Consider the following 57,671-nt stretch of genomic DNA (forward strand, 5'->3'; position numbering starts at 1 on the left):
AATAAAAAAATGCGAACTATCAGGGTGTGTACGACTCCCGCGTGGAAGACTTTGACGACAATAATATTTATATCTCACAGCCCTCATCGGAAGGAGTACCCGTTCCGATGGTGCCGGGAACCATAGCCCACATTGAATTTGTAAACAACAAGGGACGTTTCCGGTTTGAGACAACAGTGACAGGAAGAACGTCACAGGGCAGGGTTACTCTGGTTGCGATCGAAAAACCCAAAACATTGGTAAGAAACCAGCTCCGCGAGTTTTACAGGGTTGAAACGCGCATCAAAGGAAAAGTGAAAATATTCTACTCCGCAGTTCCCGATAAGAACATGAAGATACCCCACAAAAGCATAGACTGTATGGTGATGGATGTTTCAGGCGGCGGAGGAAAGCTCATAACATCCTCGTGGATAGAGAACAAGCAGTCGTTTCTTCTGGACATGTCCGAAGCCATACCGGAACTGGACAACGCTCCATGCACGGCAATACGCGTTAAGAGGATTCAGGAGCGCACTGAGGTAAGCTTCCGTTTTGACTTCACGAAGGAATCCGACAGAAATCTTATCATAAAGTACGTTTTCAGAAGACAGATAGAACTGAAACAGACTTTAGGATAAGAGATTTATCCTTAATTAACAAAAACTTGCATTATTATTTAAATGTATTTCTTGCAAACATTACAAGAGCGCGGTATTTTATAGCAAAATTCTGAGGTGAAAAGGTTGATAGCTAAAGAGGGATTTCCTTTTGTTCTTGGCGCGCTTGCTGTTTTTCTTGTACTGGTGATATTTCCGGTCAAACTGATAATATTTATAGTGGGGCTTTTCTGTGCCTTCTGCATATGGTTCTTCCGCGATCCGGAGCGCAGCATACCGCCGTTTAAAGACGTTCTGGTTTCCCCTGCCGACGGCAAGGTCATCGAGGTGTTCCAGTCCGAACACAACGGACAAACCGTCACAAAAATAAGTATATTCATGAACGTGTTCAATGTGCACGTTAACCGTATGCCCATCACCGGAAAGATCCTTTCCGTTAAACATATCGATGGCAAGTTCCTCCCCGCGGACAGACCCGACGCATCATATGAAAACGAACAGAACGTAATCGAAATAGAGAGCGAATACGGTAATATTACCGTAAAGCAGATAGCAGGGCTCATCGCCCGCAGAACGGTCTGCTATGCCAAAGAGGGCGAAACACTGCCCATCGGCGACAGGCTCGGTATCATCAAATTCTCTTCACGCCTTGAAGTGTTCGTTCCGAAAGGATTTGACATTTCACTTAAAAACGGCGATATTGTCAAAGCAGGCGAGTCAGTTCTCGCCAAATATACAGGTGCATAATCAATGAACAGTGCTGTTCAGAACAAAAATTATGTTCTGCCGAACCTCGTGACCATCATGGGGCTTTTCTGTGGTTTTTACTCTATCATCGCTTCCCTGAAAGGACAGTATACCCTTGCGGCCAGTGCAACCCTTGTTGCATTCGTTTTTGACGGTATTGACGGAAAGATAGCGAGATTAATGAACGCCACAAGCGATTTCGGTATTCAGCTCGACTCACTGAGCGATCTTGTTTCGTTCGGCGTTGCGCCGGCAATCCTTGTCTATAAATGGGCGCTTGAACCCTACGGCAGACTTGGCTGGATGGCGGCGTTCCTTTTCATTGCCTGCGGGGCGCTGCGTCTTGCACGTTTCAACGTAATGACCAAAAAAATAGACCCCAGATACTTCATCGGACTGCCTATTCCTGCTGCTGCGGGTGTGGTTGCGTCCAGTGTCCTTTTCGTAAAAGAATATATCGGCAACCCCGAAGATATAACACTCCCCGTCTGGTTCACATTCACAATATACATCCTTGCTTTCCTGATGGTCAGCAACGTTAAATATTACAGCGGGAAGTCACTGTTTCAGCAGAAATCATACAATGTACTTGTTATGTTCGTTCTGGCTATCTTCGTTATCGGGCTTATCCCCGAGCTATCTCTATTCGTTCTATCTGTCGGCTATGCGTTCAGCGGACTGCTGCTATTCGCTTATAAACGGCTAAGACACCCTGCGGGGAACTCTGAGGAACCTTTCGGAACGGAAGTGTGATTTCACATCTATGTTAAACCGAAGCCTCAGCCCTAACGGGTTGGGGCTTTTTTTTTCGATTTTGTGAGGAAGGAGGAAACAGCGATGCTATCAGGACTAAAAAATAAATAGAAACCTAAAGAAATAAACACTAAAAATAAGGAGAAGGAACAATGTCAAAAAGAAAGATCATAGTATTCGACACAACACTGAGAGACGGAGAACAGGCACCCGGTTTCTCCATGAACACGGAAGAAAAGATTCAGATGGCAATTCAGCTTGAAAAAATGGGCGTGGATGTTATGGAAGCAGGCTTCCCCATCTCTTCACCCGGCGACTTTGAAGCTGTCAGCCGCGTTGCCGCCGTTATAAAGAACTGCGGTGTGGCTGGTCTCTGCCGCGCAAACAAAAAAGACATCGAAGTGGGCTGGGACGCTCTGAAAGGCGCTGTCCGCCCCCGCATCCATACATTCATAGCAACAAGCGACATCCACCTTCAGTACAAACTGAAAAAGAGCAGAGAAGAAGCTCTCCAGATAGCCGTGGACGCAGTTAAATTCGCCAGAAACCTTTGCGGAGACGTTGAATTCAGCGCAGAGGACGCAACAAGAAGCGATCTGGATTACCTGTGCCGCGTTGTTGAAGCTGTAATCGCGGCCGGCGCAAGCACTGTTAACATCCCCGACACTGTAGGGTATACTGTACCTATGGAGTTTGACAAAATAATCAGCACCATCATGAACAAGGTTCCCAACGTGGACAAGGCGCGCATAAGCGTACACTGCCACAACGACCTCGGTCTGGGCGCTGCAAACTCTCTGGCAGCCATAAAGGCGGGCGCAACACAGGTTGAATGTACCGTCAACGGTATCGGCGAGCGGGCAGGCAACACATCTCTGGAAGAAGTCGTCATGGCTATGACAGTCAGAAAGGACATCTTTGACGATGTTGAGTTCGGGCTGAACACAAAAGAGATTTACCGCTCAAGCAAAATGCTGACAGCCATCACAGGCGTACACGTTCAGCCCAACAAAGCCATCGTAGGCAAGAACGCGTTCGCACATGAAGCCGGAATCCATCAGGACGGCGTGCTGAAAAACAGAATAACTTACGAAATAATGACCCCCGAAAGTGTGGGATACCCCGAAAACAGCCTTGTTCTGGGTAAGCACTCCGGTCGTCACGCTTTCGTACAGAGACTGCAGGCTCTCGGTTTAGAAATAGCGGAAGAAGCTATGCAGACAGCATTTGACACTTTCAAGATTTTAGCCGATAAGAAGAAAGAGGTCTTTGATGAAGACATCGAGAACATAGTTCTCAACCAGTCTGCCCAGACAACTAAACACTTTGATCTGGACAGGGTGAACATGTTCAGCGGCAACACAGCGATCCCCACAGCAACCGTAAGACTTAAAACGGCAACAAACGAATTCATTACTGATGCATCAATCGGCGACGGTCCCGTTGACGCTGTTATGAAAGCCATTGAAAGGATCGCCGGTATCCCCGGCAGACTGAAAAGCTACAACATCAAAGCCCTTACCGAAGGAAAGGATGCTCAGGGTGAAGTTACCATAGCGGCTGAGTTTGAAAAATGCGGTTACTCCATCAAAGGACGGGGAACTGACACGGATGTAGTTGTTGCAAGTGCAAAAGCATATCTTGACGCACTTAACAAATACATAACCAGAAAAGAGTCAAAACTCGCCCCAAGGTTACCCGAAGGGATATAAAATGCTTGATAAATACAAATAAAAGCATATAATAATATCACCCAAGTAAAAAAGTTTCAATTTATGGTGAATTAATGAAACTAAAAGTCAAGATTCTATTATATGTTGCCATTACGGTTTTTGCCGGAATGACCGTGCTGTTTACGATTAACTTCTTCATGCTTAAAAGCAATATGTTCAAGGACGAGGTTGCAAAGGCAAGAAGTTTCGTACTGGCGGCGGAGGGTGTCAGAGAGTTCATGGGGCTTGCTTCGGCAGCCGACGTTTACAAAACCGATGAACTCAAAGACGATATCAACAGGCTTTTACTGACGGTTCCCATAGTTGGCTCCATGAAGGCTATGGAACTGAAATCGGAAGAAGCGGGGCTGAAATTTAAAGTCCCGAAAATCTCACCGAGAAATCCCGTCAACGAACCTGACGATATAGACCTTATCGCCCTTAAGGAACTTGACAAGATGGACAGCGGTTCAGGCGTAAGCCCTGAATATGTCTATCACGACAAAGAAAACCACCAGTTAAGATATTACAAGGCCATCAGGCTTACGGAAGTTTGTTTAAAATGCCACGGAGACCCTGCGACATCGCAGGCTCTCTGGGGCAATTCCAACGGTCTCGACCCCACCGGCGTTAAAATGGAAAACTGGAAAGCAGGAGAACTCCACGGAGCTTTCGAGGTTTATCTCCCCACAGAACCGGTTTATGCCGCAATATACAGAAACCTCACCGTATCGTTCCTTGTTTTTCTTCCGGTTACGATTGTAATTTTAATAATACTTTACCTCATCAACTCCAGATATATATTTAACAGATTACAGGAAGTGGGTTCTGCACTCACGAAGATAGCGGCAGGCGACTTCACCGTACGCATGAAGGTTTCAAACGATGACGAGGTCGGCGATCTTGAAAAAGCTACCAATAAAATGACTGCTGACGTTAACAACGCACTCATGGTGGTGACAGATTCAATAGCCTCCATAGCGTCAACATCAGCGGAACTCTCAAGCAACGCGGAAACCATAGCCAGAGGAGCAATCGAACAGTCCGAACAGGTTGCAGCCACAGCATCCGCCGTTGAAGAGGTAAGCTCGACCGTTGTCGAAGTTGCCCACAACGCGGCGAACGTTTCAAAAAGTGCCGAAGAGGCAAGTAATTCAGTTTCAAAAGGTCACTCGCTTGTGCAGGAGACCAGAAACATGATGGAACAGATAGCCCAGACAGTTTCTGAATCCGCTGTCACTGTGCGCAAACTCGGTGAAAACAGCGAACAGATCGGTCAGATAATTCAGGTTATCGACGACATCGCAGACCAGACAAACCTTCTGGCGCTCAACGCAGCCATTGAAGCGGCAAGAGCCGGAGAACACGGACGCGGTTTCGCAGTTGTTGCCGACGAAGTACGCAAACTTGCAGAAAAAACTGTGAAGGCTACTCAGGAAATAGCCGACATGATCCAAACCATTCAGGCGGATACGGGCGGCGCGGTTGCAGGAATGCACGAAGGCGTTCAGCAGGTGGAAAGCGGTACCAAAAAAGCGGAAGAAGCAAAAGAAGCTCTCGATGTCATTATGAAAAACGTGGACAACGTATCCAACGAGGTCACCATGATCGCCCGTGCAACGGACGAACAGGCTTCGGCGACGGAAATGATGGCACGAAGCATAGAGAATATCTCACACGTTACAGGTGAGAACTCCAACGCTTCACAGGAAACAGCAAGAGCCGTTGAACAGCTCAGCCAGTTGGCTTCGGAACTTCAGGGACTCATCCACAGGTTCAAAACAACGAAATAAATTCTTTGAGGCGGAAATCTTCGGGTTTCCGCCTTTTTCTTGCTTTCTATCTCATTTTCAAATATACTTATCCGCACTTTTTCGGTTATAGTTCTTTTTCCAATAATCAAATGAACAAAATTTAAATGATATATCGGAGGATTTTCAGATGTCAGGACATAGCAAGTGGGCAAACATAAAGCACCGCAAAGCGGCTCAGGATGCCAAGAAAGGTAAGGCTTTCACAAAAGTTGCAAAAGAGATAGTTGTTGCAGTTAAGGAGGGCGGTGCAGATCCGGATATGAACTCGCGTCTGCGTCTGGCGCTTGACAAAGCTAAAGAATGTAACCTCCCCAAAGACAACATTGACCGCGCCATAAAAAAAGGTTCCGGCGAAGGCAACGAAAACACGTTTGAAGAGATCACATACGAAGGCTACGGACCAGGCGGCGTCGCCATCCTTATCAAAGCGCTCACCGACAACAGAAACCGTACCGTTGCAGAAGTGCGCAGCACAATGAACAAAAAAGGCGGGAACATGGGCGAGGCAGGATGCGTCGCATGGATGTTCGAGTCTAAAGGCATAATAGAGATACCCAAGGATAAAGCGGACGAGGAGACACTCCTTGAGCTTGCTCTGGAACTTGGCGCAGAGGATGTTAAAGACGAAGGCGACGTTTTTCAGGTTGTTACAGAAGTCGGCACATACTTCTCCGTGAAAACCGCTCTCGAAGAACAAAAATATGAAATAAACTACTCCGAAGTCACTATGAAGCCGAAGAACACCATCACAATCGGCGAAGACGACCTCAGAAAACTTTTCAATATAACCGACGCACTGGAAGACCTTGACGACGTTCAGGAAGTATTCTCCAACTTCGACGCTGACGAGGCAACAATGGCGGCTATGGAAGAATAATGCCTGAAATAGTAATGGGGGTTGACCCGGGGCTTAACTGCACAGGCATCGGCATAGTTCAGGTCTGGCCCGGCAAGGTCGAATATGTTGCCCACAGAGTTGTCAGAACCGACGCAAAGGAGACACTGCCCCAAAGGCTGGCTGTCATATGCGCCGGAGTCCGCGACGCTGTGGACGAGTTCAAACCCTCATATTCTGCCGTTGAGGACGTGTTTTATTCAGTAAACGTTAAAAGCGCCATGCTTCTGGGACAGACGCGCGGCGCGATAATCGCCACCCTGCTTTCAAGCGGACTGGAAGTGCGCGAGTTTACCGCATTACAGATAAAAAAGGCGGTTGTCGGCTATGGAAAAGCTGATAAATCTCAGGTTAAACACATGGTCGAGATACTTTTGGGACGTAAGATAGGCAACGTGCCTATGGACGCAACGGACGCCCTCGCCTGCGGTATCTGTCTCGGTCTCAATCTTACGGGGAGGTTAGTATCATGATATACAGCGTGAAAGGCATACTTGTTGAAAAACTCCCTACTACTGCGGTTATAGACACGGGAACAGTGGCGTTTGAAATATCCATCTCCGCCGCAACCTACCGCACTCTGCCCCAGACAGGCGAGAAGGCGGGACTTTACACCCATTTCGTAATGCGCGAGGATGCGGTCGCCCTTTACGGGTTCGCCACCATCGAAGAGAAAAAACTCTTCCTCCTGCTGAACACTATTTCAAAGATAGGTCCGAAGATAGCTCTTGGCATACTGTCAGCCATGGAAGCCAAAAAATTCATGAATGCAGTGGTGCAGAACGATATAACACTCATTGCCACCATCCCAGGAATAGGCAGAAAATCAGCGGAAAGGATAATAGTTGAGCTTAAGGATAAGTTCGGTCAGCTTGCCATACAGCCGGAAGGCTCACAGGCGGCGGGCGGCACCGAAGATCTGGTCAGTGCGCTGACAAACCTCGGCTATTCGGTCAACGACTGCCGCAAGGCTGTTACGAAGGTGTATAAGACCGATGCGGCGTTCGACGAACTCTTCCGCCTCGCCCTGAAAGAGCTTTCACAGTAAAACACAGACTGCCGCGTCATTCCATTCCTCGCAGTGACATCTGTTCGTCTTCGCGAGGGCTTTATGCCCGAAGCTGCCTGAATCTCAATACAGCATCAAAAACTTGCTAAATGCACGTCTTTTGCAGTGTATTTCGGCACAAAATGATCCCCTTCGGCATCGCGATAGTAAGCAACGTCGCCCGTACAGTCCGTCAGCACAACGTTCTCGACGGGATACCCGAAAGCGACTATCCAGAGCAGATTATATCTTTCACCAACACCCAGAAGAGCGTTTATCTCTTTTTTCATACAGTTTCCTATCATACAGCTCCCAACACCTTTTGCCATGGCGTAAAGGCACATATTCTGCATAGCTATGCCCGAATCCACCTGCGGCATCGCCACTGAGGGCGCTTCGGTATCTGCATACACAGCAACGTATGCAACGGGACGTTCCGCCTCTACAGGTCCATCCCAGTCTTTAAGCCTGCCCGCCCAGCGAAGTTCAGGATAAATCTTTGAACACATCTCCTCGCTGCTGATGGTGACATATCTCAAAGGCTGTGCATTTGCTCCGCTCTGAGAAAGTCTCGCCGCGTCCACAAGCCCCGACATAAACTCTGCGTCGAGCTTGCGCGAATTATTAAAGCGCCTGTAAGACCTTGTCTTCTTTATTAAATCCAGCATTTCTGCCTCCTCTGAAATTGTTATAAAATATACTAATCTGCAAAACGGACAAAATAAATAGAAAATACCTGTTGACTTTTGCCTCTTATTGATATTAAGTATCAATATCATTAACTGCCAAACGAGGAGATATTTATGAAAGTCTGTATAATAGGTGGTCTGCAAAGAAGAGAGAATGAATATCTTACAGCATGTAAAGAGATAGGAGTAAAAGCGAAAGTGTTCAACGAAATGAGCAACTCTTTTGAGAACAGCATCAAATGCACAAACTGCGTGGTCTTTCTCACTACTCTTTCCAGTCACAACATGATAAATAAAGCGAAAAACATCTGCCGCAGACACGATATCCCGTTCATCTGCATAGACAGAACAAGCCCCGAATCCGTAAGCTGCGCCATAAAAGAAGCAATGGGATGCAAAGACAACTGTAAAGGATGCCTATTCCACGCCGAATCCAAGAGAGCAAACTGATGAGCAACGGGGAGAACAGGCTCTTTTCACACCTTCTTTATGAATACAAAAAGGGCATACGCCGCCTGGTGCTTTACACAGCGCGGATTGAAGAGGCGGACGTATGCCGTATTAAACTGAAAAAAAGCAATATAAGCTGGCACGAAACCCCCGCAAAAGAGGGACGTATAAACTTCTTTTTCGGCGACTGCCCGTGCATCAGCATAATAAAAAGCTTTGGCGATAAGCCGCTTAACGGATTCGACGAAAAAGAGGATTTCATATTGGGAGTTCTGCTCGGATACGACGTTACAAAACAGTGTGAGCGTTACCTCGGCAACGTAGAGAAGCAGTATTGCGCCGCCTGCTGCAGTTAACCGGAAACGTCGCCTATTATTATGGTTGCCGGGTGGTCATACTCGCCCGTTGCCAGCACTTCGCCAAGAGAGGCGAGTGTCGTTATGCACAATTTTTCATCGGCTGATTCCAGTCTGCTTCCGATAACTGTCTGAGTGTTGCCGCTCATTCCGTATTTCATGAGCTGTTCGGCTATATAGCCGCCGTTTTTCACACCCATATAAACAACAATGGTAAGCCCAAGCTCTGCGAGTGCCTTAAAGCTGTAAGGACAGTCACCGTTCTTCGAGTGACCTGTGATGAACACACAGCCGGATACTTTGCGCCTGTCGGTGAGTGCTTTTGATATCTTCGCCGCCAGAGTGGATGCTGATGTCACGCCTGGAATTATCCTCGCGGACGCTCCGCAGGATTCGGCTGTTTCAGTTTCCTCAAGCGAACGGGCAAATAGTGTGCTGTCTCCGCCTTTCAGCCTTACAACCCGTTTGTGCCGTTTCAGATGTTCGCAAATTGCGCCGTTTATGTCTTCCTGCCTGATGCAGTGCTTGTTATAAGGGTCTTTGCCGACGCTGACGCGCTCGGCAGTTTCAGGTATCATGTCCAGAACGGCAGGATGCAGAAGTCTGTCATAAAGAACGCTGTCTGCACTTTTAAGAGCCTCAACACCTTCCAGTGTGATGGATTTAGCTCCCAGCCCCGCTCCGATTATAATAAGTTCTCTTTTCATTTACGTCTCTTTTTTAAACGCCGGAGTGTGAGGGCACTCCGGCGCAATGTCTGCAAAACAGGCTGTTATTTCAGCTTTATATCTGCTTCAGCAGCAGCTTTCAGCATATTGTCCACAATTATCCTTCTGACTTCCGGGTTTTCCCCCAGACCTTCCAGAACAGGTGTGACTTTTATTCCCGCTTTAACAAAAACGGTTTTCCATGAATCCTCTTCATCTCCAGCCATATCGTTGTTGGCATGGTCGCCCGCAACGATCATAAGCGGTTTCAGGGTTATCTTTTTAACCTTGTCAGCTTTCAGTTTACCGACCACTTCATCCAGATCAGGATGCCCTTCTACAGTTCCCACATATATTTTAGTTTTGGGATACGTTTTGTTCAGAAGTTTTTCCAGTTCGTAATATATCCCTGTTGAAAGGTGTTCGTTGCCGTGTCCCATGTAAACCAGAGCAGATGAGGATGCCGCCGCAAGGTCAACGTCTTTTTCAAGGGCTTTTGCAAAGGTCTCAAGCTCTTCATGATAATCATAGTTTCCTGTAATAGGGTTGCCGGTCGCAAGTTTATTGAAGGGCTTCCATTTGTCTTTCAGCGTTTTTATGCTGTCCAGACCATCAACATAGGCTTTGAGGTCACTGAATTCCTCTCCTGATGTCAGATATGTCGGCTGAACCACTATATTGCGATATCCGGCGTTCTGAAGATCCGCCATTGTACCCAGAACGTTTTTGACTTCATAAAGATACGCAGGCACGTTCTTATGCTCCGCTTTGTAAGCGGCGTCATTTTGTCTTTCGTGCCAGACTTTTCTGATGATATTTGATGTGAACGCCATGCGGACGGGAACATCTTTTCCCACCGCGGCTCTGATATCCTGTTCAATTTTAAGAAGTGAATCCAGTGTGGATTCGTAAGTGGTTCCGAATGCGGCTATAACAACCGCGCTTTTCTCTTTTGCTTTCTCTTTTTCCATATTCATCTCCGCTGCAAAGGCACCCGAAACAGCCAGCAGGAGTACGACTACGGACGTGATAAATTTACGCATCAGCGCCTCCATGAAAAATATTAAACTGTACAGGGTGTTCTTGAACGTGGAACGGGGTTCCTCTATCCTCGTAAAGTTCATAGGCAAAGAAGGTGTTCTGGCTCACCGTCATTCTAATCCCCCTGCCTTCCCGCGCCAACCGGCGCAGTGACAATAAATCGGGGTTTCGTCAGGTTTACAGCTGCGGGACAGCACCGGATTTAAACCGGTTTCCCTTTTTCTGCCTGCACCCTTGTCAGACTGCAGAATGATTTTGAACGATAAATCAGAAGTTGTCAAGCAGACATAGAAAAACCCCTCCGAAGGGGTATTACGGAGGGGATTTCAAATGGAAACAAGATAGGAGTTGAATTCAGGGATAATAGGCTTAAAAAGCCGGATCCGGAGTACCTGCAATTACACCGGAATATTATCTTAAATAAAGACTACCACAGATATCTTAAAAAAATCTTAAACAAATAGCTTGCGTACACTATATTCTTTTGTTACTAGTGTTATATGAATGAAAATAAACAGACGGAAACCAAATTTTTAAGCAGAAGTGCAAAACTATCCACTATTGCCGGTCAATTGAATACAAAAAATATTTTTCTTCTGACAGCGGGCGAAGGGGCTGGAAAAACCAGCTTTGCGCTCGATATAGGAAAGAATTTTTTCGACAGGACAATATATTACCAGATAACCCAAAAAGACAAAACGCCTGCAAACCTTTGTCAGAATATTTACAGAACCATTCAGGCAGCGCTTCCGGGATTTGTCTCAGAAGACATAAAACAGGCGGAAATGTTCGGCATAGCCCCTCTGGAAACCGGAAACCTGCTCTCTTCACTCATGCGCGAATACAAAAAAAGACCCGCACGAAAACACTCGTAATTCTGGATGATTTCCATATGCTTCCGGTCATCGGCGTTTCATATCTCGCAGTGATGTCCACCCTTTCCATTGCCGGCGGAACCCTTTCATTTGCCGTAATCACCCAACGAGCAAAAGGTTTTTCAGGATCATTTTCAAAACTGAACAAAGACACATACATAATAGACGAGAACTTCCTTAAACTCACCAATGACGAATTCAGGGAATTTGCAGTGATGCGGCTGGAGGATAAAACAATTTTCAGCTCACTCGACAAGATGCATGAAATCACCGAAGGAGTGCTTTCCCATACCTCTGAAATATTTGACACTCTGTCTGCAACAGGCTCGGACTTTACCACAGAACTTGCACTGGAGGCTTGCAGCGGCATATTCAATTCAACAGCAAAAGGACTGCCGTCGGACGAGTATCACTATCTACTCAAGCTGGCACTGATCCCATCGTTCAACATGCAGCTTCTCAACCTGATAGACCATACGGGTACCGCAGAAAAACTTATAACAAGACTGAATGAAAAAACAGTTCTGATAAACAGGAACAGAGACGAACAGTACAGATTCAACAGACTTTTCCGCGAATGGCTCCGTGGGGAGGCAATGATAAGACTGGCGGAGAGTGAACGCCGGAATTTTTATGATATGGCGGCTTCATATGAAGAAGAGAAAAAAAACCTCTCTTCCGTAGTGGAATTTCTTATTGCGGCAGAAAGTTTTGACCGCCTCGAAGATTATCTCCAGAAAAACTTTCAGCATCTCATTCTTCAGGAGAACAGAGCGCATCTTGTCGACGTCTTCTCCGAGATACCTGCCGACGTTTTCAGAAACAGGGCATGGATACCTCTAGCATTCGGATATATACTAATCTCCGTTTCACCTGAAAGAACAAAGGACATCTTCCTGCACACACTGGATACCTTCACAGCTTTCGGAAACCGTTCGGGAACTATAATATCCGCCTGCGGAATGTTGATCTATTACTGCGGCGTCGCAGGAGATCTCTCTGAAGGTGAAAAATATTTCGTCAGAATATCGTCTATGATGACAGAAACCTGCGACGAACTGGAAGAACCGCTTAAAATGGTTGTCTGCGCGGCATACGGTCAGGGCTGTATGAATTTCAAAAGCGGACACACAGCTGCGGAATATCTCAACAAATCCCTTGCTATAGCCGAGAGATACAACGCTGAAAACTTTAAACTGTACCTTTATTCGCTGTTAGTTTCGGCATATATGACCATGTGTGAACGGAAGCTGGCGGAAAAATACTGCAATCTTATTTTCCAGAAACTGACCACAGTGAAATATGACAGTTTTATGAAACTCTCCCTTATAAATCTTCTGATTCACCACCTTGCAATGACCGGACAGTTCCATTTCATGCATCTTCTCATGAATATGGTACGCAGCAAATACCGCCTTCATATGGAACACAGTTTCAGGCTGTCCGGTTTTGCCAGCATATGCGAACTTGAATATGCCTTTTCAAGAGGCGACTTTGACTACGCGAAGATGATTTTCAGCAGGCTTCCCGAAACCAATGTAAAAAACATGCCGGATCACATAGCTGCCATACTTCTTAGTTTCAAGGCTATATCCATGGCACGCGAATGTAACGACAACGCGTCTGCTGCTGCTGAGTTATCGGTTAAAACAAGACAGAGCGAAACGAACCCCTTCTTCACAGCCTTTGGCGAAGTGTCGGCGGGAGCCGCCTATACTTTCGCGGGAAACCATAAAAAAGCTATTCTGCACCTCACGAAAGCGGCAAATCAGGAAAAACCTCCGATAAATGAAAATGCGGCAGCCTGCGCCCATGCTTATCTTTCATATCTTTACAACAACATCGGCGACAGAATGCGTGCCAGAGAACACGCAATATTCTGCATACGGCTGATGAAAAAAATAGGCTATACCCATCTCAGCGCTCTTCTGCCGGAAGTGCTTCAGAACACCTGTCTTTACACTGTGAACGAACCTTCCGCATCCTCTTTCGCGGCGGATATAGCCCGTGCAAAAATTGATCTGGCATTCGACAAAAAGATGCGCCCTATCCCCATAATGCACATAAAGGCGCTCACAAGCCTCTCCATCACCGTAGGTCAGAGTCAACTGGACTGCTCAGATATCAGCGTCCTGTTCCGTACGATGCTCGCCATTCTGCTTTCAAGTCACGGATTTTCTATTGATCAGGAGCTGATGCAGGTGTATCTCTGGCCGGAAAGCAGCAAGGAAAACGCGCGGAGAAGTCTCGACAACCTTTTGTCACGTTTCAGAAAACTTTTAACCGATACCTTCACCGGCATCGACCCGAAAAACTATATAACCCTTCAGAACGGGATGCTCAGAATGCATAACATCAACTGCGATCTGGAGAGATTCAACGCACTGATAAAATCCGCATCGGACTACTATTCCCGCGGGGAATACATGTTAACAGCGATTGCCGTTGCAGAGGCGGCAACCATTTACGAAGGCAGATTTTTCGAGGGGCTCACAGAAATTATACCCGTGGACTGCAAGAGAAGTGAAACTGACGCAAGTTTTATAAATATGCTGAAACTGATGAACAGTCTATGGTATTTCCTGCCGGAATGTTTCAATCCGGAGCGTTTTTTCGATACCTTTCTCGACAGTTTCATGCACGAAACCGACATGGTATCCCTTGCGTACAGCTATTACGCGAAGAAAGGCAGAATACAGAAATGCAGGGACATACTGAACAGGTATATTGAATTTCTGAACAAGGAAGGATATTCAAAAACTGAAAAAGCAGAACTGATATATCTGATCAAAACTTCGCATATAAATTAAACAGGAAGAGCATCGGTTTCAAACACCTGCTTCAGAAATGCGGTAACGGCGTTCTTTCCGTACTCAGCCATCTGGGTCTCAAACGAAGAATTGCCGGTGGAGCGCTCTTTGCGTATGCGGCGTTCGATACCTTCTCGCACGCTCTCCTGAACGTCATCCGCAGCACGTTTTGACATATTGCCCAGAATCTCGTGGGCAAGCCGCAGATCGCCCATATACCAGACAACGAAAGCAATATCCTCCTGTTTCATACGGCGCAGAACCTCCTGCACCTTCGGCTTGTTTGAAACAAGTGCGTCCGCCATGACTTTTTTAAGTGCGTCTTTGCCGAGCTTCGGGTTGTCCTGCAATTGCGCCCCAATGAGCGCATGCATGAGCTTCAGCTCCGCCTTTGCAAGCCTCACTGTCACTCTGGAATCAATGCACATTATAAAACTGTCGGAAGTTCCTTCACGCTCTATTGTTATGTTGTTGCTCTCTTCCAGATTGACCTGCATATACGTCTCCGTCTCTTGATACTGCATTATATATCAAAACATTTAAAAAAAAAGAGCATAAATAGTAATCAAAACAAATTATTTTTAAAGTATCGGAAATAGTCTCTTGCATGTGGGCATACTATAAGATAATGTTATGGGGGTTAAGCAATAAGGCGGCGGCTGCCGCTTAACATATGAGGCAAGGATGAAAGAGTATAGAATTTTGCAGGGCGGCATGGGCGCAGGTGTTTCCGACTGGCGTCTTGCCCGCGCCGTGGGAGAAAGCGGTGAAATAGGTGTTGTTTCCGGCACCGCTATGGACGTTATTTTAACACGCAGACTTCAGAACGGTGACAAGGACGGTCAGATGCGCAAAGCACTCGCCGCATTCCCTATCAGAGAAATAGCAGAAAGAATAATCAGAACTTACTTCATTGATGGCGGCAAAGACGAAAAAGCCCCCTATAAACAAATTGAGATGTACACCATGACACCTTCCAGAGAACTTCAGGAGCTTACCGTTGCGTCAAACTTCTGCGAAGTTTATCTGGCAAAAGAGGGACACAGCAACCCCATCGGAATCAACCTGATGGAGAAAGTGATCCTCCCCAACCTCAGCTCAATCTACGGCGCAATGCTTGCCGGAGTTGACTACATAGTCATGGGAGCAGGCATTCCCAGAGAGATCCCCGCAGTTCTCGACAGCTTCGCAAAGGGCGAAGACGCAAGCCTGCGCCTTTTCGTTGCAGGTGCCGAAAAAGACGAGGACTACAGGATCAGATTCAGCCCGAAAGAGATAATGGGCGAATATCTTACAGAGCTTAAAAGACCTAAGTTCTACGCCATAGTTTCATCAAACATTCTGGCGACAACAATGGTTAAAAAGACAAAACCCGCTGTTGACGGGCTTGTTATAGAACACAACTCAGCAGGCGGTCACAACGCTCCCCCCAGAGGCGGAATAGAGCTTGATGCCAACGGTGAACCCATCTATACGGAAAAAGACGAAGTGGAACTGGACAAGGTTCAGTCACTGGGTGTTCCTTTCTGGCTGGGCGGTTCATGGGGCGAACCCGGTAAACTGAAAGCCGCAATAGCCGCAGGCGCACAGGGTATTCAGGTTGGAACCATCTTTGCCATGTGCAGAGAATCCGGTTTTGTGGACAGCATTAAAAAAGCGATAATACAGCATATCCCCGACGTTTTCACCGACCCGAAAGCCTCCCCAACGGGATTCCCTTTCAAAGTAGCGAAAATTCAGGATACCCTTTCCGAGCTTGAGACATATCTGAAAAGACCCAGAATATGCAACCTCGGTTACCTGCGCTCACTCTATAAAAAGGCTGACGGTTCAATAGGCTATCGCTGTGCAGCGGAACCCGTTGACGCTTACATCGCAAAGGGCGGGCTTAAAGAGGAAACAGAGGGCAGAAAATGCCTCTGCAACGCTCTGGTGGCTAACATCGGACTGCCAACGATATATAAAAGCGGATACATTGAACACTATCTTATAACTGCCGGCGATACGCTGAAAAAGATAGGGGATTTCATAAAAGACGGCAGAGACAGCATCTCCGCCGCCGAGATAATAGAAATCCTTCGCAGCGATCTTGCACCTTCAAAGGCATAAACCTTGAGCGGGTTTGCCGCCGATACCTGCGGTTCAGACCGCTATGCAGTGATCTTCACATCCAAGCGCACCGAAGGTGACAAGGGATATGAGAACACAAGCAACCGTATCGTTGAACTGGTATCGCACTTCAAAGGCTTTCTGGGTGCGGAAAGTGTTCGCGGTGCCGACGGATTCGGGATAACCGTTTCCTATTGGGACAGCCTTAAAAGCATTGAGGAATGGAAGAACAATGCCGAACATGCAAAGGCGAAGCAGAGCGGGATAAACGAGTGGTATGAAGAATACCGCATCCGCATATGCAGAATAGAAAGCGAAACATCATTTACAAAATAACAGAAGAAGGCGGTCGGCTGACCGCCTTTTTTTTATGCACCTATACAAAGTCCCATTTTTTCGCAAAGACCGGACACATCCTTATTCTTAAGAACAGCCTTATTCTTTCTGGCAAGTTTTTTCGCTTCATAAAGAAGTCCTGTGAGCTGCCAGCGGTCAAGGTGTATCCCCTCCTGCGCAAGCATATGCTCCAGAACGTGCAGTCCGGACTGATTGCCGAAAACTATATTGCGTTTCATGTCCAGCTCTTCTGGATCGAAAGCTTCGTAATTTTTAGGATTTTTCAGCACGCCGTCGGTATGTATTCCCGATTCGTGGGTGAACATATATTCACCGATAACTGGACGCTGGGGATCAACGTGTCTGCCTGCCGCCTGTGCCACATATTCGGAAAGAGGACGAAGATGTTTGGTGTTGAAAGTGTCCTGATTTCCGTAGACGTGGCGCGCCGCCATTATTATCTCTTCCAGAGGAGCATTGCCAGCGCGCTCGCCAAGTCCCATAACGGTGGTGTTGACGTGTGTGGCGCCTGCCTGAACAGCAGCCAGTGCGTTCGCAGTCGCCATGCCGAAGTCGTTATGGGTATGAACCTCAAGGTCGAGTTTTGTGGATTCGCGGATCCTCTTTGTCATATTATATGTGCGGAACGGGTCAAGTATGCCCACCGTATCGCAGAAGCGGAAACGGGAAGCTCCGTGCGCCTCTATCGTCTGAACGTACTGCTCGATAAAATCGGGATGCGCCCTTGAAGCGTCTTCGCCGCCCACAGAAACATAGAGGTTATATTTTGCGCAATAATCAAGCACCTCTGCTATCTGTTTAAGCACCCACTCCCTTGTTTTGCCCAGCTTCGTTTCTATCTGTATATCCGAAAGGGGCAGTGATATCTCTATTGAGTTCGCACCTGCTATGACCGATGCCTGAACGTCTTTCACAAGCGCACGGTTCCACGCAATGATGCGTGCTTTGAGCCCTAAGTCCATGATGGATGCGAACATTGCGGACTCGTCAGTACCCATCACAGGTATACCCGCCTCTATCTCCTGAACACCGATAGCGTCCAGTCTGCGGGCTATCTCCAGCCTTTCCTTGCGGGTGAACGCCACTCCGGGTGTCTGTTCACCGTCTCTGAGTGTAGTGTCGTCTATAATCATGGTTGCCTCCCTTGCACTGTTACTTGCAAAAGGTGTGCCAATGATTAAAAAACAGACGATTGCACAAGAAATGACCAGATAGAAATGAATCACCTACCCTCTTCTGCAAAGAGTAGTTGGAGGGAATTTACATTTATTATTAATAAAATCCACCCCAACCCTCCTTTGTCAAAGGAGGGAGTAAGAATAAGGATGACTGTGTTCCAATATTTATTATTTCTTGGCACGGTCATTGCTTTCACCAGAGTGTGAGGTGACAAATGGATAGAGACGCAGTTAAAGCTAAAATTGATAAGCACCCCTGCTACTGCAAGGATGCCCACAATAAATTTGCAAGGATACACCTGCCTGTTGCGCCCGCCTGCAACATCCAGTGTAACTATTGCAACAGGAAATATGACTGTTCAAACGAGTCCCGCCCCGGCGTGACCAGCAGTATACTGACACCAGAACACGCCCTTGAAAAGGTCATTATGGTGAAACATTCAATCGAAAATCTCTCCGTGGTTGGCATAGCGGGTCCCGGCGATGCACTTGCGAACCCCGAAGCGACTTTCGAGACGCTGAGACTTCTTAAAACATATGACAAAGAACTTATCCCCTGCATAAGCACAAACGGTCTGGCACTGCCCGACCATCTGGACGACATTGCAGAGCTTAAAATAGGACACGTTACCGTAACCATGAATGCAGTTGACCCCGAGATCGGTCAGAAAATCTACAGCTGGATACACTACAACGACAGGACGTATCACGGTGTCGAGGCCGCCCGCATTCTTATGGAACGCCAGATTGAGGGTATCAAAGGGCTTGTTGAGCGCGGAATACTCGTCAAGGTGAACACTGTTCTTATCCCCGGCATAAACGACGCCCATATAGGTGAAGTTGCCAAAAAGATAAAAGAACTGGGCGTGTTCATCCACAACATCATTCCGCTGATGAGCAAACCCGAATACGGAACAAAATTCGCAAACGACGGCGTACCGGAACCCACTCCGGAGCTTATCGGAAAGGTTCGCTTCCAGTGCGCGGAGATAATGGGCGGATTTGATTCCGTTATGCAGCACTGTCGTCAGTGCCGTGCGGACGCTATCGGCAAACTCGGTCAGGACTGGGATTTCAACAACGTCACAGAAGACGTTAAAGCCGCAGCATCTATGCTTAAAGCACAGGTTATCAACAACAGACGGCACAGCTTTTCAGAGCAGTTCCACAGCGAGTGGAAGGTCAGAACCTATGACCGCAGCAAGATGGTGCTGGTTGCCGTTGCAAGCAATAATCACCGCATGGCTGACATCTCTTTCAAAAACGCAAGAAACTTTTATGTATACGAAGTTTCCGGATGGGGAGCGCACCTGCGCGAGATACGCACACTGGACTATGACAACTCTCAGGCGTGCATAAAACTCTCCGGTCACCTTAAAAACGTCGCGGCTCTCCTTAAAGACTGCGCTGTTATGGTATGTACAGTAGCAGGCAAAAACGCTTTTAACGATATGAACAAAAAAGGAATACTTGTTGACACCAGACAAGCCTACAAAGGTATCGAAGAGGCGGCATGGGAAGCCGGAAGCAAACGTCTCGCCGAAATGAACCGTTCAAAAACGGCATAGCGGAAAGGGGGAATTATTATTATGCAATCAGAACTTACAAACAGAGCAGACATATCCGCACTGCTTAAAAAAGACGGATATAAACTCATCAAAGGCTATGTTGAAGACCTCGACATCGGACATGTCACAGCAAGTATGCAGATACGCTCCGGTCAGCGGCTGGTCTCTCTTCTTCTGCCTGTGAAGGATGCAAAACTTTCGGGAGCAGAGGTGGGCAGACCCATCTATTGCCTGATGAACGGAAAAGACGTTCTCGTTTTCCGCGACATAAACTACATGATGCGGAAAATACTGAATAAATAAAGAAGCTACTGAGGTTTCAGGATGAAACCTCGTGGAATGAGCTAAGACGGATTTATTCGGATTAGCGAATGAAACGTGAGCGCAGGAAGGCTCTGCCGACAGGAGCGTTCACAACATTTTTCTACGATGGAAAAATGTTGTTATCTGATAGGTTTGCGGGGCGTACAAAGAAGGTCTGTCACCCCCACAAAAGATTAATCTTCTTTGTACTTAGGAGGAGTGTTCTGTCCTCCGCCCCGCTTTTTTTTATTATTAATCAGTGGTTCATATAATTGTTTTGTTGTATACTTGAGTATATGCCGAAATGGGCGGGGTATGCTTTGAAGGTAAAAAACAGAACCATTTATATGCTTGTGGGTATCATGCTCTTCATCACAGGTTTTTACCTGTTCGACGAATGGTACCGCTATGAAAAGCATCTTCAGATTCTCCGTCAGGAACATATTTCCATCGTCACAAAGTTTTACGAAAATATACCCAGACGTACTACAGCAATTCTCAAGGCATATGCAAACCTTATCGCAAACGATAATCAAGTCATTAATGCATACGCAGAGGGCAACAGAGAGGTTCTGAACGATCAGCTCAAGCCTTACGTTGTGCTGCTTGAAAAATCATTTCCGGGGTCAACTGTTGTACTCACTTTCCATACATCAGGCGGCAAAGTGTTTCTGAGAACCCTTGACCCGAAAAAATTCGGCGATAAAAGCACCGACTACCGCCCCATGCTTAAAACAGTTCTTAAGACTGAAAAACCGCTTTCAGGGCTTGAAGTCTGCACAAAACTGGTCGGTCAGAGGTTTATGACTCCTTTAAAAAGCGACGGAAAAGTAATAGGCGTTATAGAGGTCGGAGCTGATCTGAATTTTGTTGCGCAGAGAGTAGCAGGCATATCCAACATCAAAAGCGTAATAACCGTTAACAGGGACGTTGCAAAGCTTCTGAGCATGAAAACGGACGGGCTTGATCAGACAGTATATTTCAACAATAGCAAAGTTCCGATGGGGCTGATGCTGAACGGCGGCAATCTGAAAGATTCCGTTAATACCGCAGACGGTCGCTATGAGATAGTCAAAGGATTTAAACTTTACGACTATTCAGGAAAGAACGTCGGCAGTTTCATATTTATCTCAAAATCAGGCGGGATGGAAGAATGGATGCAAAGCCATTTTTACAACGTGCTGATAATCTGTGCAGCGGGACTGCTTCTCATCATTTATGTGGCGCGCAAAGGCTTCATAGACTCCATAGCTGAACTTGAAAAAGAACATGAAACGGTGCTCAAAGAGCTTAAAGAGATCAACACCGGACTTGAGGAACGCATCCGCAAAGAGGTTGAGAACTGTCGTACCAAAGACCAGATAATAAATCAGCAGCAGAAGATTGCGGATATGGGGCTTATGCTCTCCGCCCTCGCCCACCACTGGCGGCAACCGATTAACGCGGTTGGACTGTATGTGCAGGATCTGTCCGAGGCATACAAAAGCGGCGAACTGAACATACAGTATATCGAGGAATTCGAGAAAAAAAACATGAATCTGCTGAATAAACTCTCAGAATCTATTGACAAGTACAGAACCTTCTTTGAACCCAGTGTCGAAAAGGAGAGCTTTGAGGTAATAGACATCCTGCGCGAGATAGGAGAGATACTAAGCGCCACACTGGCAACACAGAATATAAAACTGATGGTAAGCTGCAAATGCTCCCAAAAGGAATTTGAATGTATCTTCCTTGAAAGGATGCCGGAATGCGAATTCGGAAACACCCGCATAACAGGCTTTCTGAACGAGTTTAAGCAGACGCTTCTGAACATCATATACAACTCTGTTGACGCCATCAAAACAAGATACGCGGAAGAGAACGGATCTTCCGACGGGCTTATCATGGTGAACATCGGCGTTGAGGGTGAAATAATCAGGATAATCGTGACAGATAACGGAACTGGCATACCTGATGACGTTATAGACAAGATATTCAACCCCTTCTTCACAACCAAGGAGGCGGGCAAGGGAACCGGCATCGGTCTTTACATGGCAAAGACCGTCATAGAGAAATATATGTGCGGCACTTTGTCCGCAAGAAACAACGGAAGAGGGGTCACAATGGAGATCACTCTGCACAAAAGCGCCCAATGCTTGTAATTTTTCGGTCAAAATATTAAAAAAACCTTTTCTTATTTTAAAATCTGTTGAATACTGGCAGGTTCAAATTTTTTCAGGTGTAAAATGTCAAAACAAAGAAACGAGAAGCTAAGAAATATAGCTATCATTGCTCACGTTGACCACGGTAAAACAACGCTGGTCGATACGCTGTTCAAACAGAGCGGACTTTTCCGCGAGGAACAGCAGGTTGAAGACAGGCTCATGGACAGCATGGACCTTGAACGCGAAAGAGGTATCACAATCTCCGCTAAAAACTGCGCAGTTCGCTGGGGAGACGTTAAGATAAACATCCTCGACACCCCAGGTCACGCCGATTTCGGCGGTGAAGTTGAGCGTGCACTCTCTATGGTTGACGGTGCGATACTCCTTGTGGACGCTTCCGAAGGTCCCCTGCCCCAGACAAGATTCGTCCTCGGAAAAGCTTTCGAGGCGGGTCTTAAAATCATCGTGGTGGTGAACAAGATCGACCGTCAGGATGCAAGACCTAACGAAGTTCTGAACGAGGTATACGACCTGTTCATCGATCTGGGCGCTGATGATGAGCAGATAGAATTCCCCGTTTACTATGCAATAGGACGCGAAGGTATCTGTCAGAAAACCCTTGAGGAACGCGGAACAGACATGAAACCGCTTTTCGAGGCTATCGTCAGCGAAATACCCGCTCCCGAATATGACGACGAGGAACCTTTCCAGATGCTCGTCAGCGACCTTGGCTACTCCGATTATCTCGGCAGGCTCGCCATCGGTAAGGTCATCAACGGTTCCGCCAAGGCGAACGAATCCCTTGTCCGCATCGGTGCTGAGAACACAGCATCCCTGCGTGTAAGCAAACTTCAGATATACGAAGGTCTCGGTACGAAAGAGGTGGATTTTGCCGAACCCGGCGAGATAATCGTTCTCTCCGGTATCGAGGACATCGCCATAGGCGACACCATCTGTACAAAGGAATCACCCAAAGCACTGCCCAGAATAACCGTGGACGAACCCACAGTGTCCATGAAGTTCAGCCCCAACACAGGTCCCCTCGCAGGACGTGAAGGCAAACTGGTGCAGTCCAACAGAATTAAAGAAAGACTTCTTAAAGAAACACTTAAGAACGTTGCGATAAAAGTTGAGGAAAGCCCCGACAAAGAGAGCTATATCGTTAAGGGACGCGGCGAATTTCAGATGGCTATCCTGCTCGAAACCATGCGCCGCGAAGGTTTTGAAGTGTGCGTGGGCAGACCCGAAGTTATCTGTAAAACAATTGACGGCGAACTCTGCGAACCCATCGAACACCTCTTCATCGACTGCGAAGAGATATTCGTCGGCGTTATCACTGAAAAACTCTCCATCCGTAAAGGACGCATGATAAATCTTGTGAACAACGGCACAGGCAGAGCGAGAATTGAATTCTCAATCCCCAGCCGCGGGCTTATCGGATATCGTGACGAGTTCCTCTCCGACACCAAAGGTACCGGAATAATGAACTCGCTTCTGCTCGGTTATGAACCCCACAGAGGCGATATACCCAGCCGATTCACCGGTTCCATCGTTGCAGACCGCGCCGGAAAAGGCGTTGCTTACGGTCTCTTCCACCTTGAACCCAGAGGAACCCTGTTCATAGTTCCCGGCGACGTTGTATACGAAGGTATGATCATCGGCGAATACAACAAGGATAACGATCTTAACGCAAACCCCTGTAAAGAGAAAAAACTTACTAACATGAGGGCATCAGGAAAGGACGAAGCTATCATCCTTACCCCCGTTCCTCCCATGACTCTTGAAAGGGCGATACATTTCCTCGCAGACGACGAGATGGTGGAGGTTACTCCCAAGTCCATCAGACTGCGTAAAAAAATACTGTCTCAGCAGGAAAGACACACTGCCAGAGGCAAAGCACTCGGTAAATAAAAAAAGGCGGTCACTTTGACCGCCTTTTTTTTGACCACATATTAATCGTGCCCACAGGGAAGGAAGCGGAAAACAAAACATTTTCCGTTGGTGTCGTCGAAGAACAGGTCTCCGCCGTCGAAATTGGACGCGAGATTCTGTGCGGTGAAAAGCCCTATGCCCTTGCCTGCACCGCAGCCTTTGGTTGAAAAATAAGGCTCGAACAGTCTGTGTTTCACCTCAACGTCAATAGGCGCGCCGTTGTCGCATATCTCTATCTGGGCATACTCGCCTTTTTTCATAAATCGAACGGTGATAAGTCTGTCTTCACCATGTTTTTTTTCAACAAGGCAGTCGTATGAGTTTTTCAGCAGTATCAGTAAAATCTGTTTGAACATGGATTCTTCGCCGTAAACATAGACGTGGCTGAATCCGCAGACATCGTCACAGAAGAACCGTCCCCGCCCGCAGGAATGGAACAAATTCTCTTCTGCTGTCATCTGTATTTCCTCTGAATCTCCACCCATGGCGCAGAGGATATAAACCTCTATGCCGACTGATTCAAATTCCGGTCTAAGCAGTTTCAATGTATCGAACACCATCTCCTTAACATCCATCCTGACCATATTCTCCGCTTTCACTGCGGATGTGAACAGGTCGATGGTCTCGCTCATCTCGCGTACAATCTTAATTGCCTGAACGGAAGCCTCGTCCTCTTCCTGTCTGGTGTTCGCCACCTGAATGGTCTGTATAAGAAGTCCTATATTGTTAAGCGGCTGCCGCCAGTGGTGGGCAACCATACGAAGTATCTCGTTTATGGACGAGCTGCGGGTCTTGTGTATAAGCGCCGCCTCGCTCATCTCCCTTCGCTGCATCTCTGTTTCAAGTTCGGCTATATTTTTGAGTTTTTCATGCCACGCCTTTTTCAGTTCCCGACTGGAAAGCACGATGAGTCTTATAACAAGAGCGGTCACCAGCAGATAAGCCAGTATCGTCAGAAGAGTGAATCTGAGCTGTCTGTTGTGTTCTTTGGCAACGGGAAAGCTGACGCTCATAGCGCCGCGCATATCACCTGTTTTATATTGAGCATATTCGTGACATCTCAGGCAGCTGCCGTTTATAAAAAGCGGAGTCATGTACTCGAAACGGATGTTGTGCAGATTAGTATACTCAAGTCTGGAATACTCTTTTTCACCCGCGCGCATAGCCTTTAACCCCTGTTTTTCCCATCCGTCAGGTGAATTCAGCGGGTTTATCGGTTTATCGCTTATCAGTCTCAAATTCATGCCGGTTGCAATGTTCAGCTCTTTAGACGACATACGCATCATATATGCTGGATTTATGCTAGTAAGATTAAGCCCCTGCTCTGTGATTTCTTTTTTTGTTTCAGAATTATATTTCAGACCGGATAAATTTTCAGATGGTGCATATATGGTGCCGACTTCGGCGCTCCAATAGCCGAATGCGCGGTTCACATCGGTGATATCCCTTGCCTTATTAAGAACACTGGTGCGAAAATTAGAATAACCTTGATACAATTCATAGCAGGAAAGGAGTACGAAAAAAACTAAGGTTATGATTACAAAAGGATATTTATTCATCTGCGATGGTTCCGCTTCCCTTTAAAACGGGACTCTTACGCCCCATTGCTGACATTAATTAATAATATTAGAATATATGGTCTAAAGCAACACGCATTTTGAACGAAGTTTTCCATATTTTAAGCTAATTTTCTCCTTATCCATAGTATAAACATAATTGTTTCAAATCATGCACACAACCTAAGACTATATTATAACATGTCGCAGACCCGTTCTCTCGCTGCTCCTATCTAGACAATGGAGGGATAGAATGAGTATCAGCAGCATAAACAGCCAGAGTTCCGCCCTTTACAGCTATGCCCAGAACAAGCTTTCTTCGGCAAAACAGCAGGGAAACGGCGCGGAATCTTTCTTCAGCAAGGTTGACACAAGTCAGGACGGGACAGTAGACAAGAGTGAACTCCTTGCACTGGTAGACGACATTACGTCCAAAACGGGACAGGATGTGGACACAGAGTCCCTTTTCAGCCAGTATGACACGGACGGTGACGGAAGTTTCAGCGATGATGAACTCCAAAGCCTTGTGCAGTCGGAAGACCTAAAGCCGAAAGGCGCACCCATGGGACCTCCTCCGGCGCAAGAGGACGAGGATGAAAACAGTGACTACAGCTCAGAGAGCATCATAAGTCTGCTGACTTCCATACAGAACAGTCTTTCGGCTCTGCTTTCAGCAGAAGACAGCGAAAGCTCGTCCGATTCATATTTTGACAGCAGCAGTGACTCCGGTACAACAGATTACCTTAGTATGCTCCAGTCGCTTCAATCCGACGATTCGGATGAGTCAACAGGAACAGCTTACTACCAAAGTACAATTGATAAACTCCTTCAGGGATTGTATTCACAGAATTCCTATGAGGCGTAATAACTGAGAAACAGCAGGGAGAATGGTCTGAGACGTTACACAAATGAAAAAGCGGCTCTTCAGCCGCTTTTTCTAAGGCGTGCAAGGAGTACTTTTTAAAGGAGGTTATAAAAGGTATCGTTACCTTTTTCCTTTGAACAAGAATAACACAAGATTGTGGATAAATCATGGAGAAAATGTGTATTTGAACTACCGTTTATATTTTTTGATTGGATTTTGCTGATCCGCAGGGTTATTTTATATCAGGTGATAAATGAAAATAAGACTTTTCTATAAAATATTCGCTTTAACTCTGGTAACAGTAGTCGTAAGCATGTCCATAATGATACTTATGGTGGGTTATTTCGGCTATTTTAATTTCAGAGAGTATCTCATTAAGTCAAAAATACAGGAATTATCATGGCTTACTGATAAACTGGGAGAATATTACGAAACACATGGCAACTTTGATGAGATAAAGGACATAATGGACAACCCTGACAGGGCAATGAACTTTGCCCCTCCTCCTCCGCCACCGCCGCCGGGTTTAGATATTAAAGGTCGCAAAAATTCACCTGGCGATGATATTGAGATGCTGAAAAAGATCTTTCTCACAAAAGACAATAAGCTCAACGTGGCATCTTTCATCCATTTCAGACCCTTTCTGACAATGCTGGACGCTGACAAGAAGGTAATTGTCGGTAAAGAATATAACAGAAATAAAGATGAGTTCGTTTTGTTGCCCATCGAAACACACAAAAAAACCGTAGGTTATTTGGGGGTAAGGAAACCGCCGCAGGTTACATATCCCCTGGCTATCGGTTTTTTGCGGCAACAGCTCAGTATGATGCTTTTCTGTGCGCTGATCATAATAATTCTGACAGGCTTTTTGTCATGGCTCTTCGCAAAGAAACTTCTGGCTCCGGTACCCATGCTGATAAATGCCACACAGAAGCTGGCTTCCAGAGATTTTACTGTTGATATCCGGCAGATGTCCAACGACGAACTCGGAGATCTTGCACTGAATTTCCGCAAAATGGCAAATGATCTGCGGATGTACGAACTGAAACAGAACCGCTGGATATCAGACATATCGCACGAATTGCGTACACCGCTGTCTGTTCTTCTGGGAAATATCGAGGCGATGCAGGACGGCTTAAGAAATACTGACACCGAAACACTGAACATTCTTCACAGTGAAGTGTCAAGATTAATAAAGCTGGTTAACGAACTCCATGAAATAACTATGGCGGAGTCGGACAATATGCAGTTCAACTTCGTTTCTGTCAATGTGCGTCAGATAGTTGAAGACACTGTAGACCTTTATAAAAGCCGTGCGGAAGAGTTCGGTTTTCAGCTGCGCACAATGATAAAGTGCAACAGCAAACTTGTGCGTGCCGATGTTTCAAGGCTCAGACAGGTTCTCATAAATATTATGGAGAACTCTTTGAAGCATGGTAAGAGTCCTGGCATAATCTTCATTTCCTGCATCGAAAATGAGAACGGAGTCGGGATAACCATTGAAGACACAGGACCGGGCGTTTTAGAAGGACAGCTTTGCATGCTTTTCGACAGACTTTACCGCGCCGACACTTCAAGAAACAGACAAACAGGAGGCAGCGGGCTTGGGCTTGCCATTTGTAAATATATTATTGAAAAACACAGAGGCGCCATAAATGCCGTAACCGGCAGCATGGGCGGTCTCAGAATTGAAATAAATCTCCCCGAAGAGGAAAAAAATGAATAAGAAAGTGCTTATTATTGAAGACGAATCTCAGATAGCATCTATACTGCAGGACTACTTTCAACAATCCGGATTTGAGGTGCATACTCTGGATTCCGGCGCAAAGGCGGTGGACACAATAAAAAAACTGGTGCCCGACGCCGTTGTGCTTGACCTTATGCTGCCGGACACGGACGGACTGGAAGTTTGCAGACAGGTTCGCAAGTTCTCAAATGTGCCTATGCTAATGGCAACTGCGAAGGTAGAGGAAATTGACAGGCTGATAGGACTGGAGCTGGGAGCAGATGATTATATCTGTAAGCCATACAGCCCCAGAGAGGTTGTCGCAAGGGTAAAAGCAGTTCTTCGCAGACTCACACCGGAAACGACAGAAGAAGTGCTTACTGCAGGTCCTGTGGTTATACAGCCTTCAAAGTATCAGGTGACTGTAAACGGAAATGATCTGACGCTTACAAGAAGCGAGTTTGAACTCCTTTACATCATGGCGAAACAGCCCGGCAGGGTGTTTTCAAGAACCGATCTCATTGCCAATGTTCACGGTTATGAATTTGAAGGCTATGAGCGCACCATCGACAGCCACGTTAAAAATCTGCGCAAAAAAATATCAGCAGTGCTTAATGACAAAGATGTAATACAGACAGTGTACGGCGTCGGCTATAAATTTGAAACTATATAAGTTCTTCTTTTAAAAGGCTCTGCTCCGCACAGAGCCTTTTTCAATGTTCTCCGTTTTTTTATTCAGGTGCCTAAATAAATCTCTTGACAACTTCAGGTCTCTCATCTATTTTTTTTCATAAGGTACCTAAATAAAAAATGAGGAAAAAATAATGAACAATAATTCCGCTAAAATTCTTTCGGCTTTCATCCGCCTTTCAAGGCTGGTGCACAGAGAAAGCCACAAACACGCACACGATATGCACGACCGCAGAATGCATCACGGGCAGTGGCATCTGCTTTCGCTCATAGCAGAAAACAGCGGTGCGAAGCAATCCGAGCTTTCTGAGATACTTGATATGCGTCCGTCATCTATGACGGAAATGCTTGTCAAACTTGAGCAGTCCGGATTGATTGAGCGCAGACAGGACGAAAAAGATCAGCGCGTAATGCGCGTTTATCTTTCAGAAAAAGGTGAAAAAGCCCTTAAAGCCTCCAAAGCGGCAATAGTTGAAATGTCGGACGCTCTTTTCGGTTCGCTCACAGAGGAGGAACAGACACAGTTTCTGGCTCTGATGGAAAAACTTACTGCGAACCTTGAAGACAAAGGCGGCAATCTTAATCTTGATGATCATATCGGACATCACCACGGAGGTCGCTGCGGGCGCGCGAATCATGACATGCACCACGCAGGCGAAAACGACGGGGGATTTTTCAGCAGAAAATGCAGAAGGGAAAGAGAATGAGTGTAGTTATAACAGACAGCTGCTCTGCATGCGGCAAATGCATGGAACAATGTCCTGCCGAAGCTATTGTTAAATCGGCAGAAGGTTATGCAGTTGACACCGGAAAATGCACAGGATGCGGATTATGTATTGATATTTGCCCGGCAGGTGCAATCCTCAGGACAGCTGAGGACATAAAACAGCCGACTACTAAACACATCAGAAAACACCATGGACAAAAAATACACTACAGAAATGGAAGTTTTCTTTCCAGACTTGTTCACAGACTTCATCTTTAGTGTCGGGGTTAGTGCATAACCCCGACAAACAACACGGGGAATTAAATACGGATCAGAAATCTCCGATCCGTTTTGCATTCTCCAATGCCTTCGCGGCAAGGGTTTCACCCTCTTCCACCACCTCTTCAAGCGTAGAAAACCCGAATTTATGGGCATTGCGGTGGAATTTTTGCAGGAAAATATAGTCCTCGTAAACCAGAAGAGCCCTTCCGAAGCCTTCGGTGTTGATATCCAGAACAGTTATGACCATCTTTCCGCACTGTTCCTCAACGTAGAGAGCAACAGCTTCGTAATAAAGGCGTATTTTTGCCACAGTCTCCGGAGAGATAGCGGCAAATGCATCTATTTTCTTCTTGTCCTCCTTTGTGAGGACATAGTATCTGGTCATAAGCGTATCGTCCGCCACGTTCTTCCATATATTGTGCGGATCATGGGAACGGATCTTTGTTATAAGTACGTCCTTGAAAGCTTTCGACATAAAAAAATCCTTATTCCGGCTGTCTGTCTCTGTACAGTGCTTTTTTAAGCCACGGTGCAGGATTTCCGCCCAGTGTTGTCTTGAGATTCTCAAGTATCTCAGCGATCGGCACGGGATCGTTCACTTTGACGGGGTGTATCTTATTCTTTATGACGTGCGCAGCCGCGGGACCGCCTATCTGTGCTACATAAAGTATTGCGCAGTCTGAAAGCTTCTCAGCTTTAGAACCTGTGTCGAGCTTATGTTCGACGCCCTCCTCCTGTTCTGCGAATTCACGCACTTCGCTTAAGGAGTATGACTTTTCGTCTATCTCATAGATTGCAACTTTTGTCGCTCTGCCGTAATGCTCGTCAACTGTCTTAAGATCGTTTGTACAAAAACCGATTTTCATAATATTCCCCCTAGTGACCCGACCTTTCAATGTCGAGGGTCATGCATATATTTCCTATGTCAAAGGCAAGCATCATGGCACCGTAATAACCGATGAAGGTTCTGTGGAAGTGTCCCAGATAATCTTTAACCGGATAGCCCACGCGATAAATCGGCTTATGCGCCCTGTGACACATTGGTATTGCGTTTGAATTGGCTATTATAAAGTCTGACGCCTTTGAATATTCCTCAAGGTCTTCCAGATCGCCCATTATTATATTTTCGGCAGGCAGATTTTCAAACGCCCCGTGGCGCGCTGTGGTGACCGCTGTTTCAAGTCTGATGCCCATCTCTTTCGTGAGATATTTTCCAAGACCGTAAAGCAGATCTGGTTCACCCGCTATTGAAAAACTCTTCCCGCTGAAACTGAAATGCGCGTCAAGCAGCGCATCCACAGCTCTCTGACGCTGGATGCGCATCCATGAGGGAGCCTGTTTGCCTGTATAGTCCATGAGCCATGAGACGAGTTCATCTGTCGCCTCAAGCCCCGTGAGGGTATCGAATTTTTTATAGGGGACCGTACAGCGCTCAAGGAGTATATCCGCAGAAGCTTCCATACAGCCGCCTACAACTATTGAAAAATCAGCATGAGCCATCTTTCTGATGGTGTCGATGGACGTTCCCTCTTCCGGCAGACCGTAGAAGTGATTCACCTGACCGCCCATGCTTGCCGACAGGTCGGGATAAACAATCACGTCCAGTCCGAAAGCCTCGAAAGAACGTTTCAGCCAGTCGATATCTCCGGCAGTCAGGTGCATACCCGCAAGGATATTCACCATCTTTCTTGTTCTGTAGTCCGTTCTCACCGCAGGTTCTATAAGGAGTGAAAGAGTCGCCGCACAGGCAGCTCCGTACCCTGTTTCCGCATCCCCTTTGAAATCGGGACAGGCGACCGGAACAACCGGTGTGCTGTCGTACTGGGGATATTTTTCACGGAATCGGATGAGGCTTCCTTTTATATCGTCCCCGCGAACTTCGGTCATACCTGTTGTTACAAGTCCGATGAAGTCCGGTTTCTGTTTCTCAATGACGTTTGCGATACCTTCGTGGAGGTTGCTGTCGTCACCGATGATGGTAGCTATATCAAAAACAGCGGTGGACTGCATGGGAGTGACCTCCCTGTAGTGCTGTGTCAGAAAGTTCTTTGTGAATGCCATGCATCCCTGCGCACCGTGAACCAGAGGCATAACTTTGTGCATACCCAGAAAAGCGGTTATCGCGCCCATTATGGAGCCTTTTTTCAGAGGGTTAACGGACAGCGGTTTTTCGATTATCTTAACCAAAGCTGACCTCCCACGGAGCAGGCTTCTTAACTATTGAGAACACGGGGGATGTCAGTGTTCCGCATATTTTCTGTGCAAGCACCAGCGAACCTTCGTATCCGGCGAATGCAAAGTGTCTCTCCTGATTCACGTCAACAAAAGGAACCTGTCCTTTCATAGCGTTGTACATGTTCCGTCCGCCCGCAAGGAACAGATCGGCATCGTATTCTTTCATATATTTCAGAAGGGTCTTTCCGTCCCCTTTGGGCATCAGACCATCTTCGTTTCCTTCAAAGTATTCAAGTATTCTGGCGATATCCTCTTCTGTTGATTTTCTGGTACTGGATTTGATAACTTCCATGCCCAGTTCCTCAAGCTGTTTCAGTATCGACCAGCTTTTCACGCCACCTGTGTACACAAGCACTTTTTTACCTTTCATTATAGGAAGATAAGGAGCAAGTTGCTCCATTGTTTCCTTCTCTTTTCTGGTGGTGAGTTCTTCAACCTTCCTTTTCAGAAGATCGCTGCCCATCATATCTGCTATGGTCATAAGAGTTCTTTTTGTTTCACCCATGCCGTAGAACGAACCTTCAAAATAAGGTATACCGTATTTTTCATCGAGCTGACGCGCAAGTGAAATAAGCGCACGGCTGCATATGACCACGCTGAGTTTAGAGCGGTGTGCATAACACAGTTCGTCATATGTGGCATTGCCTGTCATCTTGCTGAAAAGGCTGATGCCAAGCTCTTCAAAAAGCGGCTCAACCTGAAAAAGCTCACCGGCTATGTTATACTCCCCGATAAGATTTATTGGGAACATCGGAACATTCTCCGGTTCTTTCGAGCCGATGACATGGTTGAATAGAGCGTGTCCGGCAAATTTATTACCAAGGTTCTTACTTCCTGAAAATCCGGGAGAATCCACGGGAATAACCTGAAGCCCGAGTTCTTCGGTCATCTCTTTTGCGACAGTGTGTATATCCTCACCTGTCATAGCCGTAACGCATGTTGAATAGATAAAGACAGCTTTGGGCTTAAACTTGCCCGCAACATAGCGCACCGATTCCTTAAGTTTCTTTTCGCCGCCGAACACTATGTCCAGTTCGCTCATATCGGTGGTCATGCCGTATTGGTGGAGGTTACCCACATGTGTGCGGGTACCTCTGTTGTTATAGCTTTGTCCGCAGCATGTTATCGGACCATGTATAATGTGTGCCGCATCCGCAACGGGAAGCAGGACTATCTGTGCGCCGTCGAAAGCGCATCCGCCTGCTGTCGCTCCGGGAGTGGGCTTTTTGCATGCTTCTTTTTTCTGCTCTGCCGTTTTCTTTTGATTATGATCGCAGCCCGGCTCTTCCGTAAGCTGCTGAATTGCCAGTCTCATAGCTTCTCCTTAGAGACTTCAGTCTCCTCTGGTAAGCAGTTTAGCCTCCATAGTTCTCGGCAGTGTAGGTTCTGCGTCCAATGTTTCAAACTCCAGCACCCAGCCGTTTGCCAGAGTAAATTCACCGCCCCATGCACCCTTTTGCTCAATGGAGACAACTATCTGTTCCATGTCTTTTTTAGGGACGTATACTGAGTATACGTCCCTTTTTTGTTGAGTGTAACCTTCATTGGCTTATCTGAGAATATCGTAGCTTGTTGTGTACATAGTCTTTTTGTCTATGTCGTCAAGCATACGGTTAACGATCCATGTCATCATCTGAAGTCCGCCTTTGTATCCTATTGTAGGATATCTGTGCAGGTGATGTCTGTCCTGAAGCGGGAAGCCTATTCTGCAAAGAGCGATGCCTGTATCTCTTTCAAGATATTTAGCATATGAGTTGCCTATTATCATATCCACCGGTTCTGTGAAGAGCAGTGAACGGAAGTGCCACATGTCTTTTCCTGCCCAGATCTGAGCGCCTTTAGCGAACTCATATTTGGAAAGGTTTTCTTTTGTCTCAGCTTCCCAGTCTTTTGAACCGTTGGAAACGAGAACGTGGATAGGCTCGCCGCCCATTTCCATAACAACTCTGCAAAGACCGTATGCAAGGTCGGGGTCGCCGTTGATACCGAATGTTTTGCCGTGGATCCAGTAATAGGAATCCGCGATAGCATCCACAAGCTGACCTCTTTCAAGCTCAAGTTCAGCAGGCACAGGCTTGCCGGTAAGCTCAGAGATTGCCATAATAAGTTCATCTGTACCTTCAATACCGTAAGGGTTAACAACTTTAACGGGTTGATGCCATTCTTTTTCGATGAACTCAGCAGTTTTCAGCAGAGACCATTTCTGAAGCAGAAGTGTGCCTTTAGAGTTGGGAGCGTCTCTGAGGTCATCAAGGGAAGTACCGCCTCTGTACATTTTGTATTCACCGTCGGTGGGAGAGTTAAGTGTTTCAGAAGGATCTGAAAGCAGGTTAATCTCTGCACCGAACAGTTTGAAGATACGTTTGATCTCTTCGTAGTTTGCAAGATAAGTATCAAAGCCCATAATGACGTTGATTTTGTCATTTTTATGATCTCTTTTCTGTCCCATCTGAGAAAGGATAGCCATCATAGTGTTGTCGTAACCTACGATGTGCGAACCAACGAAAGAGGGTGTGTGTGCAAATGTTACAGGGAAGTCGGCGGGGATGTAACCCTGTTCTTTCGCGTTTTTAACGAAAGAGTTCATGTCGTCACCGATAACCTCTGACATGCATGATGTAACCATAGTTATCATTTTGGGGCTGTAAAGTTCATATGTGTTTTGCAGACCCAGATAAAGTGCATTGTGACCGCCGAAAACCGCTGCATCCTCAGTCATGGCATCGCATGATGTGGGGAAGGGTTCACGGAAGTGACGCATAAAGTGCGAACGGAAGTATGATGCACAGCCCTGTGAACCGTGTACGAAGGGCATAGTGCCTTCAAAACCGATGGCTGCAAACAGACCGCCTGAAGGCTGGCAAGCTTTCAGAGGGTTAACAACGAGATCCTGTCTTTTAAAGTTAAGGTCTCTGTATTCCTGTGTTTTTGTCCACTCAAGAGTTTCCTGTACTTTTGCGTCTGTTTCGGCATTTTCGTATTTAGCTTTTTCAGCGAACATATCCTGATATTCGCAGCCGTTAAACAGGGAAACGTGGTCTTTTATTTTTTCACTCATTTTAATCTCCTTTCCTTAATTTCCGGTCAGATCATTTCCACGGGGGAGTGATCTTCTTCCAGATGGCTCCGTTTACAGCCATATCCATATCTCTTGCGAATACTTTGAAGCCGTCTACGCCGTGGTAGGGGCCTGAGTAATCCCATGAGTGCATCTGGCGGAAGGGGATACCCTGTTTCTGTGTTGAATATTTTTCCTTGATACCGGAACCGACAAGGTCAGGTTTGAAGTTCTCAAGGAGTTTTTCCATTTCATATTCGTTCATGTCGTCTACGATGAATGTAGTGTTTTCAACGTATTCGAGTGTTCTTGCGTAGTCGTCGTTGTGAGCGAACTCATAACCTGTGATTACAACCTGTACACCAAGGTCGCGGAAAGCGGGGATGATGTGTCTGGGGCGAAGACCGCCGACAAACAGCATACAGTTCTTGCCGTCGAGTCTCGGTTTGAACTTGCTCACTATTTCATCAAACTGAGGCTGGTATTTCTCAGCGATGATCTTTTCAGTCTGCTGCTGAATCTTTTCATCGAAATGAGAAGCTATCTTTCTCATGCTTTTTACGATCTGAGTGGGACCGAAGAAGTTGAACTCAACCCACGGAATACCGAATTTTTCTTCCACATATCTTGATATGTAGTTCATTGAACGGTAGCAGTGGAGAAGTACAACCTTAGCTTTTGTCAGGTTCGCAATTTCGCTTACTGTGGAATCGCCTGTGGACTGGGAAATAACATTAAGTCCCATCTCCTCAAGGATCTTTCTGGAGCTCCATGCGTCACCGCCGATGTTATAGTCGGCAAGCAGAGCCACGTTATAGGGGCTGTCTTCGATCTCGACGCCTTTAACTTCTTTTTCATATATCCAGTCGCGCAGTGAGTCGTTTGCAATGTGGTGACCCAGTGACTGGGAAACACCGCGGAAACCTTCACAGCGGCAGGGGACAACAGGTTTTCCGATCTCTTTGGATGTCGCTCTGGAAACCGCTTCGATGTCGTCACCGATGAGACCGATAGGACATTCGGAAAGAACGGAAACGCCTTTGTTCAGAGGAAAAAGCTGGTCAGCCTCTTTGATGAGGTTTGTCAGCATTTTGTCGCCGCCGAAAACGATGTCTTTTTCCTGAAAGTCTGATGTTATCTGCATTGTAACAAAGTTGTTGATGCCGGGTGTACCGTTTGCAAAGTTACGTCTTGCAGACCATGAATACTGACCGCAGCCGACAGGTCCGTGGCTGATGTGTATCATGTCTTTGATGGGTCCGAAAACCACACCTTTTGCTCCCGCATATGCGCAGCCTCTCATAGACATAACGCCGGGGCGGATTTTTCTGTTTGCGTTAATGCCGCATTTCACATCTTCGGCTTTAACGACCTCTATTTTTTTCTTTCTGTCTTTCGCAGTTCCGTCGTTGTATCCTTCAAGGATTTCCTCCATGACCTCAACGCCGTGTTCATGTACATTTTTTCCAGACATAGATTGACCTCTTAATTTTCAGTACAGTCGCTAATTAAACGTGGTGTCTCGAAAATGCCTGAAGAATCCGGCGGTCTGCCGAATAGGAAAGGCACTTTGAGACTTCCCACTCTTTTTAATTCCTATGGGGTTAGGAAACTTTTTTCTGTCCTACGATGCTTTCATCCTCTTCCTTGATGATACCGAATTCCATAAGGAGGTCTTCAAGTTCCTGCATTGAAACAGGTGTGGGGATGTTGAGCATTTTGTTGTTGATGATCTTAGTAGCAAGTGTTCTGTACTCGTTTGACTGTGAGCAGTTGGGGTCGTACTCAACGCAAGTCATTCTGCGAAGCTCAGCGTGCTGAACTATGTTGTTTCTGGGTACAAAGTGGATCATCTGAGTATTGATCTTAGTTGCAAGAGCAGTGATCAGTTCATCTTCTCTGTCTGTCTGTCTTTCGTTGCAGATAAGACCGCCGAGACGAACGCCGCCGGAGTTAGCATATTTAAGGATACCTTTGGAGATGTTGTTAGCTGCATACATAGCCATCATCTCGCCTGAAGTAACGATGTAGATTTCCTGAGCTTTGCCTTCACGAATAGGCATTGCGAAACCGCCGCACACAACGTCGCCGAGAACGTCATATGAAACGAAGTCGAGATCTTCTTCATATGCACCCTCTTCCTCGAGGAAGTTGATAGCAGTGATAACACCGCGTCCTGCGCAGCCGACACCGGGTTCGGGACCGCCTGCCTCAACGCAGCGGATATCAAGGAATCCTGTTTTAAGTACATCATCAAGTTCAAGATCTTCAACTGAGCCGACTTCAGCAGCCAGTTCCATGATTGTTGCCTGTGCTTTGGCATGAAGGATAAGACGAGTTGAATCCGCTTTAGGGTCACAACCGACGATCATTATCTTTTTGCCCATCTCTGCCATAGCAGCGAGAGTGTTTTGTGAAGTTGTAGATTTACCGATACCGCCTTTTCCGTAGAATGCAATTTGTCTGAGAGCCATATTAGGGTTCCTCCTATTTTATCGTTGACGCTTATTATGTAGCATCAGTCGTGCCAGTTTTTGCAACTTACTGATAAAACGCTAATATTCCCTTATATGCATTTTCCGTGCCGTTTTTGGTCTTGTTTTCGCCCAATAAATGCTCAATACCATTTGTAATAAATCTTACAACAGAGATAAAAGTTATTATTTTTAAGGTTTTAGAACATGCAGGCACCTTTTTTGGATTTTTCATTCTCCCTTTTCGTCGGTTTTACCCAACCTTATTGGTAAAAATTGTAATGTTTATTACACATTCAAATATGAATCCTTACTGATCAAAAAAGCATCAGCTGGTTATTTTTTGTTCTCCGCATCGCTTTTTTTGCCTGACCGACGATCCTATTATAATAAATCAACATTATTCTGTTCACGATACAGCATTAAAAACAGGACTGATTCAGACTTAAATTAAATTTTTTACGTCTTTACATTTTTTATTCATAGGCGTCACAATCACTTCCAGAAGCGGAACAGATGTAAATCAGTTTTACTCTTGAACTAAATATAGAATGATTTATATATGTCTCATGGAGGTGTGCTATGATACACAAGATGACACACTGCCTTCTTATGATTTTCGTTGTAATATTTGCAGTTCAAACAGCGAATGCCTTTGAGATAGGCGATACGGTTAAGGCTGTCGGAAAGACGGGAAAGGTTTACGAAGCGAAGATAGCTTCAGTGGCTCTCAGTAAGAACCTGCTTCTCATCAGAGAGGACGGGACTCAGTTCAAAATACCTGTTTCAGGTATCAAAGCAATTCATAATATCGAAGGCGAGCTTTACAAAGCCGCGAACGGAACGTTCATGAAAGTGGTTAAAATAGTCACAAAGGACGGAAGAACACTTATGGGCGGAGTAAATGTCAGCGCAACAGTGGCTATCGAACACATGAACGGCATTGTTACAAATCTTATGATTCCGGACATGCATCGTTTTCAGTCAATAGAAACCGATAGCAGTTTGACAGTAAGCAGTATTCAATAATTTAACGGGGCGGTCTCTGAACCGCCCCTTTCATATTCCAACATTAACATTTCAATATTACAACTTCCAATTAGACAATATGTAATATATATAATATAATATCATAGTGTTTTCTATTTTATTCTTTTAAGTGACTTATTTTGTAAATTAATAAATACCATTAAAGAAAATATATATTAAAGAGGAATTCAAAATGAAATCACTAAAGATGAAAATAACACTGATGGTCGTAATCCCTATCATCGCCATCGCTCTCTTCGGAGCCTTTTCAAACATCAGAACAATCATGCAGGACAGCAAAGAGGAGATTGAGCGCACAAGAAATGATCTTATGGAAGCCAAAAAAGAAGAGCTGAAATCCTACATTGAGATTATGCTGACCGACGTAAACCACATCATAGAAACAGCACCATCCGAAGAAGAGGCAAAAAACATTATTATCGAAAAAGTCAAAAAGATACACTGGGGCGAAGAAGGATATTATTTCATTTATAATATGGACGGTATAATGATTTCAACCCAGAACAGCTACAAGTCCATAGGTACAAACAGGCTCAACATACAGGACGACAAAGGCTTTAAATATATTAAGGCAATGCTTGAAAAAGCCGCTTCCGGCAGCGGATACATCAGCTACATGAAGCTAAAAAACTCCACAAACACTATTGTCCCTAAACTCGTTTATTTCGATGTAATTAAAAGATGGAACTGGGTGGTTGCCACCGGCTTTTATATAGATGACATAGACGAACAGATAGCCGTTCTTGAAACCGACACAAAAGCAAAGCTGAAAAGCTTAATCATATCCACAATAATCAGCACTGCCGTTGTTGCACTGATAGCGCTGGTCATCGTTATGTATTTCATCAAAAAACTCAGCGACAATATCAACATGGTCACTGAATCCCTTAAGGAAATTTCCACAGGCGAAGGTGACCTCACAAAACACCTGCCGGTTCTGTCCAATGATGAAGTCGGTCAGCTCTCAACGTATTTCAACAACTTCACGGCAAAACTGAGGGAAATAATAGCCGCCGCCCACGAAAGCTCCCAGTCTGTGGCGTCCGGCAGTGCCGAGCTGGCATCTTCAACAGAGGAACTCTCCGTGACGGTACGCGATCAGGCGGCACAGATAAATTCAGTCGCATCCGCCACAGAGGAAATGAGCGTTTCCGCCGCACAAACATCAGGCAACCTAGACAACAACCGCGCCGCAGTAATTGAAACAACCAACGATACTGCCGAAGGCAGCAAAATGCTTAATCAGGCTGTGGATGAGATAAATTCTATCAAAAACAAAGTTGACCAGCTGAACATGACCATTAAAAAACTCGCGGAGTCTTCCAACAATATAAATGAAATAATAAACGTCATAAGCGATATAGCAGACCAGACAAACCTTCTGGCTCTTAATGCCGCCATTGAAGCGGCAAGAGCAGGAGAACACGGGCGGGGATTTGCAGTTGTCGCAGACGAAGTGCGAAAACTCGCGGAAAGAACCCAGACAGCCACAGGCGAGATAAACTCAATAATATCAGGCTTCCACAGCGAATCCACCAAAGCATCTGAAGATATGGGATCTGCCATAAAACAGGTGGAACTCGGTGTAAACACCATGAAGACAACATCGACCTTTTTTGACAAAATAGTGTCATCCGTTCAGAAAATAAGCAAAATGAACGACGAGATAAGCGGAGCTGTCGGTGAACAGATAAAAGCCATAGACAACATAAACGCCAATGCTCAGTCACTTTCATCGGGAGTTGAGCAGAGTTCACAGGCGCTTCAGGAGGTCAGCCGGACAATTTCCGATCTTGAAACGCAGGCAGGAAACCTCATGGAACTTATAGGTCATTTCAAAGTTAACTGATCGCTCAGGCTGCCGGATATCATCCGGCAGCCTCTTTATTAAGCACTATAAATCTTTCATTAAGTATGGGCGCCAGAATTGCAATCACATCCGACGGACGAAGACCGCCCTTTCCGCATCCCGGAAGCGGCATATAAACCTTTTTCCATCCTATCTGATCCACAAGCATGACAAGCTCCAGCGCGGAACGCTTTATAAGCCCAAGATCGGCACGTTCCTGCCAGCTGTGTTCAACGGGAAAGCTGACTATCATATTGTCCAGATGATGCACATGGTTGCCGAACTGGTCAACCAGATACCCCAGCTTAGCGTCAAGCCACGGCTGAACCTCGCCCACCTGTTTCGCGTTGCCGGAACCGAGATTTGCCTTGCCGTTCTTTCTCACAGTGCCGTTTGTGGTTATCACCACAGGATCTTTGCCCACATGGTCCAGAAGATCGCCCGTTTCAAATCGCATCATGCACCCTCACTTCCAGATTCAAAAGCTTGCCGGTCTGTTCCGAAACGGCATCCACAACCTTTGTCTCCAGCTTTCTAAGCCATTTTGAAGGAATATTGTTAACCCCGTAAAGCGCACCTGCAAGCATACCCACGATAGCGCCGTTGGTGTCCGCGTCGCCGCCCTGATTAACGGTGTTCACAAGAGTATCCTCGAAATATTCGCCCTCTGCAAAAAAATGCATCACTGTTTTAAATGTATCCACAACATATCCGGAACATTCGCCCTTGTAGTTTGAATAAGAATACTTCGGAAACTCCCTTATCAGCCTGTTCCCTATGGCAAGCGACTTCAATTTGTCGCCGCTTGTGAATATTTCCCGCATCATCTCGCCGAAAACCAGTGTTATGCGGTCGGAATGTTCATTGTTATGGGTAAGCCTGCTCTGAGCAAGCGACATTTCTTCAAACTTTGACCAGTCCTTAAGGCTGTAAAGCACCAGCGGCAGATTGCGCATAGCGCCCCCGTTGCCTGCGGACTGCTCCGAATATGGCGATTCAGTTCTTCCCATGGTCACATAGTCTCTCAAACCGCGGCGCACAGTGGAGCCGATGTCAACAGGTTTTGATTTCATCCAGTTCACAAAGTGGTCGGCAGCGGATGTCAGCCTGAATCCTTTCTGCTCAATTATGCTGGCACCCAGAGCAAGACACATCTCCGTATCGTCGGTCACTCTGCCCGCACGGAGCTTAAGCCAGCCGCCCCCTATTATTCTGTTATGCACGCCGTAATGTTCTTTTATCTCTCTCGGATTCATAAATTCTGTGGTGGCGCCCAGCGCGTCGCCGACGGCAAATCCCAGATAACTTCCGAGCGCTCTGCGCAGTAGCTCATTTTTCATTTGCAAACTCCGCGGATTTCCTCTATTTGATTATCATGGGTGTAGAAAAACAGAAAAGCAGCATATCCCGTCTTAAGGATCTGAAGAGGTTTTACCATTACTCCAACCTCATCAATATCCCCACTTACATGTTTGTAAGCAACGAATACAATCTGAACGTCATGCCTATCACCATAAGCGGGGTGTGGGAATACTATGCCGATATTTTCAATTCCATCAAACAGGCTGATACAATTGAAAATGCCGCCAAAGTATTCACAAACGCAATGGACACGCTCTTCTCTCTTTCCGAAAAGCACAACGGGAAAAAAATGGGAAGCTACACCAGACTGCTGAAAGGATGGCTTTTCGATTCCAACAGCATTGAAGGCGCCGTTATGAAGGGATGGGTTGAAAGCCGCTTCGGAATCATGCCGTTCTTTCATAAAGAGATCATCCCCGATGTCAACAGCGAGGAATATTACGGATACATGGTTGAGAAGATGGATAGCAAACATAACAAAAATCTTATCTTCCATCAGCTTGATCTCCTCTACACCTATACCCAGTGCATCCTCCAGACGTTCTACAGGGATTCTCTGCCGAAAATCACGCTGTACAGAGGCGTTAACGACCTTTCGGAACACCTTGTGGTCAAGGAATATGACAAAACAAGGCTTTGCATAGAACAGAATTCGCTCGTGTCTTTCACATCCGACAGAGACATAGCGTCCCAGTTCGGCGATTATATACTGACCTCGGAAATACCGTACACCAAGATAGTTTTCTTCTCGGAAGTTCTGCCTACACTGAGTTTCGTCGGGGAAAAAGAATACCTTGTCCTCGGCGGGCGGTACGATACAATTGTGACCTACTATTAAAAGTGCGTCCTGCACTTTTAATAGAAACGCTCCGGTCGCTTCAAGCTCCCTGCGCTCACGTTCCGCTTTCTCAGTCTGCTAAAGCAGCCCTCAAAATCTCCACGAAACTTCATCCTGAAACCTTGACTGTCTTCGCGAGGAGCACTAGCCGAAGGCTGAAAACATTTGCCTATTTTTGCAAATGTTTCTGTACCGAGCTTGCTGAAATGAGTCCACTTTAAACTATTTGTCGAATAAAGTGACGACGCGATCTAAAAAAGACCTTACGCCGATTTTTTGTCCAGAACTATCCACTTGCCCTCTTCTTCGTCGAAATCCTCGATAACTTCGAGTTCCTGTGCGCGAAAGCCGAGTTTTTTGTTTACATCAAGAAAATGAACCACATATACAGGCTCGAAATGGAATTCGGTTATCTCGCAGATGAACCCTTCCATTCCTTCATATGCAACGGGGGTGCCTCTTTTGCATCCGGCACAAGTTCCGTCATCTCTTATCATTTTTGTGACCATAACCTTCTGATTGACCTTAAGTTCCATATCTCACCTCTGAAAAAAGCCCCTCCCCGAAAAAAAGGGAGGGGACATGTCATTTGTTACGCACTAACAGGCGCGTGAGTAAAGCAGCCTTTGGGGCAGGCTTTTGAGCAGGCTTCACAGCCTATGCAGGCGCCATCATCCACTATTGTCATATAGGTTTTTTCGCAGTCTTCGTCTTCGTATTCTTCAAGTGCGAGGCAGGCGTATGCACACGCTTTGAAGCAGCGTCCGCAAGCGATACAAGTATCCTTGTTGAGTTCCATGATGAACTTGGGAATCCATTCTTTACCGTTTTTTCTGATTCCAGTAATAAATGCCATTTTAAACCCTCCATAGCGGTTATTCGTTGTGACACATATTCAGCAAGCAATCTCTGTGCCGTTTAGAAAATCTTCCTTTTACAGCCGTTAAACCAGAATAGAACAGATCATATGACTTTTTTCTGAATACTTTTTGCGCTATTGCTGTCTATTTTTTAACCACCTTTTAAAATATTATCCTCTGCAACCCTTATCGTTCGCAAATTATTGCGTGGCACATATATTGCTCGCATTTATGCATGAAATACCTCAACTATTTTAAGACAGCTCTCAACAGTATCTATGAGATAAGTGTTATTCTGAATAGTTCGACCAACAGAAGACACGCTCTTTACGGTGTTGTTAAGCAGATGCAGAACACCCTTTCGGTGGAACGCGCTTTCATCCTTCTGCACGACCAGCACACCCATAGGCTTATGCTTGAGGCGTCGGCAGGGCTGGACGAAGCCATCGCGGCGTCAGTCTCTTTCCAGAGCGACGAGGGCATGGTGGGCAAGGTATTTCGCCTCGGAGTACCGATACTCATACCGGATATTGAGCGGGAACCGCAGTTTCTGAACAAGCTCAAACGTCCTCCAGCGTCCGAGCAGACTTCTTTTATTGCGGTTCCGCTGAAATTTCAGGCAAACACACTGGGCGTGCTTGCTGTGGACAAGTTCAGCTCGCGCATGAACAGCGTAACCACAGAGGTTGAGATTCTTAAGATGATCGCAAACCTCATCGCATCATTTCTGCACAAGAACGAATTTTTCGAGAACGAACTCTCGATGGTTCAGGATGAAAAGATACGCATTGAAGCGGAAAACCTGAGCCTCATTAACGAAATAAAATCCAAATACAGCTTCAAGGGACTTGCCGGAACAAGCAAGCTGATGGAAAAAGTATTCGATAAAATAACTATGGTAACAAATACTTCTGCATCCGTGCTTATCCGCGGCGAAAGCGGCACCGGAAAAGAGGTTGTCGCCAAAACCGTACATTATAACAGCGACAGAAGCACAAAGCCTTTTGTGGCTGTTAACTGCGCTGCGATACCCTCCGACCTAATTGAAAGCGAACTTTTCGGATATGCAAAGGGCGCGTTTGCGGGAGCATCCGCAGAAAAGAAGGGAAAATTTGAGCAGGCAGAGGGCGGAACCGTCTTTCTGGACGAAGTGGGCGACATGCCCATGGAGGCACAGAGCAAACTTCTGCGTGTTTTGCAGGACAAGACTATAGAAAAACTCGGAACCGTTGAAAGCACAAAGGTTGACGTGCGGATTCTGGCGGCAACCAACAAAAATCTGGAAGAGGCTGTTCAGGCTGGTAAATTCCGTCTCGACCTGTATTACAGGCTGAACGTATTCACCATAGACCTTCCCCCTCTGCGCAAGCGGAAAGAGGACATACCCGCCATCTGCGAGGTGATCCTAGGAAAGCTCAACACATCATACGGCAAAAACTACACTCTGGACGCCACTACAGTGGCGGCGCTGTCACACTGCAACTGGCCGGGAAACATCCGCGAACTTGAAAACTGCCTTGAACGCGCCGCGCTGACAGCAGGCGACGGACTTATAAAACCTGAGCATATTTCATGCTCACGGGGCGATTTTTGCCTTTCTCACGTCATCGGCGAAGAATGTCCCGAAGGGGACGAACCCATCAGCGACGACGGCAATTCAGACAAGACACAGCTTCTCCTCGCCCTGCAAAAAGCCGGCTGGGTACAGGCAAAGGCAGCCCGTATGCTGAACATGACCGTCCGTCAGGTCAACTACCGCATCGCCAAATACGGCATCGAAGTCAAAAAGATATAAACCGCTTTATCACTGCTCTTTAAGCGACATAGCGAATCTGTTCATAAAAGGACGTACCAGATATTCCATAAACGTCCGTTCGCCCGTCTTTATGATAACCTCAACAGGCATCCCCGCCTGCAATCTGTTCACCGAACCTAATTTTACAAGCTCTTTCTCCGGTATGCGGATCTGGCAGATATAATATGACCTGCCGGAATTCTGCTCAAGGAAAACGTCGGGAGAAACCATAATGACCTCGCCGAACAGCGAAGGGGTTTTGTGGATATCCAGAGCGGATATGCGCACTTCCGACTGTAACCCCGCCCGCACAGAATCTATGTCGCGGGGGGATATCTCCGCCTGAACGATAAGTGCCTCGTGCATGGGCGCGATGTCCATTATCTTCTGCCCGGGCGTAATTACACTGCCTGCGTTATGCACAGCAAGCCCCAGAACAATTCCATCTTCGGGAGCCTTTATTATCATGGATTCATGGTTGATGAGTGCAGCGTTGTATTCTTCCTTAAGCCCTGCTATGCGCTTCTGCACGTCAGTAAGTGCCGTCTCCACATCTTTGCTAAACTCGCTGTCAACCTGAAGCATTTTGAGGTCAAGCTCCGAAAGATTGCGGCGGGTGCGCTCAATGGTGGCAAGCTCCTCACTGCGTGTCGCTTCCATTCCCTGCAAATTCTGCTGTAACTCTATCATTTTGTTTCTGGGATAATATCCTTCGTCCGCAATGGTTTTAACGGATTCTATCTCTTTTTCAAGCAGGGCAACCTGCCTTTTTCTGGATGCCGCGAGCTGTTCCATCTGTGCCACATAGTCAATAACGCCCTGTTTCTGGTTCATCAGAATCCGTTTTTCGTTTGTAACGGAATCCCTTCGCTTTCTGAAAAGGTCGTTCTGCGTTCTGATCATATCCGCAACCTCCGCATCGGAAGCCGCGTCCCTGAGCACTTTCGGATATTCTATGGATGAGCGCCCCAGTCTTTCCGCCGTCAGTCTCGCCTCAAGCGCGAGGTTGGTGTAATATTCAGACCGCACGCCGCTGAGTTTCGCATTTGTGACTGAATCGTCCAGTTTCATAAGAACCTGTCCTGATTTCACACTGCTGCCCTCTTTAACGGATATCTCCTGAACCGTTCCGCCGTAAAGGTGCTGAACCGTTTTGCGTTTATCCACGAACGCCAGCGTACCCGGTGCAACAACGCCCTGACTGAGCGGAGCCGTGAATGCCCAGATGCCGAAGAAACCAAGCCCCAGAATAAGCACCGCAAGCCCTATGTAGATATATCTTTTGGAATCTTTTCTTATGTTGTTGTCAATATTCATGCTTCCCCGCCTTTAAACCGCTCTTGTCTGTGGAACTTTTGCCTGCATCCCGTTGCGCACTGAGTCCATTATTTGCTGTTTGGGTCCATACACCTGTATGGTTCCGCTGTTCAAAACCATTATTTTATCAGCAACGGACAGCACAGGCGTTCTGTGTGTGATAACGAATATCGTTTTGTTCATAGCTTTCAGCCTTTTCAATGCCTCAACAAGCGCCATCTCGCCAGGTTCGTCAAGGTTTGAGTTCGGCTCGTCCAGAACCAGAAGAACCGGATCGTCGTAAACAGCCCTTGCAAGTGCGATACGCTGGCGCTGTCCGCCGGAAAGCACCGTTCCGCCCTCACCGATGTACGTCTCATAACCTTCGGGAAGTGCGAGGATCATATCATGCACGCCCGCCATTTTTGCCGCAGCGACTATCTTTTCAGGATCCAGCTCGCCGAAACGGGCTATGTTCTGCGCGACCGTACCTTCCAGAAGCTCAATATCCTGAGGAAGATAACCGATGTATTTTCCCATTTCGCTCTTGTCCCATTTTGAAACGTCCGCCCCGCCGAGCCTCATTTCGCCGACGACTGGCTGCCATATGCCCACCAGAACCCTCGCCAGTGAAGATTTACCCGATGCACTGGGTCCCAGCACAGCTACCAGTTCGCCGGCAGGAGTTTCAAAGTTTATGTTTTTAAGTACCTGTATATTCGCCCCGGGAGGAGCCGCTATGATACCTTTTGCGGAAACTGTACCTTCCGGTCTGGGCAGTTTCATCTTTTCACCCGCCTCAGGGAAACTGTCAAAAAGCTCACCCAGTTTGCGGTATGAGTTCCTCGCAGAAACAAAACCTTTCCAAGATGAGGTTATCATCTCAACCGGTGCAAGCGCCCTGCCCATGAGTATTGAGCCTGCTATCATGGCGCCTGCCGTGAGATCCATGTTTATAACGTAATAAGCACCGACGGCATAGACCATCGACTGTGCGGATATCCTTATGAATCTGGTCAGCGCATTGATTCCCGCCGCGCGTTCGCTTGCCACGCTCTGGAGTTTCATAAAGGCAAGATGCTTCGGAAGCCACTGTCTGCGGACGTTCTCAAGCATCCCCATGGAATCTATCACTTCTGCGTTGCGGAAGTTTGTCGTGGCAAACATGGTAGCCCTGCGGAAGTTCACATTCGCCTCTTCAATGGGTTTCTTGCTCATGTATTCCGTGAGAACTGTAAGAAGTATCAGCAGTATCGCCGCACATGTGGCAAGGATACCCAGAGCAGGGTGCAGAAGATAAATAACTATCAGATATATAGGCGACCAAGGCGCATCGAGGAACGCGAAAAGCCCGTGTCCCGTCAGAAACTGCCTTACAGCGGTTACATCCTGAAATATCTGCGAAGCCGCACCGGAACCGCTTTTAAGCGCGTTTTCAAATGCAACCGCAAACGCTCTGCCGGAGAGTGTTTCATCCATGCGGTTTCCCGCGACTATCATTATCTGCGAACGCACCCATTCCATCGCCGCAAGCACAACGAACATAAACAAAGTTATCAGCGTTATGACAAGGAGCGTCTCCTTGTTTCGGCTGGTGAGAACGCGGTCATATATCTGCAGCATATAAATTGATGGTACAAGCATCAGCATGTTTATCACGAAGCTGAAACCGGCAAGTGCAATGAATGTGCGCTTGAAGCCCATCAGTATGTTTTTCAGTTCTCCCGCGGGAATCCCGCCCGGCATATGCCTTTTGTTGTTCATCAGTTCACCTTGCATTCAGAGTTTATGAGCGATCCCAGGAAATCCACGTCTGCGGGTGTAAGTACGCCCGCATAGTATTTGAGGTCAATATATCCCGTAAAGTATTCGTATTTAGCCTGTAAAAGTCTTGAGAGGGCATCGAACATGTTGTTCTGGGCATTTATGACATCAACAAGTGTAACAACACCCGCCGCCATACTTTTTTTGTTCGATTCATAGGCGAGAGTGTTGGATGCGGCTGTCCTTTCCAGAGCGGCTATCTTCGCCTTGCTTCCCAGAAGGGACGTATATTTTTCGGAAACGTTCTTTTTCATCTCGTTCACGGCAGTGTTCATATCACTGACGGACTGATAGAATTTTTCTTTATTTTCCATAACCTTGGCGGATGTGTAGCCGCCGTTGAATATCGGAACGGACAACTGGGCGCCAACACTTTTATAAACCGTCTCAGTGCTTTTAATGTTGCTGATCTGGTCGGATCTCCTGTAGGTTGCGATAAGGTTAAGAGTTGGTATATGCTGGGTTCTGGCTATCTTTACGCTTTCATCGGCATACCTGCTCTGTGCTTTGTAATATTTAACTTCGCTGCTGTTCTGCATCGCAGTATCTATCCATTTTTCAAGAGTGCCGATGTCGTGGTCGGAATAGCTGAACCCCTGACCCAGACAGCGGACGCCGTCTATTTTTCCGGATATGGACTCCAGCTCAACCATGTTGTTCAGGTATGCGTTTTCAGCGTTCACAATGTCATATTCGGCAGTGTCCAGATTCGCCTGCGCCTCGTGTACGTTCGTAACGGCGGCTATGCCTGCGCGGTACATCTTTTCCGCCTGAACAAGCTGTTCCTGCGCACCCTGTTTTTTCGATTTCATAAGATCAATGTTGTCCTTGGCAAACAAAACGTTCATGTATGCCGTCACCACCCGCACAATGAGATTTGACTCGGCGGATTTCAGCTTCGCGCCGGACGACTGGAGCGTATATTTGCTCTGTCCGTGCTGCAGGTACTTACCCATATCAAAAACGGGCTGAACCAGATTCACCGTAAGGTCTCTGGTGTCGTAATCCCCGTATCTGTCAGTATCATATTTCAAAGCCGTATACTGACCTGAAAGGTTGGGCAGAAGCCCCGCCCTCGTCTGTTTCCGCACTGCTTCGGCAGATTTCTGATAGTGCTGTGCGGACTGCAGGATACTGTCGTTTTCAAGGGCGCGGTCGTACGCCTCTTTTATCCCCGTGTCCGCATAGGCAAAGCCCGCCGAAAGTACGGACGACACGACCAAACCGGCAATTAACCTCTTCATAACCGTCACCCCTCTGTTATATCCAATTTATTTCTGAGCATCTCTGCACTTTCAAACCATGTGAGATATTTCATTCCACCACTTTCGGGATGTTCGCCGCGGTCGTAAAGCTCTATCCAGCTTTTCACGCTCCCTGCAAGTCCCGAAGCTGTCAGACCTTCAAAATAGAAGGCATTGCCGCCCGCAACCTCACGGAAGACAGGAATGTCCCTCACCAGAAGGGGTATCCCTCTCTGCGCCGCCTCTATGAGAGGCAGTCCGAACCCTTCCCCGAAACTTGCCGAAAGCAGGCACACAGAAGCGTCATAAAGCCTGTTCAGATATTCGTCGCTGGCATCCTCTATCCAGAAAATCCCCTTGCCGAAGTGTCTGCTGTTGCGTATGGCTCGTACTGCCTCGTCAGCCATCCAGCCGAAACGACCGACAATGACAAGCCGAACGTCCGCTCCCTCGTCCAGAAGCACATCGAAAGCTTTGACCGTTTGATAATGCCCTTTGCGCGGTTCCACCGTTCCCACCATGAGAAAGGTTTTTACATCCCTGCATCCGTCAATGAAGCCTTCGGCATCGTCCGGCAGACCGCCGGTGGGTACGGAAGACTCTATATCAGCACCGAGATGAAACCAGTCCACCTTTGCGGATGCGTTGCGCACATTTTCAGCCAGCCAGTGTTCAAGTTCGTCCGCCACCGCCTTTGATATGCAGAAAAGTTTTTCCGCAGATTCCCCCACGGCGCATAACCAGTCTGCATGTGTACCAATCGCATGGTGCGGGAAAAACTGGGGGAATTTCAGCGGCAGAAGGTCGTACACTATAAAGTGTATTCTTGCGCCCCTGTCACTCCATTCCCTGAAAAGCCCGTCGCGGTATGCCTCGTAAATTTTTACCGAATCGAAATCCGCACCCAGGAAAATATCATTCTGGGTCGGCTCTATTATATCTCCCGCCTCGTCAATATCCGTGAGTTCTCTGAGACCGGGTTTCTCATCAAATTCATCCATCAGTTTCAAAAGATATTCCGGCGCCTTTCTGTAGCACCTGCGCCCGCCTGCCGAGGAGATGTAAATCGGCATAACTCTGTATGGAGACACAAAATCCAGAGCGAACGAACGCAGAAGCGAGCGCACCACCCGCTGAATACCCGTTCTGTGGTCTGTGCGCCATATCACAGATATATCAAAGTATATATTATTTCGTCCGACAGCGCTCCGGCAGTGCATCACCGATTTTGTGAGCTGTTCCAGCGCCCCTTCGTCCATAGTTTTTATCTTCGGCTCCGCTTTTTTAAGAAACTCTTCAAAGTGCGTTTCGGCATCATGTGCGTAAAGGCTCTCAAGCTCACCGCATACCAGTCTGCCAACCTTTTCAGGTGAGAAATCTGCGGCATGGTTTCTGCCTTTACTGCCCATGCTCCGGCGCAGGTCTTCATCCCCTTTCAGAAGAAGCACGGCATCTGCAAGTTCGTCATCAGAAAAATCACCGCCTATTTTAAGAACACAATCATCGGGCAGTTCATCCATTGCACCACCGTCGCCCACTATCACGGGAACGCCGTATGCCATGCAGTCCAGAACGGCGCGGGAGGTTTCGCCCCTGCCCGCCTTTCTGAGCTGAACGGCAATATCCGCCGCATTCAGATAAAGCGCGTACGTCCCGTCGTCAACACTGCCTGTGACACATACATCAGCCATCTTTTCAGCGTAATCAGCCTCCATACATCCGCCGACGAAAACGGTTTCAATATCGGGGATGCCTCTTAACACGGAGGCAAGCCTGTCACAGCATTTAAGCCCTGTCACATGCCCGAACGAACACACCAGAAAAACATCCTGCGCTATGCCGAGCCTTTCCCGTGCGCTTCGTCTGTCAACGGTTTCCGGCAGAGCATGAACCTGCGGAACAACCCGCGTCCTCTGCGAATATTCCTGACCAAAGAACTTCTGCGACAGATTTTCAGCATACCGCGAATGGACAAGCACACCGACGCTTCCTGCAAAAAATTCCCTGCAGGAAGGCAGTTTCTCCATCGCCGCCTCGTGTCCTTCCCGTGCAAGAAGATTCAGTCCCGCAAGTCCGTGGGAGAACAGCACCGCCTCCGTATGGAAGTCGGACGCGTGCTCCATATACTGCATCCACGCGGCAAAATGCCCGAGGAATATTTCGTGCAAAACTGTGACGCCCGGATAATTCCTCATAAGACGCGGCATGTGCGCGTGATATCCTGAGTTTCCCATCTGGTAAAGCACACGGTCATAGCGTCTGTAATTCTTTTTGAAATACGAAACGCTTCTGACAGCGCATCCGTCGGGAATATCCGCCGCATCGGTCTGGTCTGTGATAAGCTCAACCATGTAATGCTCTTTAAGCCCCTCTGCAAGTTCGACCGCATATTTAGCGATACCGGTCTTAAGGGGCGGGAGCGGAGAGACTACAGCCAGCAGTTTTCCGCCGCCTGCGACATTCACTTTCGGCGTATTCATCAGTGCTTCCGCGTAATCCGCAAGCTCCGGAACACCTATATCTTTAATGGCGAGAAGTCTGTCCCACGCGACCTTTCCGCGCAGTTTCTCCCTTATGCCTGCGGGGTCTTTACCGTAATAAAGCACACTGTCGGCACTCTCTGTCATATCGGTTTCATCATTCAGACGGACGAAATCTGTCATGTGCGTCCGCTTCTTATATCTTTCAGACGTTTCAGCACACCCCTGCCGTCACGGCTGAGAGCGGGTTTAACGGACGGAATCCCAAGCCTCAGGAACATCTTTTCCGCGAGAACCTCAGGTACAAGGGCGAAAAACACTCTTTTGCCGTAGGGTATTCTGAAAATTACGCCGCATATGCGCCGCACCGCCGCCTTTATAGTCTGTTTATTCATATTCTATCTCAATCACCGAAGGGACGTAGCTGTGTCCCTCAAAATGCGTTCTGTCAGTGTTCACTGTTTCAAACATCATGGCGAAATCGCGCCATTCAAAATTGCGGTCAAGATGGGTCATGCCGCCTGAAAGCGCAGTTGAAACAGAATAACTGCCCACGCCTATATCCGCCCTGAACCTTACGCGAACCATGAATCTGTCGTTCTTCTTAACGTTCAGCACCTGCCCTGTGAACCATGTGTTTGTGCCGTACACCGTCTGCCCCAGTCTGTCTTTCAGCATATAGCCGAATACCAGCCCGTCTATGTCTTCATAAACTTCCACATGTACACACAGTTCATACTGTCTGCCCACGTGCAGAAGTGTCACAGGGGTTCCTTCACTGTCGTATATTTCAACCGAAACACACTTTGCCTCACCCGTACCGGATACTGTCTGCATCCGTCCGCCTGTTACGGCTGTCTGGCTCACAGCGGTGCCGCTGCGTTTAGCCATCAGTCCGTTATAATAGTCCAGAACTTCCGAAGGTCTGCCGTCCATCACCAGCTTTCCGCCGTCCAGAAGCAGTACGCGCCCGCAGATGCTCTGCATCGCCTGCCTGTCATGGGAAACAAGCAGAACAGCAGTTCCGTGATTCAGAAACTCCCTTATCCTGCCGAAACTCTTGTGCTTGAAATAGGCATCGCCCACTGACAGCGCCTCATCCACCATAAGTATGTCAGGACGGAATGCCGTTGCCGCCGCAAAAGCAAGCCTAGACTGCATCCCGCTTGAATATATTCTTACGGGCTTGTCGAAATATTCGCCAAGCTCCGAGAACTCTTCAACAAAATTGACGCCCTCTTTTATGTCTGCCGACTGAAAACCGCTCATGGCAAGATACTGCGCGGCGTTCTGTCTGCCCGTGAGATCGGGATGAAACCCAAGCCCCAGCTCTATTATGGCGGATACCGTACCGCTGTATTTTATATCGCCCTCTGTCTGCCGCGTCATGCCTGCTATCATCTTAAGCAATGTGCTTTTTCCGGCGCCGTTATGTCCGGCTATGCCCACAGCCTCGCCTTTTTCAACGGTGAAGCTGACACCTTCCAGAACGCGGCTGTCAGAATATCCGCCGCTTCCGATGCCGAACCACGACAGCACACGGCGAAGTCCCGAACCGTATGTCCGGTAGACCTTTCCGACATTTTTCGCACTGAGCAGGCTCACAGCACATCCGCCATCTCAGCCGCAGCCTTTCTGTGGAGCACCAGTGAAAAAAATACCAGAACAAGTCCGAAAACCGCAGTGAACAGGAGCGGCACAGGCTCCGGTTGCCTGCCGAAAACAAGCGCATCCTGAAACCCTGTAACAACCGGATACATTGGATTGAGTTTCAGAAGGTGCCTGTATGCGGCAGGAATAATGCTCTCCATATAAACCACAGGAGTTAGCCAGAACCAGAATTGCAAAACAACCTGCATCATATGTTTGATGTCTCTGATGAAAACATTAAGTATGCCGAGAATTGCCCCAAAACCCAAAGCAAAGAGAAGTGCTGTTAAATAAAGCGGAATAAGCCAGAGGACGTTAAAAGTAACATGCTGACCGATAAATGCGAACACTATACCGACCGCCGCGATGAACAGAACCGCATTTATCAAAGAGGTTCCCACAGCGATCAGAGGCAAAGCGGCGGAAGGAAACGAAACTTTTTTTATTATGCCTGCGTTGTCGGTAAATACGTTAACACAGCCGAGAACAACGTCGGAGAAAAAAGCCCAGCCGAGCGTTCCCGCAAGCAGATAGGCAGCATATGAAACATCTGCGCTACCTTTTGGAGAAAGGACAGAAGACAGGACAAGCGCATAGACCGCCGACTGGCAAAGTGGAGCTATAACCCCCCAAAGACCGCCTAGTCTACTTCTGGCAAACTTCACCCGAAATCCGGTGACAACAGACCCGATAATAAAATATCTGAAACGCCATATCTGACAAAAAGTATCTTTCATTTGTTCCCGCAAAGGTTAAAAATATTCAGCAGCAGCGATAAAAAAAGCTCCGGTGCATAGTATTATGCTCCGGAGCCTTTGGAAAAAGCTGTTAAACTGTAAAATCCCATTCGTTCGGCAGGTTATAAATCCCCTGCATTTCAACGGACGTAACGAAGCTCTCGGCAACCTCTGCGATGGTATGCCCGTGTTCAACACAGTCTACCCAATACGCCTTGCCGTCCGTATCCGAAGGTCTGCCGAGCAGGGCAACGTAAAGCTGTTCTACCTGATCGTCAACAGACAGGGATGCAAAGTCAACGCCAGTGGCGTCCTGATATTCGGCGGATTTCATAAACCATATGGTCATGTCGCCGACAGAAAGATCTTTATCAAAAACAGCATCCGCCCAGTACTGGAATCCGTTCACCTCCGGCTGTCTGTCGAGTACCTGCTCGTACAGAGAAGCGATGAAAGTGAGTTCCTCACTGTTCTGGATTGTGTAAGTACCGTCGGCAAACTCTATCGTCTCCGCGTTGAGGATGGTATCCACCTCTGACGGATTTGAAACAAGGCTGACATAGGTCAGACCGTTATCGCGTGTTATTATGTAGTCACTCATGCTTCCGCTGTAAACAACAGTATCTGTTCCGCTTCCGCCGTGGAGCAGGTCGTTTCCGTCTCCGCCGGACATGCGGTCGTTACCGCTTTCACCGTAGATAATGTCGTCGCCTGCGAGAGAGCCGACGATATCGTCGCCTGCACCGGCGTGCAATTCGTCATCATCCGCACCGAGCAGAATATCCTGAGTTCCGTCACCGGCATAAACAATATTCGCGCCGTCGCCGCCGCGCACTGTGACACCGCTGCCGATTATCACCGCAAACTCAATATTCTGCAGATCAAGTTCCGTTCCGGCAGGAAGAGCCGAAGCGTCTATGACCACCGCCTCTTTGGGCGTTGCGTCTCCGTCAGATGTGGAAACCGTGTTGGGCGTGCCGTTGATGATTATCGGCGAATCGGGAACATCGCTTCCGGATACCGTCAGGACTATCTTATTTACAACCAGAGTGCTTGTGGAATCCGACAGAGTATTGAGGAAATCCGCGCCTCCGGCAAGCATAGCTGTTCTTCCGGCATCAGCGTCGGACGCCGTGCTTTCAATATAAAAGATAAGATCGCCGATGGCGTCGTTAAGTGTTCTGCTGTCCACAGGCGAGCGGGTTCCGACGGTGGTGATGCCCACACCCACAGGAAGGCTTGCCGTTGTTGCCCATTCAGTTCTGGAGCTTTCGCCCCAGAAAAGCGGTATCTCCGCTGTGCCTGCTGCACCGGTGTCGTTCACCCTTGTATCTTCAACAGGGTCAACCGTCAGAGTCTCCGTTGTGACAACGCGTGTGACGGTATTTCCTTCAAGGTCTGTATATGTCTGGGTTTGGCTCACTGTCTCGGTGGTAACGGCAACACCGTCCACCGTTTCCACTGTTTTTACGCCTGTAACCGTAACTGAATTTGTCGTGTCGGCGGTATCGCCTCCTGTAACGGGTCCGTTCCAGTCGTCGGCTACGGAAAGATTGTATGTCGTTCCGCCTGAAGACTGGGTTCCGCTGTTGTCCAGAATCGCATTGACAAGCGCCTTATCAGCGGTACTCAGCGTTATGGTAAAGCTTGTGGAGGATGTTATCTCCACATCAGATGTGGTTGAAAGTGTTACGTTTCCGCCTTCACCTGTAAAAGTGAATTTTGAAACGTCTATGTCATTGGCAGAGCCGGACTGTTTAACAAAGTTTGATCCGGTGACCGTGATAACGCCTGTTTCGGCATTATATGTAACAGCGCTTATGGCAGGAGCGGTCACGCTTCCCGCTGTCACGGCATTACCTGTCAAATCTGCTGCGGCGGCTCTTGTTCCGTTCCAGCCGTCGCTCGCCGCTATATTAAATGTCGTGCCGCTAACAGCAGAAGTACCGTTGGTGTTCAGCAGACCTTCAACGTTTATCTGATCCGTTTCTGTAAGGGTCAGAGTGAAACCTGTTGCAGTTGCCGCAACCGTGTAGGTTCCTGCAAGAGTATAGCTGTTTCCGCCCTCTCCGGTGACGCTGAGTTTTGAAGCGTCTATGATATCGCCTGCAACCAGTCCTGTGCCTGTAACGGTAAGAACTCCGGTTTCGGCATTGTATGATGCGGATGTTACGGCAGGGCTGTTGCCCACGGTAACAGTGGTCGATACGTTCAGTGATGCCGTATTATTTCCTGCAGAGCTGTCGGAAACCTCGGTCAGCGTTATTGTTCTGTCACCTGAAGTGGGTGTAGTGTCGCTGTTCTTATAGCTTGCGCCGTCAATCAGCGAACCTAACTGCGTACCTGTGAGACTGAGCCCCGTCAAAGTGACAGTCGCTGTCCCACTGACAACTGTAACTGTTGCTGTTCCGCCAGAAACGGTGGCAGTCGCTCCGTTTGTAAGAGCGATATCCACTCCGCCGACAGTTATATATTCTGTGGTATCGGCAACGTTTGTCACCGTAAGTTTGAGACCTGTAAATGTCTGATCAGTTTCGCCCGCGTCAGCCGTTACACTGCTGAACAGGTCTGCGGAGGACGTTGTGCTTCCGTATGCCACTGCGCCGTTCACGGCTGTTGCCGTTACTGTGGGCAGAATATTCAGATCAACGGTGATATCGGTTCCGCTCAAAACAAAGTCGGACGCTTCAAATTCCCCGTTAAGTCTTATCGTGAGATCAGCACCCGCAATACCGTCCGTGTCGATATAAAGAAGAGTATCGGTTCCGTCAGCCACCACCTCGATAGTATTAGCGGCAACGTTAAGACCATCTCCCGCCTCAACAGTATCGTCAGTGAAGTCGGCTCCGGAGACCCTGATTACATCGTTCCCCTGAAGGTCGGTTATGGTGTCGGTTCCGTAATCATCAACATTGTACATAACCAGATCGCCGTCGGAATTGAGTTCCTGTGACTGATAGAGGAATACGTCAGAACCGCTTCCGCCTGTCATGGTATCGTCTCCGAGACC

52 protein-coding genes, 1 pseudogene and 1 riboswitch (1 of these 54 only partly in view) are annotated in these 57,671 nt (G+C 47.3%); of the genes and pseudogenes, 27 read left to right on the top strand and 26 right to left on the bottom strand.

Annotated elements, in window-relative coordinates; genetic code table 11:
- Positions 1–20 precede the first annotated feature (20 nt).
- From LRY47_RS14135 to ruvA, 8 genes and pseudogenes are all read left to right on the top strand, one after another.
- A pseudogene (locus tag LRY47_RS14135) lies at positions 21–617 on the top strand (flagellar brake protein); the annotation flags it as partial.
- Positions 618–713: 96 nt separating this feature from the next.
- Positions 714–1,343: a phosphatidylserine decarboxylase family protein gene (locus LRY47_RS00540; RefSeq protein WP_295221403.1), complete on the top strand. Its 630-nt coding sequence runs from the start codon at positions 714–716 to the stop codon at positions 1,341–1,343.
- A 3-nt stretch (positions 1,344–1,346) separates the two neighbouring features.
- A complete protein-coding gene (gene pssA, locus LRY47_RS00545; RefSeq protein ID WP_295221405.1) occupies positions 1,347–2,096 on the top strand; it encodes a CDP-diacylglycerol--serine O-phosphatidyltransferase in 750 nt (249 codons plus the stop codon).
- Between the two features lie 152 nt (positions 2,097–2,248).
- Positions 2,249–3,808 carry a 2-isopropylmalate synthase gene (locus LRY47_RS00550; RefSeq protein ID WP_295221407.1) on the top strand — a complete coding sequence of 520 codons (1,560 nt, stop codon included), beginning with the start codon at positions 2,249–2,251 and terminating at the stop codon, positions 3,806–3,808.
- Positions 3,809–3,882: 74 nt separating this feature from the next.
- Entirely contained in the window at positions 3,883–5,601 is a 1,719-nt protein-coding gene (locus LRY47_RS00555) for a methyl-accepting chemotaxis protein (protein ID WP_295221408.1), read from the top strand.
- Between the two features lie 148 nt (positions 5,602–5,749).
- Positions 5,750–6,499 (top strand): YebC/PmpR family DNA-binding transcriptional regulator, encoded by a 750-nt coding sequence (locus tag LRY47_RS00560; RefSeq protein WP_295221410.1) that lies wholly within the window; start codon positions 5,750–5,752, stop codon positions 6,497–6,499.
- Positions 6,499–6,990: a crossover junction endodeoxyribonuclease RuvC gene (gene ruvC, locus LRY47_RS00565; protein ID WP_295221413.1), complete on the top strand. Its 492-nt coding sequence runs from the start codon at positions 6,499–6,501 to the stop codon at positions 6,988–6,990. Before LRY47_RS00560 ends, ruvC begins: the two co-directional genes overlap by 1 nt.
- Positions 6,987–7,565: a Holliday junction branch migration protein RuvA gene (gene ruvA, locus LRY47_RS00570; protein ID WP_295221415.1), complete on the top strand. Its 579-nt coding sequence runs from the start codon at positions 6,987–6,989 to the stop codon at positions 7,563–7,565. Before ruvC ends, ruvA begins: the two co-directional genes overlap by 4 nt.
- A gap of 95 nt (positions 7,566–7,660) precedes the next feature.
- On the opposite strand, the gene LRY47_RS00575 is transcribed toward ruvA, so the two are convergent.
- Positions 7,661–8,233 (bottom strand): nitroreductase family protein, encoded by a 573-nt coding sequence (locus tag LRY47_RS00575; RefSeq protein ID WP_295221417.1) that lies wholly within the window; start codon positions 8,231–8,233, stop codon positions 7,661–7,663.
- Between the two features lie 135 nt (positions 8,234–8,368).
- Between LRY47_RS00575 and LRY47_RS00580 the strand changes: the two genes are divergently transcribed.
- Together LRY47_RS00580 and LRY47_RS00585 are read left to right on the top strand one after the other, a co-directional pair.
- Positions 8,369–8,704 (top strand): DUF2325 domain-containing protein, encoded by a 336-nt coding sequence (locus tag LRY47_RS00580; protein ID WP_295221419.1) that lies wholly within the window; start codon positions 8,369–8,371, stop codon positions 8,702–8,704.
- The gene (locus tag LRY47_RS00585; RefSeq protein WP_295221422.1) at positions 8,704–9,060 is read left to right on the top strand and encodes a DUF2023 family protein; all 357 of its coding nucleotides are present in this window, start codon (positions 8,704–8,706) and stop codon (positions 9,058–9,060) included. Before LRY47_RS00580 ends, LRY47_RS00585 begins: the two co-directional genes overlap by 1 nt.
- On the opposite strand, the gene cobA is transcribed toward LRY47_RS00585, so the two are convergent.
- A complete protein-coding gene (cobA, locus tag LRY47_RS00590) occupies positions 9,057–9,767 on the bottom strand; it encodes a uroporphyrinogen-III C-methyltransferase (protein WP_295221425.1) in 711 nt (236 codons plus the stop codon). The genes LRY47_RS00585 and cobA overlap by 4 nt on opposite strands.
- Positions 9,768–9,832: 65 nt before the next feature.
- Positions 9,833–10,810, bottom strand: a complete 978-nt coding sequence (locus LRY47_RS00595; protein ID WP_295221426.1) for a sirohydrochlorin cobaltochelatase — start codon at positions 10,808–10,810, stop codon at positions 9,833–9,835.
- Positions 10,811–10,879: 69 nt separating this feature from the next.
- Positions 10,880–11,060: riboswitch (cobalamin riboswitch) on the bottom strand.
- A 248-nt stretch (positions 11,061–11,308) separates the two neighbouring features.
- Here LRY47_RS00595 and LRY47_RS00600 point away from each other — a divergent pair.
- Positions 11,309–11,683: a hypothetical protein gene (locus tag LRY47_RS00600; RefSeq protein WP_295221428.1), complete on the top strand. Its 375-nt coding sequence runs from the start codon at positions 11,309–11,311 to the stop codon at positions 11,681–11,683.
- Between the two features lie 17 nt (positions 11,684–11,700).
- Positions 11,701–14,493, top strand: coding sequence for a hypothetical protein (locus LRY47_RS00605; protein ID WP_295221430.1), 2,793 nt, complete (start codon positions 11,701–11,703; stop codon positions 14,491–14,493).
- Here the strand turns inward: LRY47_RS00605 and LRY47_RS00610 are convergent.
- Positions 14,490–14,990, bottom strand: coding sequence for a hypothetical protein (locus LRY47_RS00610; RefSeq protein ID WP_295221433.1), 501 nt, complete (start codon positions 14,988–14,990; stop codon positions 14,490–14,492). The two genes, LRY47_RS00605 and LRY47_RS00610, sit on opposite strands and share 4 nt — an antisense overlap.
- Before the next feature lie 187 nt (positions 14,991–15,177).
- On the opposite strand from LRY47_RS00610, the gene LRY47_RS00615 reads away from it, so the two are divergent.
- Entirely contained in the window at positions 15,178–16,602 is a 1,425-nt protein-coding gene (locus LRY47_RS00615) for a nitronate monooxygenase (protein ID WP_295221435.1), read from the top strand.
- A gap of 3 nt (positions 16,603–16,605) precedes the next feature.
- Entirely contained in the window at positions 16,606–16,938 is a 333-nt protein-coding gene (locus tag LRY47_RS00620; protein WP_295221438.1) for an antibiotic biosynthesis monooxygenase, read from the top strand.
- Between the two features lie 32 nt (positions 16,939–16,970).
- Here LRY47_RS00620 and nifV read toward each other — a convergent pair whose 3' ends face one another.
- Positions 16,971–18,092, bottom strand: coding sequence for a homocitrate synthase (nifV, locus tag LRY47_RS00625; RefSeq protein ID WP_295221440.1), 1,122 nt, complete (start codon positions 18,090–18,092; stop codon positions 16,971–16,973).
- Between the two features lie 260 nt (positions 18,093–18,352).
- Here nifV and nifB point away from each other — a divergent pair, with 260 nt between their 5' ends.
- From nifB to typA, 4 genes are all read left to right on the top strand, one after another.
- Positions 18,353–19,705, top strand: coding sequence for a nitrogenase cofactor biosynthesis protein NifB (nifB, locus tag LRY47_RS00630; protein ID WP_295221441.1), 1,353 nt, complete (start codon positions 18,353–18,355; stop codon positions 19,703–19,705).
- A gap of 21 nt (positions 19,706–19,726) precedes the next feature.
- Entirely contained in the window at positions 19,727–20,008 is a 282-nt protein-coding gene (locus tag LRY47_RS00635) for a hypothetical protein (RefSeq protein ID WP_295221442.1), read from the top strand.
- 320 nt (positions 20,009–20,328) lie between these two features.
- Positions 20,329–22,149, top strand: coding sequence for an ATP-binding protein (locus LRY47_RS00640; protein WP_295221444.1), 1,821 nt, complete (start codon positions 20,329–20,331; stop codon positions 22,147–22,149).
- An 84-nt stretch (positions 22,150–22,233) separates the two neighbouring features.
- The gene (gene typA / locus LRY47_RS00645) at positions 22,234–24,063 is read left to right on the top strand and encodes a translational GTPase TypA (protein WP_295221446.1); all 1,830 of its coding nucleotides are present in this window, start codon (positions 22,234–22,236) and stop codon (positions 24,061–24,063) included.
- 41 nt (positions 24,064–24,104) lie between these two features.
- On the opposite strand, the gene LRY47_RS00650 is transcribed toward typA, so the two are convergent.
- On the bottom strand, positions 24,105–25,580 hold the full coding sequence (locus tag LRY47_RS00650; protein WP_295221448.1) for a DUF3365 domain-containing protein: 1,476 nt from the start codon (positions 25,578–25,580) through the stop codon (positions 24,105–24,107).
- A gap of 313 nt (positions 25,581–25,893) precedes the next feature.
- Between LRY47_RS00650 and LRY47_RS00655 the strand changes: the two genes are divergently transcribed.
- The 5 genes from LRY47_RS00655 (at position 25,894) to LRY47_RS00675 (ending at position 29,906) form a co-directional block, all read left to right on the top strand.
- On the top strand, positions 25,894–26,505 hold the full coding sequence (locus LRY47_RS00655; protein WP_295221450.1) for an EF-hand domain-containing protein: 612 nt from the start codon (positions 25,894–25,896) through the stop codon (positions 26,503–26,505).
- A gap of 253 nt (positions 26,506–26,758) precedes the next feature.
- Positions 26,759–28,231, top strand: a complete 1,473-nt coding sequence (locus LRY47_RS00660; RefSeq protein WP_295221452.1) for an ATP-binding protein — start codon at positions 26,759–26,761, stop codon at positions 28,229–28,231.
- On the top strand, positions 28,224–28,904 hold the full coding sequence (locus LRY47_RS00665; protein ID WP_295221454.1) for a response regulator: 681 nt from the start codon (positions 28,224–28,226) through the stop codon (positions 28,902–28,904). The genes LRY47_RS00660 and LRY47_RS00665 overlap by 8 nt, the downstream gene beginning before the upstream one ends.
- Before the next feature lie 151 nt (positions 28,905–29,055).
- Entirely contained in the window at positions 29,056–29,628 is a 573-nt protein-coding gene (locus LRY47_RS00670; RefSeq protein ID WP_295221457.1) for a MarR family transcriptional regulator, read from the top strand.
- The gene (locus LRY47_RS00675) at positions 29,625–29,906 is read left to right on the top strand and encodes a 4Fe-4S binding protein (RefSeq protein WP_295221459.1); all 282 of its coding nucleotides are present in this window, start codon (positions 29,625–29,627) and stop codon (positions 29,904–29,906) included. The genes LRY47_RS00670 and LRY47_RS00675 overlap by 4 nt, the downstream gene beginning before the upstream one ends.
- Positions 29,907–29,958: 52 nt before the next feature.
- On the opposite strand, the gene LRY47_RS00680 is transcribed toward LRY47_RS00675, so the two are convergent.
- From LRY47_RS00680 to nifH, 8 genes are all read right to left on the bottom strand, one after another.
- Entirely contained in the window at positions 29,959–30,384 is a 426-nt protein-coding gene (locus LRY47_RS00680) for a DUF269 domain-containing protein (RefSeq protein ID WP_295221462.1), read from the bottom strand.
- 10 nt (positions 30,385–30,394) lie between these two features.
- Positions 30,395–30,775 (bottom strand): nitrogen fixation protein NifX, encoded by a 381-nt coding sequence (gene nifX / locus LRY47_RS00685; protein ID WP_295221464.1) that lies wholly within the window; start codon positions 30,773–30,775, stop codon positions 30,395–30,397.
- Positions 30,776–30,785: 10 nt separating this feature from the next.
- On the bottom strand, positions 30,786–32,096 hold the full coding sequence (gene nifN / locus LRY47_RS00690; RefSeq protein WP_295221467.1) for a nitrogenase iron-molybdenum cofactor biosynthesis protein NifN: 1,311 nt from the start codon (positions 32,094–32,096) through the stop codon (positions 30,786–30,788).
- Complete coding sequence (gene nifE, locus LRY47_RS00695; RefSeq protein ID WP_295221468.1) at positions 32,089–33,459, bottom strand: nitrogenase iron-molybdenum cofactor biosynthesis protein NifE; 1,371 nt, start codon at positions 33,457–33,459, stop codon at positions 32,089–32,091. The genes nifN and nifE overlap by 8 nt, the downstream gene beginning before the upstream one ends.
- Positions 33,460–33,477: 18 nt before the next feature.
- Entirely contained in the window at positions 33,478–33,630 is a 153-nt protein-coding gene (gene nifT, locus LRY47_RS00700) for a putative nitrogen fixation protein NifT (protein ID WP_295221469.1), read from the bottom strand.
- Between the two features lie 63 nt (positions 33,631–33,693).
- On the bottom strand, positions 33,694–35,202 hold the full coding sequence (gene nifK, locus LRY47_RS00705; protein ID WP_295221471.1) for a nitrogenase molybdenum-iron protein subunit beta: 1,509 nt from the start codon (positions 35,200–35,202) through the stop codon (positions 33,694–33,696).
- 31 nt (positions 35,203–35,233) lie between these two features.
- Positions 35,234–36,676 carry a nitrogenase molybdenum-iron protein alpha chain gene (nifD, locus tag LRY47_RS00710; protein ID WP_295221473.1) on the bottom strand — a complete coding sequence of 481 codons (1,443 nt, stop codon included), beginning with the start codon at positions 36,674–36,676 and terminating at the stop codon, positions 35,234–35,236.
- A 130-nt stretch (positions 36,677–36,806) separates the two neighbouring features.
- A complete protein-coding gene (gene nifH, locus LRY47_RS00715; protein ID WP_132872172.1) occupies positions 36,807–37,676 on the bottom strand; it encodes a nitrogenase iron protein in 870 nt (289 codons plus the stop codon).
- Positions 37,677–38,258: 582 nt separating this feature from the next.
- On the opposite strand from nifH, the gene LRY47_RS00720 reads away from it, so the two are divergent.
- Both LRY47_RS00720 and LRY47_RS00725 read left to right on the top strand, forming a co-directional pair.
- Complete coding sequence (locus LRY47_RS00720; RefSeq protein ID WP_295221478.1) at positions 38,259–38,705, top strand: hypothetical protein; 447 nt, start codon at positions 38,259–38,261, stop codon at positions 38,703–38,705.
- A 193-nt stretch (positions 38,706–38,898) separates the two neighbouring features.
- On the top strand, positions 38,899–40,575 hold the full coding sequence (locus tag LRY47_RS00725) for a methyl-accepting chemotaxis protein (protein ID WP_295221480.1): 1,677 nt from the start codon (positions 38,899–38,901) through the stop codon (positions 40,573–40,575).
- Positions 40,576–40,594: 19 nt separating this feature from the next.
- On the opposite strand, the gene LRY47_RS00730 is transcribed toward LRY47_RS00725, so the two are convergent.
- Together LRY47_RS00730 and draG are read right to left on the bottom strand one after the other, a co-directional pair.
- Complete coding sequence (locus LRY47_RS00730; RefSeq protein WP_295221483.1) at positions 40,595–41,035, bottom strand: hypothetical protein; 441 nt, start codon at positions 41,033–41,035, stop codon at positions 40,595–40,597.
- Positions 41,022–41,915 carry an ADP-ribosyl-[dinitrogen reductase] hydrolase gene (gene draG / locus LRY47_RS00735; RefSeq protein WP_295221486.1) on the bottom strand — a complete coding sequence of 298 codons (894 nt, stop codon included), beginning with the start codon at positions 41,913–41,915 and terminating at the stop codon, positions 41,022–41,024. The genes LRY47_RS00730 and draG overlap by 14 nt, the downstream gene beginning before the upstream one ends.
- A 35-nt stretch (positions 41,916–41,950) precedes the next feature.
- On the opposite strand from draG, the gene LRY47_RS00740 reads away from it, so the two are divergent.
- Positions 41,951–42,775, top strand: coding sequence for an NAD(+)--dinitrogen-reductase ADP-D-ribosyltransferase (locus LRY47_RS00740; protein ID WP_295221489.1), 825 nt, complete (start codon positions 41,951–41,953; stop codon positions 42,773–42,775).
- A 263-nt stretch (positions 42,776–43,038) separates the two neighbouring features.
- Here LRY47_RS00740 and LRY47_RS00745 read toward each other — a convergent pair whose 3' ends face one another.
- Positions 43,039–43,311: a nitrogen fixation protein NifZ gene (locus LRY47_RS00745; protein WP_295221490.1), complete on the bottom strand. Its 273-nt coding sequence runs from the start codon at positions 43,309–43,311 to the stop codon at positions 43,039–43,041.
- A 56-nt stretch (positions 43,312–43,367) separates the two neighbouring features.
- Positions 43,368–43,631 (bottom strand): ferredoxin III, nif-specific, encoded by a 264-nt coding sequence (fdxB, locus tag LRY47_RS00750; protein WP_295221493.1) that lies wholly within the window; start codon positions 43,629–43,631, stop codon positions 43,368–43,370.
- 239 nt (positions 43,632–43,870) lie between these two features.
- Here fdxB and LRY47_RS00755 point away from each other — a divergent pair, with 239 nt between their 5' ends.
- A complete protein-coding gene (locus LRY47_RS00755; protein WP_295221496.1) occupies positions 43,871–45,430 on the top strand; it encodes a sigma 54-interacting transcriptional regulator in 1,560 nt (519 codons plus the stop codon).
- 9 nt (positions 45,431–45,439) lie between these two features.
- On the opposite strand, the gene LRY47_RS00760 is transcribed toward LRY47_RS00755, so the two are convergent.
- The 8 genes from LRY47_RS00760 to LRY47_RS00795 all read right to left on the bottom strand — a co-directional run.
- Entirely contained in the window at positions 45,440–46,747 is a 1,308-nt protein-coding gene (locus LRY47_RS00760; RefSeq protein WP_295221498.1) for an HlyD family type I secretion periplasmic adaptor subunit, read from the bottom strand.
- A gap of 12 nt (positions 46,748–46,759) precedes the next feature.
- Positions 46,760–48,490, bottom strand: a complete 1,731-nt coding sequence (locus LRY47_RS00765) for a type I secretion system permease/ATPase (protein ID WP_295221501.1) — start codon at positions 48,488–48,490, stop codon at positions 46,760–46,762.
- A complete protein-coding gene (locus tag LRY47_RS00770) occupies positions 48,490–49,794 on the bottom strand; it encodes a TolC family outer membrane protein (protein WP_295221503.1) in 1,305 nt (434 codons plus the stop codon). Before LRY47_RS00770 ends, LRY47_RS00765 begins: the two co-directional genes overlap by 1 nt.
- A gap of 5 nt (positions 49,795–49,799) precedes the next feature.
- The gene (locus LRY47_RS00775) at positions 49,800–52,457 is read right to left on the bottom strand and encodes a glycosyltransferase (protein WP_295221506.1); all 2,658 of its coding nucleotides are present in this window, start codon (positions 52,455–52,457) and stop codon (positions 49,800–49,802) included.
- On the bottom strand, positions 52,454–52,669 hold the full coding sequence (locus tag LRY47_RS00780) for a hypothetical protein (protein ID WP_295221508.1): 216 nt from the start codon (positions 52,667–52,669) through the stop codon (positions 52,454–52,456). Before LRY47_RS00780 ends, LRY47_RS00775 begins: the two co-directional genes overlap by 4 nt.
- A complete protein-coding gene (locus LRY47_RS00785) occupies positions 52,662–53,879 on the bottom strand; it encodes an ABC transporter ATP-binding protein (protein ID WP_295221510.1) in 1,218 nt (405 codons plus the stop codon). Before LRY47_RS00785 ends, LRY47_RS00780 begins: the two co-directional genes overlap by 8 nt.
- Positions 53,876–54,661, bottom strand: coding sequence for an ABC transporter permease (locus LRY47_RS00790; protein ID WP_295221515.1), 786 nt, complete (start codon positions 54,659–54,661; stop codon positions 53,876–53,878). Before LRY47_RS00790 ends, LRY47_RS00785 begins: the two co-directional genes overlap by 4 nt.
- A gap of 91 nt (positions 54,662–54,752) precedes the next feature.
- Positions 54,753–57,671: the 3' end of a DUF4347 domain-containing protein gene (locus tag LRY47_RS00795; RefSeq protein WP_295221518.1), read on the bottom strand. The gene runs 5,859 nt beyond the window's last position; the window shows 2,919 of its 8,778 coding nt (coding positions 5,860–8,778); its start codon lies off the right edge, out of view; its stop codon occupies positions 54,753–54,755.

It is taken from the genome of Seleniivibrio sp., assembly GCF_021209385.1.
Lineage (GTDB): Bacteria > Chrysiogenota > Deferribacteres > Deferribacterales > Geovibrionaceae > Seleniivibrio.

Excerpts from the sequence above, each read along its gene's own strand:
- LRY47_RS00555 (WP_295221408.1), top strand. The coding sequence starts at position 3,883 with ATGAAACTAAAAGTCAAGATTCTATTATATGTTGCCATTACGGTTTTT.
- LRY47_RS00670 (WP_295221457.1), top strand. The coding sequence starts at position 29,056 with ATGAACAATAATTCCGCTAAAATTCTTTCGGCTTTCATCCGCCTTTCA.
- cobA (WP_295221425.1), bottom strand. The coding sequence starts at position 9,767 with ATGAAAAGAGAACTTATTATAATCGGAGCGGGGCTGGGAGCTAAATCC.
- nifE (WP_295221468.1), bottom strand. The coding sequence starts at position 33,459 with ATGAGACTGGCAATTCAGCAGCTTACGGAAGAGCCGGGCTGCGATCAT.
- draG (WP_295221486.1), bottom strand. The coding sequence starts at position 41,915 with ATGAAAAATGAGCTACTGCGCAGAGCGCTCGGAAGTTATCTGGGATTT.
- LRY47_RS00665 (WP_295221454.1), top strand. The coding sequence starts at position 28,224 with ATGAATAAGAAAGTGCTTATTATTGAAGACGAATCTCAGATAGCATCT.
- LRY47_RS00560 (WP_295221410.1), top strand. The coding sequence starts at position 5,750 with ATGTCAGGACATAGCAAGTGGGCAAACATAAAGCACCGCAAAGCGGCT.
- typA (WP_295221446.1), top strand. The coding sequence starts at position 22,234 with ATGTCAAAACAAAGAAACGAGAAGCTAAGAAATATAGCTATCATTGCT.
- LRY47_RS00580 (WP_295221419.1), top strand. The coding sequence starts at position 8,369 with ATGAAAGTCTGTATAATAGGTGGTCTGCAAAGAAGAGAGAATGAATAT.
- LRY47_RS00765 (WP_295221501.1), bottom strand. The coding sequence starts at position 48,490 with ATGAACAACAAAAGGCATATGCCGGGCGGGATTCCCGCGGGAGAACTG.
- LRY47_RS00615 (WP_295221435.1), top strand. The coding sequence starts at position 15,178 with ATGAAAGAGTATAGAATTTTGCAGGGCGGCATGGGCGCAGGTGTTTCC.
- LRY47_RS00660 (WP_295221452.1), top strand. The coding sequence starts at position 26,759 with ATGAAAATAAGACTTTTCTATAAAATATTCGCTTTAACTCTGGTAACA.
- LRY47_RS00780 (WP_295221508.1), bottom strand. The coding sequence starts at position 52,669 with ATGAATAAACAGACTATAAAGGCGGCGGTGCGGCGCATATGCGGCGTA.
- pssA (WP_295221405.1), top strand. The coding sequence starts at position 1,347 with ATGAACAGTGCTGTTCAGAACAAAAATTATGTTCTGCCGAACCTCGTG.
- nifD (WP_295221473.1), bottom strand. The coding sequence starts at position 36,676 with ATGTCTGGAAAAAATGTACATGAACACGGCGTTGAGGTCATGGAGGAA.
- ruvC (WP_295221413.1), top strand. The coding sequence starts at position 6,499 with ATGCCTGAAATAGTAATGGGGGTTGACCCGGGGCTTAACTGCACAGGC.
- fdxB (WP_295221493.1), bottom strand. The coding sequence starts at position 43,631 with ATGGCATTTATTACTGGAATCAGAAAAAACGGTAAAGAATGGATTCCC.
- LRY47_RS00600 (WP_295221428.1), top strand. The coding sequence starts at position 11,309 with ATGAATGAAAATAAACAGACGGAAACCAAATTTTTAAGCAGAAGTGCA.
- LRY47_RS00675 (WP_295221459.1), top strand. The coding sequence starts at position 29,625 with ATGAGTGTAGTTATAACAGACAGCTGCTCTGCATGCGGCAAATGCATG.
- LRY47_RS00770 (WP_295221503.1), bottom strand. The coding sequence starts at position 49,794 with ATGAAGAGGTTAATTGCCGGTTTGGTCGTGTCGTCCGTACTTTCGGCG.
- nifX (WP_295221464.1), bottom strand. The coding sequence starts at position 30,775 with ATGAAAATCGGTTTTTGTACAAACGATCTTAAGACAGTTGACGAGCAT.
- LRY47_RS00720 (WP_295221478.1), top strand. The coding sequence starts at position 38,259 with ATGATACACAAGATGACACACTGCCTTCTTATGATTTTCGTTGTAATA.
- LRY47_RS00655 (WP_295221450.1), top strand. The coding sequence starts at position 25,894 with ATGAGTATCAGCAGCATAAACAGCCAGAGTTCCGCCCTTTACAGCTAT.
- LRY47_RS00775 (WP_295221506.1), bottom strand. The coding sequence starts at position 52,457 with ATGACAGATTTCGTCCGTCTGAATGATGAAACCGATATGACAGAGAGT.
- nifH (WP_132872172.1), bottom strand. The coding sequence starts at position 37,676 with ATGGCTCTCAGACAAATTGCATTCTACGGAAAAGGCGGTATCGGTAAA.
- LRY47_RS00635 (WP_295221442.1), top strand. The coding sequence starts at position 19,727 with ATGCAATCAGAACTTACAAACAGAGCAGACATATCCGCACTGCTTAAA.
- LRY47_RS00575 (WP_295221417.1), bottom strand. The coding sequence starts at position 8,233 with ATGCTGGATTTAATAAAGAAGACAAGGTCTTACAGGCGCTTTAATAAT.
- LRY47_RS00680 (WP_295221462.1), bottom strand. The coding sequence starts at position 30,384 with ATGTCGAAAGCTTTCAAGGACGTACTTATAACAAAGATCCGTTCCCAT.
- nifT (WP_295221469.1), bottom strand. The coding sequence starts at position 33,630 with ATGGAACAGATAGTTGTCTCCATTGAGCAAAAGGGTGCATGGGGCGGT.
- LRY47_RS00745 (WP_295221490.1), bottom strand. The coding sequence starts at position 43,311 with ATGGAACTTAAGGTCAATCAGAAGGTTATGGTCACAAAAATGATAAGA.
- LRY47_RS00605 (WP_295221430.1), top strand. The coding sequence starts at position 11,701 with ATGCTTCCGGTCATCGGCGTTTCATATCTCGCAGTGATGTCCACCCTT.
- LRY47_RS00730 (WP_295221483.1), bottom strand. The coding sequence starts at position 41,035 with ATGATGCGATTTGAAACGGGCGATCTTCTGGACCATGTGGGCAAAGAT.
- LRY47_RS00760 (WP_295221498.1), bottom strand. The coding sequence starts at position 46,747 with ATGAATATTGACAACAACATAAGAAAAGATTCCAAAAGATATATCTAC.
- LRY47_RS00755 (WP_295221496.1), top strand. The coding sequence starts at position 43,871 with ATGAAATACCTCAACTATTTTAAGACAGCTCTCAACAGTATCTATGAG.
- LRY47_RS00610 (WP_295221433.1), bottom strand. The coding sequence starts at position 14,990 with ATGCAGGTCAATCTGGAAGAGAGCAACAACATAACAATAGAGCGTGAA.
- nifV (WP_295221440.1), bottom strand. The coding sequence starts at position 18,092 with ATGATTATAGACGACACTACACTCAGAGACGGTGAACAGACACCCGGA.
- nifB (WP_295221441.1), top strand. The coding sequence starts at position 18,353 with ATGGATAGAGACGCAGTTAAAGCTAAAATTGATAAGCACCCCTGCTAC.
- nifK (WP_295221471.1), bottom strand. The coding sequence starts at position 35,202 with ATGAGTGAAAAAATAAAAGACCACGTTTCCCTGTTTAACGGCTGCGAA.
- LRY47_RS00595 (WP_295221426.1), bottom strand. The coding sequence starts at position 10,810 with ATGCGTAAATTTATCACGTCCGTAGTCGTACTCCTGCTGGCTGTTTCG.
- ruvA (WP_295221415.1), top strand. The coding sequence starts at position 6,987 with ATGATATACAGCGTGAAAGGCATACTTGTTGAAAAACTCCCTACTACT.
- LRY47_RS00790 (WP_295221515.1), bottom strand. The coding sequence starts at position 54,661 with ATGAAAGATACTTTTTGTCAGATATGGCGTTTCAGATATTTTATTATC.
- LRY47_RS00585 (WP_295221422.1), top strand. The coding sequence starts at position 8,704 with ATGAGCAACGGGGAGAACAGGCTCTTTTCACACCTTCTTTATGAATAC.
- LRY47_RS00740 (WP_295221489.1), top strand. The coding sequence starts at position 41,951 with ATGGGTGTAGAAAAACAGAAAAGCAGCATATCCCGTCTTAAGGATCTG.
- LRY47_RS00725 (WP_295221480.1), top strand. The coding sequence starts at position 38,899 with ATGAAATCACTAAAGATGAAAATAACACTGATGGTCGTAATCCCTATC.
- LRY47_RS00550 (WP_295221407.1), top strand. The coding sequence starts at position 2,249 with ATGTCAAAAAGAAAGATCATAGTATTCGACACAACACTGAGAGACGGA.